The organism is Mesorhizobium alhagi CCNWXJ12-2, assembly GCF_000236565.1.
GTDB lineage: Bacteria > Pseudomonadota > Alphaproteobacteria > Rhizobiales > Rhizobiaceae > Allomesorhizobium > Allomesorhizobium alhagi.
Genome location: NZ_AHAM01000032.1, coordinates 1 through 56,396 on the forward strand (window position 1 = coordinate 1; position 56,396 = coordinate 56,396).

General features: G+C 64.0%; 48 protein-coding genes, 1 tRNA gene, 2 pseudogenes and 1 riboswitch (1 of these 52 running past the window's edge). Of the genes and pseudogenes, 22 read left to right on the top strand and 29 right to left on the bottom strand.

Features of this window, described 5'->3' with window-relative positions:
• The 3 genes and pseudogenes from MAXJ12_RS04385 to msrA form a co-directional block, all read left to right on the top strand.
• Positions 1–193: pseudogene (locus MAXJ12_RS04385) on the top strand (UxaA family hydrolase); the annotation flags it as partial.
• A 55-nt stretch (positions 194–248) separates the two neighbouring features.
• Complete coding sequence (locus tag MAXJ12_RS04390; protein WP_008834567.1) at positions 249–1,235, top strand: aldo/keto reductase; 987 nt, start codon at positions 249–251, stop codon at positions 1,233–1,235.
• Positions 1,236–1,333: 98 nt separating this feature from the next.
• The gene (gene msrA / locus MAXJ12_RS04395) at positions 1,334–1,942 is read left to right on the top strand and encodes a peptide-methionine (S)-S-oxide reductase MsrA (protein ID WP_008834568.1); all 609 of its coding nucleotides are present in this window, start codon (positions 1,334–1,336) and stop codon (positions 1,940–1,942) included.
• Between the two features lie 63 nt (positions 1,943–2,005).
• Here the strand turns inward: msrA and MAXJ12_RS04400 are convergent, their stop codons facing one another.
• The 4 genes from MAXJ12_RS04400 to MAXJ12_RS04415 form a co-directional block, all read right to left on the bottom strand.
• Entirely contained in the window at positions 2,006–2,431 is a 426-nt protein-coding gene (locus MAXJ12_RS04400) for an OsmC family protein (protein WP_008834569.1), read from the bottom strand.
• A 204-nt stretch (positions 2,432–2,635) separates the two neighbouring features.
• The gene (locus MAXJ12_RS04405) at positions 2,636–3,427 is read right to left on the bottom strand and encodes a phytanoyl-CoA dioxygenase family protein (protein ID WP_008834570.1); all 792 of its coding nucleotides are present in this window, start codon (positions 3,425–3,427) and stop codon (positions 2,636–2,638) included.
• Between the two features lie 257 nt (positions 3,428–3,684).
• The gene (locus MAXJ12_RS04410) at positions 3,685–4,038 is read right to left on the bottom strand and encodes a nuclear transport factor 2 family protein (RefSeq protein WP_008834571.1); all 354 of its coding nucleotides are present in this window, start codon (positions 4,036–4,038) and stop codon (positions 3,685–3,687) included.
• A 121-nt stretch (positions 4,039–4,159) separates the two neighbouring features.
• On the bottom strand, positions 4,160–5,404 hold the full coding sequence (locus MAXJ12_RS04415; RefSeq protein WP_008834572.1) for a ubiquinone biosynthesis hydroxylase: 1,245 nt from the start codon (positions 5,402–5,404) through the stop codon (positions 4,160–4,162).
• 92 nt (positions 5,405–5,496) lie between these two features.
• On the opposite strand from MAXJ12_RS04415, the gene tesB reads away from it, so the two are divergent.
• From tesB to MAXJ12_RS04450, 7 genes are all read left to right on the top strand, one after another.
• Positions 5,497–6,372, top strand: coding sequence for an acyl-CoA thioesterase II (gene tesB / locus MAXJ12_RS04420; RefSeq protein ID WP_008834573.1), 876 nt, complete (start codon positions 5,497–5,499; stop codon positions 6,370–6,372).
• A 221-nt stretch (positions 6,373–6,593) separates the two neighbouring features.
• The gene (locus MAXJ12_RS04425) at positions 6,594–6,932 is read left to right on the top strand and encodes a P-II family nitrogen regulator (protein WP_008834574.1); all 339 of its coding nucleotides are present in this window, start codon (positions 6,594–6,596) and stop codon (positions 6,930–6,932) included.
• A 25-nt stretch (positions 6,933–6,957) separates the two neighbouring features.
• Positions 6,958–8,334, top strand: coding sequence for an ammonium transporter (locus MAXJ12_RS04430; protein ID WP_008834575.1), 1,377 nt, complete (start codon positions 6,958–6,960; stop codon positions 8,332–8,334).
• Positions 8,335–8,545: 211 nt separating this feature from the next.
• Positions 8,546–8,830: a YMGG-like glycine zipper-containing protein gene (locus MAXJ12_RS04435; RefSeq protein WP_008834576.1), complete on the top strand. Its 285-nt coding sequence runs from the start codon at positions 8,546–8,548 to the stop codon at positions 8,828–8,830.
• A gap of 270 nt (positions 8,831–9,100) precedes the next feature.
• Entirely contained in the window at positions 9,101–11,722 is a 2,622-nt protein-coding gene (locus tag MAXJ12_RS04440; protein ID WP_008834577.1) for a DNA translocase FtsK, read from the top strand.
• Between the two features lie 85 nt (positions 11,723–11,807).
• Positions 11,808–12,497, top strand: coding sequence for an outer membrane lipoprotein carrier protein LolA (locus MAXJ12_RS04445; RefSeq protein WP_040584868.1), 690 nt, complete (start codon positions 11,808–11,810; stop codon positions 12,495–12,497).
• A gap of 136 nt (positions 12,498–12,633) precedes the next feature.
• Complete coding sequence (locus tag MAXJ12_RS04450; RefSeq protein ID WP_008834579.1) at positions 12,634–13,440, top strand: exodeoxyribonuclease III; 807 nt, start codon at positions 12,634–12,636, stop codon at positions 13,438–13,440.
• A 6-nt stretch (positions 13,441–13,446) separates the two neighbouring features.
• On the opposite strand, the gene MAXJ12_RS04455 is transcribed toward MAXJ12_RS04450, so the two are convergent.
• Positions 13,447–13,902: a cyclic nucleotide-binding domain-containing protein gene (locus MAXJ12_RS04455; protein ID WP_008834580.1), complete on the bottom strand. Its 456-nt coding sequence runs from the start codon at positions 13,900–13,902 to the stop codon at positions 13,447–13,449.
• A gap of 64 nt (positions 13,903–13,966) precedes the next feature.
• Positions 13,967–14,650, bottom strand: coding sequence for a response regulator transcription factor (locus MAXJ12_RS04460; RefSeq protein WP_008834581.1), 684 nt, complete (start codon positions 14,648–14,650; stop codon positions 13,967–13,969).
• A 174-nt stretch (positions 14,651–14,824) separates the two neighbouring features.
• Here MAXJ12_RS04460 and MAXJ12_RS04465 point away from each other — a divergent pair, with 174 nt between their 5' ends.
• On the top strand, positions 14,825–15,328 hold the full coding sequence (locus MAXJ12_RS04465; RefSeq protein ID WP_008834582.1) for a L,D-transpeptidase family protein: 504 nt from the start codon (positions 14,825–14,827) through the stop codon (positions 15,326–15,328).
• A gap of 18 nt (positions 15,329–15,346) precedes the next feature.
• Here MAXJ12_RS04465 and MAXJ12_RS04470 read toward each other — a convergent pair whose 3' ends face one another.
• From MAXJ12_RS04470 to thiB, 4 genes are all read right to left on the bottom strand, one after another.
• Positions 15,347–16,888 carry a M48 family metalloprotease gene (locus tag MAXJ12_RS04470; protein WP_008834583.1) on the bottom strand — a complete coding sequence of 514 codons (1,542 nt, stop codon included), beginning with the start codon at positions 16,886–16,888 and terminating at the stop codon, positions 15,347–15,349.
• Positions 16,889–17,007: 119 nt separating this feature from the next.
• Complete coding sequence (thiQ, locus tag MAXJ12_RS04475; RefSeq protein WP_008834584.1) at positions 17,008–17,730, bottom strand: thiamine ABC transporter ATP-binding protein; 723 nt, start codon at positions 17,728–17,730, stop codon at positions 17,008–17,010.
• Positions 17,727–19,340, bottom strand: a complete 1,614-nt coding sequence (thiP, locus tag MAXJ12_RS04480; protein ID WP_040584861.1) for a thiamine/thiamine pyrophosphate ABC transporter permease — start codon at positions 19,338–19,340, stop codon at positions 17,727–17,729. Before thiP ends, thiQ begins: the two co-directional genes overlap by 4 nt.
• Before the next feature lie 186 nt (positions 19,341–19,526).
• A complete protein-coding gene (gene thiB, locus MAXJ12_RS04485) occupies positions 19,527–20,546 on the bottom strand; it encodes a thiamine ABC transporter substrate binding subunit (RefSeq protein WP_008834586.1) in 1,020 nt (339 codons plus the stop codon).
• Between the two features lie 29 nt (positions 20,547–20,575).
• A riboswitch (TPP riboswitch) is annotated at positions 20,576–20,690 on the bottom strand.
• A gap of 105 nt (positions 20,691–20,795) precedes the next feature.
• Between thiB and MAXJ12_RS04490 the strand changes: the two genes are divergently transcribed.
• The 3 genes from MAXJ12_RS04490 to MAXJ12_RS39960 are packed head-to-tail and all read left to right on the top strand — an operon-like array spanning position 20,796 to position 23,700.
• Complete coding sequence (locus tag MAXJ12_RS04490) at positions 20,796–21,440, top strand: thiamine diphosphokinase (RefSeq protein ID WP_008834587.1); 645 nt, start codon at positions 20,796–20,798, stop codon at positions 21,438–21,440.
• Positions 21,441–21,445: 5 nt separating this feature from the next.
• Positions 21,446–23,257 carry an ABC-F family ATP-binding cassette domain-containing protein gene (locus tag MAXJ12_RS04495; protein ID WP_008834588.1) on the top strand — a complete coding sequence of 604 codons (1,812 nt, stop codon included), beginning with the start codon at positions 21,446–21,448 and terminating at the stop codon, positions 23,255–23,257.
• Between the two features lie 23 nt (positions 23,258–23,280).
• Complete coding sequence (locus tag MAXJ12_RS39960) at positions 23,281–23,700, top strand: type II toxin-antitoxin system CcdA family antitoxin (RefSeq protein WP_085983873.1); 420 nt, start codon at positions 23,281–23,283, stop codon at positions 23,698–23,700.
• On the opposite strand, the gene MAXJ12_RS04500 is transcribed toward MAXJ12_RS39960, so the two are convergent.
• Entirely contained in the window at positions 23,615–25,243 is a 1,629-nt protein-coding gene (locus MAXJ12_RS04500; protein ID WP_008834589.1) for a hypothetical protein, read from the bottom strand. The two genes, MAXJ12_RS39960 and MAXJ12_RS04500, sit on opposite strands and share 86 nt — an antisense overlap.
• 74 nt (positions 25,244–25,317) lie before the next feature.
• Positions 25,318–26,616: an adenylosuccinate synthase gene (locus MAXJ12_RS04505; RefSeq protein WP_008834590.1), complete on the bottom strand. Its 1,299-nt coding sequence runs from the start codon at positions 26,614–26,616 to the stop codon at positions 25,318–25,320.
• Between the two features lie 196 nt (positions 26,617–26,812).
• On the opposite strand from MAXJ12_RS04505, the gene MAXJ12_RS04510 reads away from it, so the two are divergent.
• Entirely contained in the window at positions 26,813–27,706 is an 894-nt protein-coding gene (locus MAXJ12_RS04510) for a DMT family transporter (RefSeq protein WP_008834591.1), read from the top strand.
• A gap of 55 nt (positions 27,707–27,761) precedes the next feature.
• Here MAXJ12_RS04510 and serA read toward each other — a convergent pair whose 3' ends face one another.
• The 7 genes from serA to MAXJ12_RS04545 all read right to left on the bottom strand — a co-directional run bounded on the left by serA (position 27,762) and on the right by MAXJ12_RS04545 (position 35,260).
• Positions 27,762–29,363 (bottom strand): phosphoglycerate dehydrogenase, encoded by a 1,602-nt coding sequence (gene serA, locus MAXJ12_RS04515; protein WP_008834592.1) that lies wholly within the window; start codon positions 29,361–29,363, stop codon positions 27,762–27,764.
• A 92-nt stretch (positions 29,364–29,455) separates the two neighbouring features.
• Positions 29,456–29,908, bottom strand: coding sequence for an L-alanine exporter AlaE (gene alaE, locus MAXJ12_RS04520; protein ID WP_040584875.1), 453 nt, complete (start codon positions 29,906–29,908; stop codon positions 29,456–29,458).
• Between the two features lie 30 nt (positions 29,909–29,938).
• Positions 29,939–31,114, bottom strand: a complete 1,176-nt coding sequence (locus MAXJ12_RS04525) for a phosphoserine transaminase (RefSeq protein WP_008834594.1) — start codon at positions 31,112–31,114, stop codon at positions 29,939–29,941.
• Positions 31,115–31,285: 171 nt separating this feature from the next.
• Positions 31,286–32,053, bottom strand: a complete 768-nt coding sequence (locus MAXJ12_RS04530; RefSeq protein WP_008834595.1) for an outer membrane protein — start codon at positions 32,051–32,053, stop codon at positions 31,286–31,288.
• Between the two features lie 176 nt (positions 32,054–32,229).
• Positions 32,230–33,015: an outer membrane protein gene (locus MAXJ12_RS04535; RefSeq protein WP_008834596.1), complete on the bottom strand. Its 786-nt coding sequence runs from the start codon at positions 33,013–33,015 to the stop codon at positions 32,230–32,232.
• Positions 33,016–33,192: 177 nt separating this feature from the next.
• A complete protein-coding gene (glmM, locus tag MAXJ12_RS04540) occupies positions 33,193–34,545 on the bottom strand; it encodes a phosphoglucosamine mutase (RefSeq protein WP_008834597.1) in 1,353 nt (450 codons plus the stop codon).
• 151 nt (positions 34,546–34,696) lie between these two features.
• Complete coding sequence (locus MAXJ12_RS04545; protein WP_008834598.1) at positions 34,697–35,260, bottom strand: peroxidase-related enzyme; 564 nt, start codon at positions 35,258–35,260, stop codon at positions 34,697–34,699.
• A gap of 116 nt (positions 35,261–35,376) precedes the next feature.
• Between MAXJ12_RS04545 and MAXJ12_RS04550 the strand changes: the two genes are divergently transcribed.
• Together MAXJ12_RS04550 and MAXJ12_RS04555 are read left to right on the top strand one after the other, a co-directional pair.
• Complete coding sequence (locus MAXJ12_RS04550; protein ID WP_008834599.1) at positions 35,377–40,161, top strand: NAD-glutamate dehydrogenase; 4,785 nt, start codon at positions 35,377–35,379, stop codon at positions 40,159–40,161.
• 25 nt (positions 40,162–40,186) lie between these two features.
• A pseudogene (locus MAXJ12_RS04555) lies at positions 40,187–41,587 on the top strand (MFS transporter); the annotation flags it as partial.
• Between the two features lie 377 nt (positions 41,588–41,964).
• Here the strand turns inward: MAXJ12_RS04555 and purH are convergent.
• Positions 41,965–43,581 (bottom strand): bifunctional phosphoribosylaminoimidazolecarboxamide formyltransferase/IMP cyclohydrolase, encoded by a 1,617-nt coding sequence (purH, locus tag MAXJ12_RS04565; RefSeq protein WP_008834602.1) that lies wholly within the window; start codon positions 43,579–43,581, stop codon positions 41,965–41,967.
• Positions 43,582–43,715: 134 nt separating this feature from the next.
• Here purH and MAXJ12_RS04570 point away from each other — a divergent pair, with 134 nt between their 5' ends.
• Positions 43,716–45,368 carry an FAD-binding dehydrogenase gene (locus tag MAXJ12_RS04570; RefSeq protein ID WP_008834603.1) on the top strand — a complete coding sequence of 551 codons (1,653 nt, stop codon included), beginning with the start codon at positions 43,716–43,718 and terminating at the stop codon, positions 45,366–45,368.
• A 51-nt stretch (positions 45,369–45,419) separates the two neighbouring features.
• Here the strand turns inward: MAXJ12_RS04570 and MAXJ12_RS04575 are convergent, their stop codons facing one another.
• Together MAXJ12_RS04575 and MAXJ12_RS04580 are read right to left on the bottom strand one after the other, a co-directional pair.
• Positions 45,420–45,725, bottom strand: a complete 306-nt coding sequence (locus MAXJ12_RS04575) for a DUF167 family protein (protein ID WP_008834604.1) — start codon at positions 45,723–45,725, stop codon at positions 45,420–45,422.
• A gap of 9 nt (positions 45,726–45,734) precedes the next feature.
• Positions 45,735–46,025: a YggT family protein gene (locus tag MAXJ12_RS04580; RefSeq protein ID WP_008834605.1), complete on the bottom strand. Its 291-nt coding sequence runs from the start codon at positions 46,023–46,025 to the stop codon at positions 45,735–45,737.
• 140 nt (positions 46,026–46,165) lie between these two features.
• On the opposite strand from MAXJ12_RS04580, the gene MAXJ12_RS04585 reads away from it, so the two are divergent.
• A tRNA-Ala gene (locus MAXJ12_RS04585) sits at positions 46,166–46,241 on the top strand.
• Between the two features lie 75 nt (positions 46,242–46,316).
• Here MAXJ12_RS04585 and MAXJ12_RS04590 read toward each other — a convergent pair.
• The gene (locus MAXJ12_RS04590; protein ID WP_008834606.1) at positions 46,317–46,532 is read right to left on the bottom strand and encodes a hypothetical protein; all 216 of its coding nucleotides are present in this window, start codon (positions 46,530–46,532) and stop codon (positions 46,317–46,319) included.
• A gap of 399 nt (positions 46,533–46,931) precedes the next feature.
• Here MAXJ12_RS04590 and MAXJ12_RS04595 point away from each other — a divergent pair, with 399 nt between their 5' ends.
• Positions 46,932–48,173, top strand: a complete 1,242-nt coding sequence (locus MAXJ12_RS04595; RefSeq protein ID WP_008834607.1) for an MFS transporter — start codon at positions 46,932–46,934, stop codon at positions 48,171–48,173.
• Between the two features lie 14 nt (positions 48,174–48,187).
• On the opposite strand, the gene MAXJ12_RS04600 is transcribed toward MAXJ12_RS04595, so the two are convergent.
• The 6 genes from MAXJ12_RS04600 to hemC form a co-directional block, all read right to left on the bottom strand.
• Positions 48,188–48,907: a glutamine amidotransferase gene (locus tag MAXJ12_RS04600; RefSeq protein ID WP_008834608.1), complete on the bottom strand. Its 720-nt coding sequence runs from the start codon at positions 48,905–48,907 to the stop codon at positions 48,188–48,190.
• A gap of 5 nt (positions 48,908–48,912) precedes the next feature.
• A complete protein-coding gene (locus MAXJ12_RS04605) occupies positions 48,913–49,398 on the bottom strand; it encodes a tellurite resistance TerB family protein (protein WP_008834609.1) in 486 nt (161 codons plus the stop codon).
• Positions 49,399–49,422: 24 nt separating this feature from the next.
• Positions 49,423–51,072 carry a heme biosynthesis protein HemY gene (locus MAXJ12_RS04610; RefSeq protein ID WP_008834610.1) on the bottom strand — a complete coding sequence of 550 codons (1,650 nt, stop codon included), beginning with the start codon at positions 51,070–51,072 and terminating at the stop codon, positions 49,423–49,425.
• A gap of 13 nt (positions 51,073–51,085) precedes the next feature.
• Positions 51,086–52,552, bottom strand: a complete 1,467-nt coding sequence (locus MAXJ12_RS04615; protein WP_008834611.1) for a phage tail protein — start codon at positions 52,550–52,552, stop codon at positions 51,086–51,088.
• Positions 52,553–52,663: 111 nt separating this feature from the next.
• Positions 52,664–53,380, bottom strand: a complete 717-nt coding sequence (locus MAXJ12_RS04620; protein ID WP_008834612.1) for a uroporphyrinogen-III synthase — start codon at positions 53,378–53,380, stop codon at positions 52,664–52,666.
• A complete protein-coding gene (hemC, locus tag MAXJ12_RS04625; RefSeq protein ID WP_008834613.1) occupies positions 53,381–54,310 on the bottom strand; it encodes a hydroxymethylbilane synthase in 930 nt (309 codons plus the stop codon).
• Between the two features lie 84 nt (positions 54,311–54,394).
• Here hemC and tsaD point away from each other — a divergent pair, with 84 nt between their 5' ends.
• On the top strand, positions 54,395–55,501 hold the full coding sequence (gene tsaD, locus MAXJ12_RS04630; protein WP_008834614.1) for a tRNA (adenosine(37)-N6)-threonylcarbamoyltransferase complex transferase subunit TsaD: 1,107 nt from the start codon (positions 54,395–54,397) through the stop codon (positions 55,499–55,501).
• Positions 55,498–56,396: the 5' portion of an NAD(P)H-dependent glycerol-3-phosphate dehydrogenase gene (locus MAXJ12_RS04635; protein ID WP_008834615.1), read on the top strand. 85 nt of this gene lie beyond the right edge of the window; 899 of the gene's 984 nt are visible here — the first part of the coding sequence; the start codon lies at positions 55,498–55,500; the stop codon falls past the right edge of the window. The genes tsaD and MAXJ12_RS04635 overlap by 4 nt, the downstream gene beginning before the upstream one ends.

Below are 56,396 nucleotides of genomic sequence, written 5' to 3' on the forward strand. Positions count from 1 at the left end.
GATGTATGAGCGCATGGTCGAGGACATGGACATCAATTGCGGCGACATCCTCGCAGGGGTGACCGTGGAGGAGAAGGGCCGCGAGATTTTCGACGAGATTCTCGCCGTCGCTTCCGGCAAGCGAAGCAAGTCCGAAGAACTCGGCTATGGCGACAATGAGTTCGTGCCCTGGCAGGTCGGCGCGGTGATGTAGCGCCGGGCGCCGGCTGACCAGCGATCGGACCATCCATCCAGAACAAGGGGCACGAATGAACAAGAGGCGCATCGGGCAGACCGGGCTTGAAACCACCGAGGTCGGCTTTGGCGGGGCGTCGCTCGGCGGACTCTACCGCTCCTGCCCGCGCGAGACGGCGATGGAGACGCTGCAAAGCGCCTGGGATGCCGGCATCCGCTATTTCGACACCGCCCCATTCTATGGCTTCGGCCTGTCGGAGCGGCGGTTCGGCGACTTTCTTCGCGACAAACCCCGCGACGACTACGTGCTCTCGACCAAGGTTGGCCGGCTGCTTCGGCCGGTGCCCGAGCACGAGGTCCCGGACCACAGCTATGTCGATCCGCTGCCCTTCGCCGTCGATTACGACTACAGCTATGACGGCATCATGCGCTCGGTCGACTTCAGCTATGCCAGGCTCGGCCTGAACAGGATCGACATCCTGTTCGTCCACGACATCGGCGTCTACACGCATGGCGTGGAGAAGACGAAACTCCATTTCCGCCAGCTGATGGAATCGGGACTGAAGGCGCTCGACAAGCTGAAGTCGTCGGGCGTCATCGCCGCCTATGGGCTTGGCGTCAACGAAGTGCAGATCTGCCTCGACGTGATGCGGCAGGCTCCGCTCGACTGCATCCTTCTCGCCGGACGGTACTCGCTGCTCGACCGTTCGGCGGAACCCGAACTGCTGGCGCTTTGCGAGGAGCAGAAGACGTCGCTGGTGATAGGCGGGGCGTTCAATTCCGGCATATTGGCGACCGGGCCGGTCGCGGGCGCGAATTTCGACTACGGCCCGGCCTCACCCGACATTCTGGCGCGCGTCGCCGGCATGCAGCGGGTCGCGGAAGCCAGGGGCGTTCCGCTGGCGGCTGCCGCGCTGGCGTTTCCATTGCGCAATCCGGTCGTCGCGACCATGCTCCTCGGCACCGCCTCGCCGGCAACCCTCAAGCGCAATCTCGATCTTTTGGCGATAGCGGTTCCGGAGGCAGCCTTTGCGGAGTTCGAGCTTTACACGATCCGCTGAAAACCGGTCGACGCACGATCACGCAGGATTGTTGCGGCTTGACTTTGAGACAGTGCGGGGATGCGCTACGTCTTCCAGCGAAGAGGAGACCTCCACAGATGTTTTCCAGATCGCTCAGCGCCGCCTTGTTTGCCCTTGCCGCCGGCCTGTTCATGCCGGGGCCTGCCGTCTCGGCTGAAACGCAGGTCGCCATCTTCGCCGGCGGCTGCTTCTGGTGCGTCGAAAGCGATTTCGACTACGTGCCGGGCGTGATCTCGACGACTTCGGGTTATTCGGGCGGAACGCTGCAAAATCCCACCTACCAGAACCATGAGGGCCACCGCGAAGTGGTGAAGATCGAGTTCGATCCGGCCAGGACGAGTTTCGACAAGCTCGTGAACGTGTTTTTCCGTTCGGTCGACCCGACCGACGATGGCGGGCAGTTCTGCGACCGCGGCCACGCCTACACCACCGCAATCTACGTGACCGACAAGGCCCAGAAGGCCGCGGCCGAGAAAGCCAAGGCGGAGGCCGAAGCCGCGCTCGGCCGGCCCATCGTCACGCCGATCGAGCCGGCCCGCACATTCTGGCAGGCCGAGGGCTATCACCTCGATTATTACAAGAAGAACCCGCTCCGCTACAAATACTACCGCAGCGCCTGCGGCCGCGATGCGCGCCTTGAGGAACTTTGGGGCGAGGCCGCGCTCCAGGGCATCGCGAGCCACTGAGCGCCAGGATGGAAAAATAAACGGGCGCCCGTATCGAGCGCCCGTTTTCATTGCATCGATCGCTCAGCCCAGGCGGGCGTCGAGCGAAACGTTGATAGCGCCGAGCGCCTTGGACACCGGGCATTCAGCCTTGGCCTTTTCCGCCAACTCCTTGAATTTCGCCTCGTCGATGCCGGCCACGGTGCCGACCAGCGTCAGTGCGCTGCCGGTGATGCCTGTACCCGGAACCAGCGTGACCACCGCCTTGGCGTCGAGCTTTTCGGCGGGCGTGCCGTTCTCGGCGAGGAAGTGCGAAAGCTGCATGGCGTAGCAGCCGGCATGGGCGGCGGCGATCAGTTCTTCCGGATTGGTGCCCGACTTGCCGCTCTCGTCCTCGAACCGGCCCTTGAACGAATAGGGCAGCTTTGCGATCGCGCCGCTCTGGCTGTCCAGCGTGCCGGAACCATCTTTCAGTGCGCCTTTCCAGACGGCTGTTGCGTGTCGGTCCATCGAAATCTCCTTGGGCTGAATTAGGGCCGGCGCCGCGGCCACGGAAGCAAATATAGCGATTGGCTTCACGCAAGCTATAAGCGTGCTGCAATTTTTCCAGGGTCAGGACCCATTAATCCAGCGACTTGGCATGACCACTCAGGGGACTTTAGCGGGCAGCATTGGAGTGCCCGGGACCGCTCGGCGATCCCGGGCACTGTCTGATTAGGATGTCAGCCCACAAGCCCGACGGATGGCGATCTGAACCGGCGATGGCGGCAGGGCCGGATCAAACTCACCTCTCGGCAGCAGCGGCGGTTGTGCCATGAAGCGCGGACATTCCCCACGGTGAGGTTGCGCGGCATGGACGAGGAACGGATGGCACAGATAGACCGTGCCTGCCGCACCAGTTGCCAGTTCAACCTCGCAATCTTCCGTAGAGACGAAGCCGTTGGCAGAGAGTTGCCTGAGTGTCGCTCCCGCGTCGCCATAGGGCAGCAACTCCCGCGCAATGGTGGCATGCGAACCTTTCCGTATCTTCGTGGGCGCATCATCGGAACCAACATCCGAGAACAGGAAGAGCATTAGCAATGCCCGTCCGCTGCTCTTCACGTTGGCACGCCACTCCATGAAATCCAGATTGTCGTCGCCAAAACTCATGTCCACATGCCAGCCATCATCACCAGGGGATTCTGGTGAGGGAAAGCGGATCGGAAAGGTTCCGAGGCCTTTAGGCGCAAGCCAGCGATCCTCGCCAACGAGTTGATCGTAAGCCTTGTGCAGCTGCGGCGTGTTGGCGGCTTCAATGAAGGGAGGCGAAGACTTGGACGCCACTCGTATAACTGGCCGAGTCCAGCTTTCGGGCTCGTCCGGCGACAGGCCAATATCCGCCCACAGCTCGTCCCTGCCTTGCTTCGCAAGGCTGGTGCTGAAGGCATTTTCGATTTTGACGAAGCCGTCGTCGATGAAGTTCTTGACCTGATGGGAGGTCAGGCCGATGTGCTCGGTTTTGGGCATTACACATTCTCCATTTCGGCCACCGCGTCAGCGGAGCCGTTGATCTGATCGGCGCTGATGCGCCGGAACGACTTGGGCCGTTCAGATCAGCGGGAAGAATGTGGAGATGAACGTCATGCCGGGAACGTATACCGGCCGGAAGGCGGAATCAAGAAAACCCGGACATCAAGCATCCCGACCAGGAGCCCCCGGACAGCCCACCACTCCACCTTTCCGGAGCGGCGGGCTCGACTCTTAGCAATGTCGTCTATCTGCTCCTAATAGAAAAAGCGCTCTTCGGTGATCTTGCCGCCCTTGACCGTATATAGACCGACCTCGTCCATCGTGACGCGTTCTCCGGTCGCTTTGGGCGTAATGTCGTACTTGAAACGGAGGGCGAATTGATCGCCGTTGACGAAGGGCCCCTCGACCGAGCCTCCATGAACCTCATGGTTCTCGCGCCACCAATCGCCCTTCTGCTTCACAGCGTCCTTGCCGTGGCAGACAGCCATTGGCCCCTCCATGGCTTCATAGCTGACAATGTCGTCGGCATTGTATTTCGCAGCGGCGGCTTCGTCGTTGCCCTGCTTGAGAAGCTCCGTGAAATCCTTGGCAAGCTCTGCGGTGGTCATCGGCGTTTCTCCTCTGTTGAGACAAGTTCCAGCTACCGAACCTCTCGCGAGTATGCCACCGCACCCGCGACAAGTAGCTGACAACGCCGTGTCAGGATCATTTCGCTCCGGCCGCTCGCGGTCAGATCGGCTCGCCCCGGAGCAGCCTCGGCATGGCGCCCGACAGGCCGGAAGCCTGGCGGATGAAGAAGCCCTTGATCATCGGCATGCGGTCGACCAGCCCAAGCCCGATGTCGCGGACGGTCCGCAGCGGCGCAAAGTCGTTGGAGAACAGGCGGTTCAAGACGTCGGTGGTGATGCCCATCTGCACCGTATCGAAACGCCGCCAGCGCTCGTAGCGCTGCAAGACGTCGAGTGCGCCGATGTCCTGTCCCAGCCGGTCTGCCTCGACGACGGTCTCGGCGAGCGCGGCCGCATCCTTGAAGCCGAGATTGAGCCCCTGCCCGGCGATCGGATGGATGCCGTGCGCGGCATCCCCGCAGAGCGCGAAGCGCGGTTTCACGAAGGCTCGCGCCAGGGTCAGGCCGAGCGGCCAGGCGCGGGGCTTGTCCTCGACACGGATTTCGCCGAGCTTGAGGCCGAAACGCTGCTCCAGCTCGATCTCGAAGACCAGTTCGTCGCCGTTGACGAGCTTTTCGGCGTCTTCCGTCCGCTCGGTCCACACAATCGACGAGCGATTGCCCATCAAGGGCAGGATCGCGAACGGGCCCGCCGGCAGGAAATGCTCCTCGGCGCGGCCATTGTGCGGCCGCTCATGCGCCACGGTGCAAACGATGCCGGACTGTCCATATTCCCACTTCACCGTCTTGATGCCGGCCATGTCGCGCAGCCGTGAATTGACGCCGTCGGCTGCGACCAGCAGCCGTGCTTCGAGCGAAATGCCGTCGGCAAGGTGCACCAGCACATTGGCGATGCCGGTTTCGAAGGCGCGGACGGCCACGCCCTCGATGATGTCGATGCCGAGTTCGGCGGCGCGCCGGCGAAGCGCGCCGTTGAGGGTCTTGTTGGCGACCATGTGCGCGAAAGGTTCGCCAGTCACCGCCTCGCCGCCGAAGGTGAGGAACACAGGGCGCACCGGGTCGCTGGTGCGCGAATCGGTCACGATCATGTCGTTGATGGGCTGGGCCTGCAGCTCAATCTCTTCCCAGCAGCCGAGCCGGGAGAGCATGCGGCAGGCGGCTGCGGCTATCGCCGAGGCTCGGCCGTCCTTTTCCCAGATGCCTTCGGGCGCGGCGTCGACCACCGCAATTGCCAGATTCGGTCTCGCCTGCTTCATCGAGACTGCCGCGGCTAACCCGACATAGCCCGCTCCGGCGACCAGTACGTCGAGGGGAGGCCGCTCTGCTGCCGGTCGCTTGTATGGCATCGTCACATTCCTCCGTCTTCGGCCGGCTTGACTTGCTCCGCCGTTCCTGTTCGAAACCCGGGCAGTTCCACGCGGTTCCAAAAGGCCTGAAAATGTCGGCGGCCATGCAAGAGCTTCTGTCCATTCTCGACCTCGAGAAGCTCGAACACAACCTCTATCGTGGTCGCAGTCCAAAGCTCGACTGGCAAAGGGTGTTCGGCGGCCAGACGATCGCGCAGGCGCTTGTCGCGGCCCAGCGGACGGTCAATCCCGACCGCCATGTTCATTCGCTGCACGGCTATTTCATGCGTCCCGGCGATACCAAGGTGCCGATCATCTACGAGGTCGACCGTATCCGCGACGGCGGCAGCTTCACCACGCGCAGGGTGGTGGCGATCCAGCACGGCCACGCGATCTTCTCGCTCGAAGCGTCGTTCCAGGGCGAAGAACACGGCCTGGAGCATCAGGTGCCGATGCCGCTCGACGTGCCGGCCCCCGACACCCTGATGACGCAGCAGGAACTCATCGGCAAATACGGCGACGCCGTGCCGGAGGGCATCAAGCGCTACTGGGAGCGAGAGCGGCCTATCGACATGAAACCGGTCATGCTCAAGCACTATACCAGCCGCGAGAAGCTCGCCCCGGAGCAGAATATCTGGATACGCACCGCCGGGCCGGTGCCGGCGGACCGGGCCACGCAGGCCGCGGTTCTAGCTTATCTTTCCGACATGACTCTGCTCGACACCTCGACCTTCGCACATGGGCGGGCGGTGTTCGATCCGGACATCCAGGCCGCGAGCCTGGACCATGCGATGTGGTTCCACCGGCCGCACCGGCTCGACGACTGGATTCTCTACACCCAGGACAGCCCCTCGTCGCAAGGTTCGCGCGGTTTTACCCGCGGCGCGCTTTATGGGAGGGACGGCACGCTGATCGCCTCCGTCGCCCAGGAGGGACTGATAAGATTGAGGCACCAGCCCGCCGAATAGGCAATTTTGAAAAATTGCCTATTTTTCGAGCAGTCGATTTGCCGCGTCTGCTTGCAGTGCAGCCCTGCAATCCCTCTTATCCTTTGATTTCCAAACGGTTAACGAGGTCCCACGGCAACTGGCACGGAGCTTGAATTGCGCTCATTACTCATCGGCTGCCTTCGGTGGCTCGGCGATGTCGCGCAATTGCGGGGATCCGCATCAGCAAAGGGTGAAACCTTATGAAAATCGTGATGGCAATCATCAAGCCGTTCAAGCTCGACGAGGTGCGCGAAGCGCTCACCGCCGTCGGGATCCAGGGCCTGACCGTCACCGAAGTCAAAGGCTACGGGCGTCAGAAGGGCCATACAGAAATCTATCGCGGGGCCGAATACGCGGTCAGCTTCCTGCCGAAGATCAAGATCGAAGTCGCGGTCGCAACCGATCTTGTCGACAAGGCCGTGGAAGCGATCACCGCCACGGCCAAGACCGGGCAGATCGGCGACGGAAAAATCTTCGTCTTCTCGATCGATCAGGCCGTGCGCATCCGCACCGGCGAAACAGACACCGACGCGCTTTGAGCCGCCAGCAGTCATGGAGACACCAATGAAAATTTCAGAAAGTTTTGCGCCGCTGGCGCGCACCGCCGTGCTCGGTGCACTGGCGCTGACGGCATTCGGCACGCTTGCCGCCTTCGCCCAGGAAACCGCGCCCGCCGCGGCCGATGCGGCCGCAGCCGCCGCACCCGTCCCCGACAAGGGAGACACGACCTGGATGATGCTTTCGACCATCCTCGTCCTGTTCATGGCACTTCCGGGCCTCGCTCTGTTCTACGGCGGCCTGGTCCGCGCCAAGAACATGCTTTCCGTGCTCATGCAGTGCACGATGATCGTGGCGACCGTCATGATCATCTGGGTTCTCTACGGCTATTCCTTCGCTTTCGGCGGCGGCACCAGCCCCTACTGGGGCGGCCTTGGCAAGCTGTTCCTGGCTGGCGTGACGCCTGACAGCACCGCCGCCACCTTCTCGGAAGGCGTCGTCATCCCCGAATTGGTGTTCATCTGCTTCCAGATGACCTTCGCGTGCATTACGCCGGCGCTTATCATCGGCGCCTTCGCCGAGCGCATCAAATTTTCGGCGGTTCTGCTCTTCGTCGTGCTCTGGGTGACGTTCGTCTACTTCCCAATCGCCCATATGGTGTGGGACGCCAGCGGTCTACTGTTCGGCTGGGGCGCTCTCGATTTTGCCGGCGGCACCGTCGTGCACATCAATGCCGGCATCGCGGCCCTGGTCGGCTCGATCATGATCGGCAAGCGCAGCGGCTACGGACGCGACAACATGGCGCCGCATTCCATGACTCTCACCATGGTCGGCGCATCGATCCTGTGGGTCGGCTGGTTCGGCTTCAACGCCGGCTCCAACCTCGAAGCAACTGGCGGCGCGGCGCTTGCAATGATCAACACCTTCACCGCAACTGCCGGCGCGATAATAGCCTGGGTGGGCATCGAATCGCTCGCCCGCGGCAAGGCCTCCATGCTCGGCGCAGCTTCCGGCATGATCGCCGGTCTGGTTGCGGTGACGCCCGCCGCCGGCCTGATCGGCCCGGTTGGAGCGATCGTGCTCGGCGCCATTGCCAGCGCGTTCTGCTACTACTTCGTCACGGTCGTGAAGATCAAAGCCGGCTATGACGACTCGCTCGACGTGTTCGGCATCCACGGCATCGGCGGCATCGTTGGCGCGATCGGAACCGGCATCTTCGCGTCGGCTTCACTCGGCGGTATCGGCTATGCCGAAGGCGTGACGATGGGCGGACAGGTCTGGACCCAGATCCTGGCTGTGCTGGTCACCATCGTCTGGTGCGGCGTGATCTCGGCGATCCTCTACAAGGTCGTCGACGCGATCGTCGGCCTGCGGCCGACCGTCGAAGCCGAATCGCAGGGCCTCGACCTCACCTCACATGGCGAGGTCGCCTACCACAGCTGATCTCTGCCGGGCGCAGTCCCGGTAGCAGCGGAAATCCCGTCGGGCGGCGAAAGTCTCCCGCACCTGAACCCGGCTCCGCGGCCGGGTTCTTTTTTCTCTCGTGCACTCGAAGGCGCCATGACCGGCAGGAGCGGGCCGTCGACACGAGGTTGACGCTGGACGCCGATTGTGAACTATCCGGCGAGGGTGGGCACATTCGAGGAGCAGTATCATGAGATCTCGCAAGCTTGCCGTTGTCGCCTCCACCCTTCTGGCAATGTCGCTCGCCGGTTGCGCAACGAGCGAACAGCAGCAGCGCGCCGGTACCGGCGCATTGGTTGGCGCCGGCGTCGGCGCTCTCGCCGGCCAGGCCATCGGCGGCAACACCAAATCGACGGTCGTGGGCGCGGGCGCGGGCGCACTTCTTGGCGCTGCCGTCGGTACTGCGACCACTCCACGTCCGCAATATTGCCGGTACCAGCGTTCGGATGGCTCGATCTACACCGCACCGTGCTAGGCACCTGACCTGCCGGGCGGATCGGGCGCAGCATGTTCGCGCCTCCGGCCGCCCAGCCGCCTTTCAGCAAGAAGAACCATCAAGCCGCCATCGGCGGCTTGATGAAAACGCGCCGTTTCGTGGGCGGAATGGCAAGCACGCGCTGCCGAGGCATAAGCCCCCGGGAAGATGCATGGTTAATGCGCCCTTAACCTTCCCCCCGATAGGCTGGAAGCCGAATCTGCCCGAGATTTGTCGTCGGGCGCCATTTATTGCGGACGGGGAACGGGAATGCGTTCAGCCACACAATTCGCGCTGACCGATACGGGGCACGGCTTTCAGGCATTTGCACGCCGGCAGGTTGGCCGCGCAGTCGGCCTGGCGCTTTTCGCCTTCGTCGCATTCGGCCTCGCCAGCCTCGGGACGTGGAACGTCGCCGATCCGAGTTTCAGCCATGCCACCGCAAATCCGGTGACCAATGCGATGGGCTATCCCGGCGCGGTCTTTTCCGACCTTGCCATGCAATTCTACGGCCTGTCTTCGGTCGCCGCCCTCGTTCCGGCGGTGATCTGGGGGTTCTTTTTCGCCACGGCGCGCGGCGTCGACAAGATGCCGCGGCGGGCGCTGGCATGGTTCGGCGCTTCACTGCTGTTCGCTGCGATCGCCGGCTGCGTGATAGCGCCGCCGACCTGGCCGCTGCCCTCCGGATTGGGCGGCGTGTTCGGGGACATGGTGCTGAAGCTGCCGTCGCTTGCGACCGGCGGCTATCCGACGGGCTGGGTCGCCAGCCTGCTCGTCATGGTCTTTGCCGGCCCCGCAATCTGGCTTTCGGCTTACGGCTCGGGGCTGCTGTCGCGCCGCAACGGCTTTGCGCCGATGGATCAGGCGCCGCTCCGCGACGAGCGCGAGCCGGACAATCTGGTGCTCGGCAACGACGACGACGATGACGACGAAGGCGTCCTCGCCCTCGGCGCCATCACCCATTGGTGGCTCTCGATCCGGGCGTTCTTTCGCCGCCGGGCAGCAAATCGCCGCAGCCGCGATGACGGCTTCGATGAGATTCGCCCGCAGAGCGGCTGGCGGCGCGCCGCCGAGCGCGTCGAGTTTGCCGAGATGGCCGAAGCCAGGGTCAGCGCCAGGGGCCGTGCGCGGGTCGAGCCTGAATTCTTCGCGGCCATGGTGTCCGATGGACGCGCCCCCTCCATCGACCCGGATGACGATGAGGTTGCGGATTTCTCGCCTGAGGTTGAAGGGCGCACCGGCAGCCCGCAGGCGCCGAATTTCCGCTCGCCTTCGCCGGTTCGGGTGGAAGGCCCCGCTCCACGTCCGGCGCCGGGCGCGCGGGTGCAGCGCGAGGCGCAGGCTTCGCTGATCGGTTCCTCCAAGTTCGAGATGCCGACGCTGCATTTCCTGAGCGAACCGAAGAACGTGGTGCGCGACGCTTCGCTGTCGAAAGACGCGCTGGAGCAGAATGCAAGGCTGCTCGAAGGCGTGCTGGAGGATTTCGGCGTCAAGGGCGAGATCATCCATGTTCGGCCGGGTCCAGTGGTGACGCTCTACGAATTGGAGCCGGCGCCGGGCATCAAATCGTCGCGCGTTATCGGCCTTGCCGACGACATTGCCCGTTCGATGAGCGCGATCGCCGCCCGCGTCGCCGTCGTGCCGGGCCGCAATGCCATCGGCATCGAACTGCCCAACGCCAAGCGCGAGACGGTCTATCTGCGCGAAATCCTGGCGAGCCGCGATTTCGAGACGACCAAGGCCAAGCTTGCGCTGGCGCTCGGCAAGACGATCAATGGCGAGGCGGTGATCGTCGACATCGCCAAGATGCCGCACGTGCTCGTCGCCGGCACCACGGGCTCGGGCAAGTCGGTGGCGATCAACACCATGATCCTGTCCTTGCTCTACCGTATGACACCGCAGGAGTGCCGGCTGATCATGATCGATCCGAAAATGCTGGAGCTGTCGGTCTATGACGGCATCCCGCATCTGCTCACCCCGGTGGTGACCGACCCGAAGAAGGCGGTCGTGGCGCTGAAGTGGACGGTGCGGGAGATGGAAGACCGCTACCGGAAGATGTCGAAGGTTGGCGTGCGCAACATCGAAGGATTCAACCAGCGCGTCGCTTTGGCCGAGAAGAAGGGCGAACGCATCTCGCGCACGGTCCAGACCGGCTTCGACAAGCAGACCGGCGAGGCCGTCTACGAAACGGAAAGTCTCGATCTCGAGCCGATGCCCTTCATCGTCGTCATCATCGACGAGATGGCCGACCTGATGATGGTCGCCGGCAAGGACATCGAAGGCGCAGTGCAACGGCTCGCGCAGATGGCGCGCGCGGCCGGCATCCATGTCATCATGGCGACGCAGCGGCCCTCCGTCGACGTCATCACCGGCACGATCAAGGCCAATTTCCCGACCCGCATCTCGTTCCAGGTCACCTCCAAGATCGACAGCCGCACCATCCTGGGCGAGCAGGGCGCCGAACAGCTGCTCGGCATGGGCGACATGCTCTACATGGCCGGCGGCGGGCGTATCCAGCGTGTGCACGGGCCTTTCGTTTCGGACGACGAGGTCGAGAAGGTGGTCGCCCACCTCAAGCTGCAAGGCGTGCCCGAATATCTCGACGCGATCACTGAGGACGAGGACGAGGACGACGAGGACGGAGGTTCGCGGCCGGGCGGCGGCTCCGGCGGAGGCAATTTCGAGGATTCCGATGATCCTTACGATCAGGCGGTCTCGGTGGTGCTGCGGGACGGCAAAGCCTCTACAAGCTACATCCAGCGCCGGCTCGGCATCGGCTATAACCGCGCCGCCTCGATCATCGAAAAGATGGAGAGGGAAGGCATCGTCGGCCCAGCCAACCACGCCGGAAAGCGTGAAATCCTGGTGCCGACCGAGGAGGACAAGTTCTAGCCGCTCTTGCCGCCGCCAAACTTAAGCCCAACTAACTCAATATCGACAGGCGCAAGTTTTGATGAACGCGAAAGTGACCACAGTCATGACAAACGACATCCTGAATCCGACCCGCGGCTCCGCGACGCGACGTGCATTTCTTGGTCTGGCCCTCTTCGCCGCGGGTGGTTTCGCCATCCAGTCGGCCGCCGGCCTCGGCCTTGTCTCCCCGGCCCATGCTGCGGCCTCCGAAGCGGCGCAGAAGATCGCCGACCACTTTGCCAGTGTCCGCACCATGACCGGCGAATTCGTGCAGTTCGGGCCGCGCGGCGAACAGACCGGTGGCAAGTTCTACATTGAACGCCCGGGCAAGATCCGCTTCAACTATGAAGGCTCATCGGGTTTCAAGGTAATCTCCGACGGGCAATCGGTCGTGCTCGACAACAAGAAAATGAATACGATGGACCTCTATCCGCTGTCGAAGACGCCGCTCAAGCTGCTGCTCGATGAGCGCATCGACCTGTCCGGCAATAAGGTCAGGAGCGTCAAGGAAGAGGACGATCTGACGACGATCCAGCTCGCCGACAAATCGGTCTTCGGCAATTCGCGCATCACCATGATGTTCGATCCGAAATCCTACGATCTGCGCCAGTGGACCATAACCGACGCGCAGGGCAAGGACACGACGGTGATGATCTTCAACGTACAGCAGGGCGTGAAGATCGATCAGGACCTGTTCAAGATCGACTACAAGCGCAATATCGATCTGAACAAGAAGAGGCATTCGAGCCGCTAGCAGACTTGGCGCTAGGATCGCTCCCGGGCTTTAACTGTGGAAAGGCCCGGGAGCGCCCGCTTGATTGGGCGGCCTGCTTGTAATCCAAGCGCCGCGCTGCCAGTTTCCGGACCTTGTCTTTCGTCCGGATCTCCTCATGACATTCACCATCGCCACCTGGAACATCAATTCCGTACGGCTGCGCATGCCGATCATCGAGCGGCTTCTGCTCGAGCGCGCGCCCGACATTTTGTGTCTTCAGGAAACGAAATGTCCCGACGATCTGTTTCCTTTCGCGGCGTTTCGAAAGCTCGGCTATGAGCACATCTCGATCAGCGGTCAGAAAGGCTATCATGGCGTGGCGACAATCGCCCGCCGGCCGATCGAAACTATCGAGAAGCGCGATTTCTGCGTGAAGGGCGACTGCCGGCATCTTTCGGTGCGCATAGCTGCCGGTGGCAAGTCGCTTCTGGTGCACAATTTCTACGTTCCGGCCGGAGGCGACGAACCCGATCCGGAGATCAACTGGAAGTTCCGCCATAAGCTTGATTTCGTTTCCGAAATGAATGCAATCCGAGCCGAACATGACGAACTTTCCGGATCGCTTCTGGTTGGCGACCTGAACATCGCGCCGCTCGAACACGATGTCTGGTCGCACAAGCAGCTTCTCAATGTCGTCAGCCATACGCCTGTGGAGACCGAAAGCTTCGAAGCGATGCGCAAAGCCGGCGACTGGGTGGACCTGATGCGGCTCAATGTGCCGCTCGACCAGAAGCTCTATACCTGGTGGAGCTACCGCGCCCAGGACTGGGAGCTCTCGAACCGCGGACGCCGCCTCGACCATGTCTGGTCGTCGCCAAACCTGGCAGCAAGCCTCTCCGGCATCGAGATCCTGCGCGAAGCGCGCGGTTGGGACCGGCCGTCCGACCATGTGCCGGTTATTGCGCGGTTCGATCTCGATTGAGAGACTTTAGCTCTCGAAACGTGCGGCAACTTCTTCGATGCGGCGCACGAGCGCCTGCAGATCGTCAACGATGCGCTGGCGCAGCGTGATTGCGAGATCGGGGTACTCTTCCAGGATGCGGTGGAACATCTTGCGGTTCAGCCGCAGGATTTCGGCGTCGGTTGCAGCCGCGGCGCTTGTAAGCCTTCTTGTATCGGCGATCAGGGCCAGTTCGCCCAGCATTGCGCCGGCCTCGGCCGTGCCGACGGGAATGCGCTGGTCGCCCTGTTCGCGAAACAGGCTTATCGTCCCCTTGATCACGACATAGGCGGAGTCGGCCTCGTCGTCCTCGCGATAGAGCTTTCTGTCGGCCGCAAGGTGCATGGTTTCGGCGCCGAAGGCGAGCAGACGCAGCTGTTCCTGGCTGAAGCCCTCAAAAAGCCTCACGCCGGACAGGATGCGAATTTCGTCATCCAGCGCCATTGTGTCCCCGATTCACGGCGCCGATCCCTCCCTCCTTCGACGGCCCCCACCGCCGAAGAACCGGTTACGGAACCAGCTTGTATCCGCCGCTTTCTGTCACAAGAATTTCTGCATTGGAAGGATCGCGCTCGATCTTCTGGCGAAGCCGGTAAACGTGCGTCTCCAAAGTGTGCGTGGTGACGCCGGAATTGTAGCCCCAGACCTCCTCGAGAAGGATGTCGCGGGTCACCACTTTCTGGTCGGCGCGATAGAGATATTTAATGATCGAGGCTTCCTTTTCGGTAAGCCGGACCTTTGCCCCACGCTGGTCGATCAGCAGCTTCTGGCTGGGCTTGAACGTATAGGGACCGACCGAAAAGGTAGCGTCCTCGCTCTGCTCGTGCTGGCGCAGCTGGGCGCGGATGCGGGCGAGCAGGACGGCGAAGCGAAACGGCTTGGTTACGTAATCGTTGGCGCCCGCCTCAAGACCCAGAATGGTGTCGGAATCGGTGTCGTGGGCAGTCAGCATGATGATAGGGGCCTTGTAACCACCCTTGCGCAGAAGCTTGACGGCTTCGCGACCGTCCATGTCCGGTAGCCCCACATCCATTACCAGGAGATCGATGAGCCCGGCGCGGGCTACCGCAACGCCCTTGGCCGCGGTGGCTTCCTGCAAGACGTCGAATTCCTCGTAGAGAGACAGTTGCTCAACAAGTGTGGTGCGCAGGTCGTCATCGTCGTCAACAATCAGGATGGTTCGGGATGTCATGGATCAATCCGTTGTTTCTAAAAGAAAATTCTATTGACCGTTCATCGTTTATGCGGAACGTAGCCGTCGGAACAGCCAATCACGGTGATTTGCTTCACAATGCGATCATACTCTAAAAAACGTGAACGCAATGGGGCCGGGGCAAAATTACGGGGCGGCCTTTCGGCGCTGACCGTGCGGGCGAAGCCGGGCGACCGCTGCAAAGGGCTCCTGAATGTCGGCGGGACGGTGTTTCCGTGCGCTCTTGGCCGCGGCGGCATATCCTCGCGCAAGCGCGAAGGCGATGGCGCGACACCGCTGGCGCGCATGCGCATCCTCTCAGGCTACTTTCGCCGCGACCGGTTTGCGCCCGGCAATTCGCGGTTGGCCATGACCCCGATCGATGCGTCCCTCGGCTGGTGCGAGGTTCCGGACGATCGCAACTACAACCGTCCGGTGAAGCTGCCTTATGCCGCCAGCCACGAACACATGCTGCGCGAAGACAGGCTCTACGATGTCTGCATCGTGCTCGACTGGAACATCGCACCGCGCCGGCGCGGACGCGGCAGCGCCATCTTCTTCCATCTCGCAAGGCCGGGATTCACACCGACGCAAGGCTGCGTCGCGGTTACGGCCAAGGTGATGGCCCGGCTGTTGCCCGCTCTTTCGAACCGGACGGTGCTGACCGTTACGCGATAGTGCGCCCTGGCTAAGGCCCTAACGATCCGAAACGATCTTGACCTTGTCGCCGGCAGACACCGTCGCCCCCGGCGATAGCGCGTTGAGCAGCCGGAACAGTTCCAGCTTCTTGTCGACCCCGGCCATCTGGGCGGAAAGCGAGCCGACCGTGTCGCCGGGCCTGACGGTGACGACGCGGATGCGCAGCGGCTTGAGAGCTGCCTTTTCGCTGGCGCTCAGCGCCTTGAAGCTGCCGCTCACCGCCCGCGCGACCGGGTCGAGCGAGGTGTTGGCCAAGGGCGCGGCCGTCAGCAGCCGATAGACCTGGCCGCCAGCGCGGATGACCGTGATATCGAACTGCCAGCCTTCGGCGCGGGCGCTGGCTACCGCCGCCTGGTTGCCGTTGATGGTCACGGCGCGCACGCTGGCCTCGTCCAGGCCGGCGACCCAGCCGCTGCGGACGTAGTCGGCGAGCGATACGTTGGCGTCGATCGAGACTCCGTCGAAGCGGATCGCCATGTCGCCCGGGCCGGTGGCGGTGACCGCCGCGGCCGAGTTGTCAATGACGAAACCGGCCGGCACCGAGAACGAGACGCCGAGCCGTGGATGCATGAATGTGTTGCCGCGCACATAGCCTTCTTCCGGCGTGTCGCCGAACAGCAGCCCGTCGATACCGGCCAGAAACGAATCCCGGTCGGTCACGCCGGTGCCCTGCGTGCCGAACTGGCGGGCATGGCGCTGGGCGAGATCGATGCGCTGCGGCGCGTTGGGGTGGCTGGCGAGGAAGTCGAGGTTCGGGTCGGTCGCGCCGCTGACGCTGCGCATCTCGCTGTAGGCGGCCATCGATTGCAGGAAGCGACCCGCCGCGAACGGGTCGAAGCCAGCCTGCCCGCTGGCCTTGATGCCGATTGCGTCGGCCTCAAGTTCCTGGTTGCGCGAGAATTGCGCCAGGCGAAGCTTGCCGCGGATCAGCGCCACGTTGGCGTTCGGGTTTTCGCCGAGAACATCGGTGACCACCTTGGTCGCCAGTACCTCCTCGGCTTCCTTCTGCTGGCGCTGCAGGCCGTGATTTGCGGTGACATGGCCCATTTCATGGGCGATGACGGCGGCGAGTTCGGCCGAATCATTGGCCAGCGCCAGCAGCCCGCGCGTCACATAGAGATAGCCGCCCGGCAACGCGAAGGCGTTGACGTTCGGAGAGTTGAGGATGGTTATGCGGTAGGCCTGGGTCGGGTTGCCGGAAACGGTGGTCAGATTGCCGACCACCTTGGCCACCATGCGCTCGAGCTTGGGATCGGAATATTCGCCGCCATAGGTGGCGAGAATGCGCGGGTGCTGCGATCGCGCGAGTTCGGCCAGCCTGTCGTTGCGCGAGACATTGTCGACCGTGACAGGATTGTTGGAAGGCTGGAAGGCGGATTCCTTGATGTCGGGCGTCATCGACTGGCAGCCCGTGACGAGCGCGGCCAACGCCACCGCTATGCCGAAGCGCGCAGTGATGCGCACCGGCTTAGGCGAGATCGCTTCCGTGGTCGGGCAAGTCGGCAGAACGCGTTCCTTTCTCGCGGCAATCCGGAGCATGATGACTGATCAACGTTACATGGACCTGAACAAGAACCGCATATGCAAATCACGCAGGAAAGTTCAAGCGCGGTTTGCCTGCAAATTATGTCGTCTTCCAGGCATTTCGGGCGGGAGAGCTACGTTTGTTCCGTACCGATATAATGCCTGAACGCCGCAGGTCCATCCGGCCCGAAGAAAAACTCCGTCTCGCCTGTCGCGGCGACGGTTCCATTGTCGAGGAAAATCATGCGCTGCGCAACGCGGCGCGCGTCCTCTGGCCGGTGGGTGACGAGAACCACGGTCATCTCGCGCTCTTCATGCACGCCCCGGACAAGATCGAGCATGTCGTCGCGCAACGCCGGGCCGAGCGCCGCGAAAGGCTCGTCGAGGAGCAGGACAGGGCGGTCGCGCACCAGCACGCGAGCCAGAGCCACGCGCTGGCGCTCGCCGCCGGAAAGCTCGCGCGGCAGGCGTTTCTCCTTGCCGGCAAGGCCGGTGCGGGCGAGTGCGCCGGCGATCGCTTCGCGATCTTCGGCTGTCAACCTGAGCGCCGGCGAGCGACCGAGCCCAACATTTTGCTCTACGCTCAGATGCGCAAACAGATTGTTCTCCTGGAACACCATCGATACCGGCCGTGTGGCGGGCTCGAGGCTGGTGACGTCCATCCCGCCGATCAGGATGCGGCCCGCCTGCGGCGTCTCGAAGCCGGCTACCAGATTGAGCAGCGTCGATTTCCCGGAACCGCTGGGGCCCATCACCGCAGTGATGGCGGACGCTTCGATCGCGGCGTCGAAATTCATCACGGCCTCGCCATAGCTGAAGGCGACATGGTCAAGCTGGATTGCAGCGCCAGTGGTCATCGTGGGAGAAAATCCTTTCCGAGCCGGTCGGTCAGCATCATAAGCGCCAGGCAGAGCAGGCCGAGCAGCAGGGCAAGCCCGGCTGCGTCGTCGGTTCGGTAGCTGCCCATGCGCGCCAGAAGCAGATAGGGCAGCGTCTGCACCGCATCACTGCCGAACAGCGCGATAACGCCGAGGTCGCCGAGCGACAGCGCCATGGCGAAGGCCAGCGCCGTCATCAGCGGCCGTCGTAGCACCGGCCATTCGACCAACCGGAGCCGGTTCCAGCCGCTTATGCCGAGTTGCGCGCACAGGCGCTCGTGGCGCTCGCTGGCCGCATCGTGGGCCGGGCGGATGGCACGAATGGCGAAGGGCATCGCCATCATGGCATTGACGGTCACGACCATGGCGGGCGCCACGGCGAAGACATTGCCGAAATGGCGCAGGAGCACGAACCATCCGGCGCCGATGACGATCGGCGGCACGACAAGGACGAAGCCGGAGCCGGTGTCGACCACGTTTTCCAGAAACGTCTTGCGACCGGCTCCACGTCCCAGCGCCAGCGCCCGCCGCGCCATGACCAGCGATAGCGCCAATGTTGCCGAAAGCGCCGCAGACAACGTCGCCAGGACAATGCTGGTTATCGTCGCCTGCCGCACCGCGGGTTCACCCGCCAATCGGGCAAGATCTGCGTCCAGTCCGGCGATAACCGTCGCCAGCATCGGGCCGGCGACGAACAGCAGCGCGAGTGCGAGGAGCACGGAATTGAACGCTGTCTCCTGCATGCTGACGGTAACGTAGCGGCGCGGTGCGATAGGCAGATTGGCATCGCCGGTGATATTAGCGCCGAGCCGCATCAGCGCGGCAACCACCGCCATGGTCAGCGCGATCTGCAGGATCGTTAGCGCAACGGCGCGCGCAGGATCGATGTCGAAGCGCAGCGACTGGTAGATCGCCACTTCCAGCGTGGTGGCGCGCGGTCCGCCGCCCAGCGTCAGAACGATGGTGAAGGATGTTATGCAGAGCATGAAGACCAGCCCTGCGATGCCCGGAAGGCTGGCGCGCAGCGCTGGCCATTCGATCAGCCGGAAGGCGGATCTCGCCCCCATTCCGAGTTGGCTGGCGAGCCGCCACTGGTCGGCGGGCACTGTATCGAGCGCCTCGAGAAACAGACGGGTCGCCAGCGGCAGGTTGAAGAAGACGTGCGCGACGAGGATGCCGGACAGGCCGTAAATGCCCGGCCAGCTTTGGCCAGAGATGCTACCGAAGAGGTCAGCGAAATAGCCGGCGCGGCCAAAGAGCGCCAGCACGCCGAGCGCGGCGACGATGGCCGGCAGCGCCAGCGGCACTGCGAAGAGGCGCAGGATCAGGGCACGGCCCGGGAATCTTGGATGGCGTGACAGAGCGCGGGCGACGAAGATCGCAGGAACGACCGAAAGCGCGGTCGACAGCAGCGCCTGCCAGAGCGTGAAGCGCACGACGCGGAACAGGTAGGGGTCGAACGCGGCGAGCGCGCCGGAAGTGTCCTGCACGCCCTCGACGATCAGGCCGGCGAACGCGCCGCCGATCAGGATTGTGATCGCTGCCAGCGCAAGGATGCCGGCGGCGACGCGAGGGTTGGTGGCTGTCATGCCGGCGCTGCCCCTCACCCTTACCCTCTCCCCGTGAAGGACGGGGAGAGGGAGTCGTCAGCGTTGGAGTATCGTCCTTCTCCCCGTTGGATACGAGGAGAAGGTGTCGCCCATTCGACTTCGCTCAGGAGGCGGATGAGGGGCAGTCGGCTCATTGCCGATTATATCTCCGGCGGCGGACGAGTATCACTCGCTCATCACCGCCAGCCACTCGTCGACCCAGGCCTTGCGGTTCTCGGCGACCTCTTCGGGGCTGAAAGCAAGCGTCTTTGCCGGCTCAACCAGTGCCTCGAAGGCCGGGTTGAGCGGCTTTTCGGTCCGGCCCGCCGGGAACATCCAGTTGGTCTCCGGAATGACGTCCTGGAAGCCTGGACCGGTCATAAACGCCATAAACTTTTGCGACAGCGGGTTCTTCGCGCCGGTGGTGGTGATGCCGGCGACCTCGACCTGGAGGTAGTGGCCTTCCTCGAAAGCCGCCGCCTGGTATTTCTGCGTGTTCTCGGCAATGACGTGGTAGGCGGGCGAGGTGGTGTAGGACAGCACCATCGGCGCCTCGCCCTTGGTGAACAGGCCGTAGGACTCGCTCCAGCCCGGCGTCACCGTCAGCACGCGCTTCCGCAGCTTTGCCCATGCGGCCGGCGCCTCGTCGCCATAGACCGACTTGACCCACAGCAGCAGGCCGAGGCCCGGCGTCGAGGTGCGCGGATCCTGGATGACGATTTTCTCTTCCGGATTGCCTTCGACCAGTTCCTTCAGGCTCTTCGGCGGGTTCGTCAGCTTCTCCGTGTCGTAGACGAAGGCGAAGTATCCGTAGTCGAACGGCACGAACACGTCGTCGATCCAGCCGCCGGGAACTTTTATATCGACGACATCGGAGCCGGACGGCGCGAACAGGCCCGTCGCCTTGGCTTCGGCGGTCAAATTGGTGTCGAGGCCGAGCACGATGTCGGCCTTGGTCGAAGCGCCTTCCAGCCTGACGCGGTTGAGCAGCGCCACGCCGTCGGCGACCGAGACGAATTCGAGATCGCAGGTGCATTCCGCCTCGAACGTCTTTTCGACCTGCGGCCCCGGACCCCACTCGGCGGTAAAGCTCTCATAGGTGTAGATGGTGAGCTTTTCCTGCGCGAAAGCCGGAACGGCCACGGCAGCAGAGATAGCGAGTGCTGAAACAAGGGATAACAAAATGCGCATCGGCGCCTCCTTCATTCGTGTTTGAAAGGGAATTGAAGCGCCGGGCGTCCGAGGCATCTAATCCCTCCGCCGGTGCAAACCGGATCAGGTTCTGCGGGTTGGCGATCTGCCTCTCAGCCGGTATGCGAAACGTCGCATCCGGCACCCCGTTAGAGCATTTCCAGACATAGGGCCGCCGGACGGGCAGAGCAAGCGCTTGTTTGCGGAGCGGCGCGCAATCGCCGCCTTCCGTTTCGGGGGCGGCGCGTGATAAGGGCCACCGCCATGAGCAGATTTGCAATCCTCCTCGGCGGCGGCCTCATCCGCACGCCACGCCTCGACACGCAGGTCGCAGGCGCGCGGGTTATCGCGGCCGATTCCGGCATCCGGCATGCTTCCGCGCTCGACGTTGCGCCGGAACTCTGGGTCGGCGACTTCGATTCGGTTCCACCCGTGCTGCCGGCGCACTACGCCGACATTCCGCGCAAGACCTTTCCGTCCGCCAAGGATCAGACCGACGGCGAGCTGGCTATAGCCGAGGCTCTCGGTTTCGGCGCGACCTCACTGGTGCTGTGCGGTGCGTTTGGCGGGCAACGCGCCGACCATGAATTCCTGCACCTCGCGCTGGCGGTCCGGCTTGCTGAATCTGGCATGGAGGTGTTGCTGACCAGCGGCGCGCAGGAAGGATTTCCGCTGCTGCCGGGTGCGGCCGAGTTCGACTACGAAGACGGCACGCTGTTTTCCATTCTGGGCTTCTCCGAACTCGTCGGCCTGTCGGTCGAGGGCGCAAAGTGGCCGCTCGACCGTGTCGAGGTGGCGTTCGGCTCTTCACTGACGATCTCCAACGAGACGCGCGGGCGCTTGCGCATTTCGCTGGAACACGGCCGCGCCGTCCTCCTCGCCCACCCCTGCCCGCTTCCGGAACACTGAACGACATGGCGCCACCGCTTCTCAATCTCGACGGCATCAGGCTGACCTTCGGCGGCACGCCCTTGCTTGACGGCGCGTCGCTTTCGGCCTCGGCGGGCGAGCGCATCGCGCTGGTCGGCCGCAACGGTTCGGGCAAGTCGACGCTGCTCAAGATTGCCGCCGGCATGGTCGAGCCGCAGGACGGCGAGGTGTTCCGCCAGCCGTCGGCGACGATCCGCTACCTGCCGCAGATGCCCGACATGGAAGGTTTCGCCAGCGTCCGCGCCTATGTCGAGGCCGGTCTCGGGCCGGCCGACGATCCCTACCGCGCCACCTATCTGATGGAGCATCTCGGACTGACCGGCGAGGAAAATCCGGACGATCTTTCCGGAGGCGAGGCAAGGCGCGCCGCTCTTGCCCGGGTCATGGCGCCTGAACCCGACATCCTGCTGCTCGACGAGCCGACCAACCATCTCGACCTGCAGGTGATCGAATGGCTGGAAGAGGAACTGGTCCGCTCGTCGTCGGCGCTGATCGTGATCTCGCACGACCGCCGCTTCCTCGAGCGCGTCTCACGGACCACCGTGTGGCTCGACCGTGGCCAGACCCGCCGGCTGGAAAAGGGCTTTGCGCATTTCGAGGAGTGGCGCGACACCATCCTGGAGGAAGAGCAGCGCGAGCAGCACAAACTCGGCCGCCAGATCGTGCGCGAGGAGCACTGGCTGCGCTATGGCGTGACCGCGCGGCGCAAACGCAACATGCGCCGGCTCGGCGAACTCCAGTCTATGCGGCAACGCTTTCGCGGCCATCGCGGCGCGGAGGGCGTCGCCACGATGGCGGCAAGCGATGCCGCCGAATCCGGCAAGCTGGTCATCGAAGCGAAGAATATCGAGAAGAGTTTCGGCGATCTGACTGTCGTGAAGGGATTTTCGACGCGCATTCAGCGCGGCGACCGCATCGGCCTGGTCGGGCCGAACGGGGCAGGGAAGACGACGCTGCTCAAGATGCTGACCGGCGAGTTGAAGCCCGATTCCGGCACGGTGCGCCTCGGCACGAATCTCGAAATCGCCACCCTCGACCAGAAGCGCGAGGCGGTGGACCCGCAGGAAACGCTGGCGCACTTCCTGACCGACGGGCGCGGCGAAAACCTGGTCATCAATGGCGAGGAGCGGCACGTTGTCTCCTACATGAAGGACTTCCTGTTCAAGGCCGAGCAGGCGCGCACGCCGGTGCGCGAGCTTTCGGGCGGCGAGCGGGCGCGGCTGATCCTGGCGCGGGTGCTGGCTCGTCCGGCGAACCTCCTGGTGCTGGACGAACCGACCAACGACCTCGACATGGAGACGCTGGAGCTTCTCCAGGAACTCGTCGCGGGCTTCGCTGGGACGGTCATCCTGGTCAGCCACGATCGCGATTTTCTCGACCGCACCGTGACCAGCATCATCGCGCCGGATGGCGACGGGCGCTGGATCGAATATGCGGGCGGCTATTCGGACATGCTGGCGCAGCGCGGCGGCACAAAGCTTGACGACCGGCGCGCTGTGTCAAAGGCTCCGGCGGAAGCATCTCGCGCCGACGCCGCACCGGCGAAGAGACCGGCAAAAAAGCTGTCGTTCAAGCAGAAATTCGCGCTGGAGAATTTGCCGACAAGAATGGCGGCGGTGTCGGCATCGATCTCGGCTCTGGAAAACAACATCGCCGATCCCGCCTTCTACGAGCGCGACCCGAAGGGCTTCCAGAAGACCATCGCCGCGCTCGACAAGGAGCGCGCCACGCTCGCTGCAATGGAGGAGGAATGGCTGGAGCTCGAAATGCTGAGGGAGGAGTTGGAGGGCAGTTGACGGCCGTTTAGTATGCGCGCGTTATGCGCGTACCATGGAGACAGCCAGTGCCACGCCATGCATCTTCCATACAGCGAAAGCCAACGAACCTTTCCCTTGATACGCGGCTGGTCGCTGAGGCGAAAAAACTCGGCATCAACATCTCGCGAGTAGCCGAAGGAAGCATTGCCAAGGCAGTGACCGAGGAGAAGACGCGGCTATGGAAGATCGAGAATCCCGCGGCGATTGAAGCCTGGAACGAATACGTCGAGCGCAACGGTTTGCCCCTGACGAAATCGTCAATTTTGACGGCCCGAAGCTCCGGCGAGCGACATGCTGTTCCAGGGGTTCTGACGCGCCGCCGTGCGGCGCGTTGCGTTAACCAGCGCTGCTGCTGGCCGCCTGCCAGGCCTTCATCGCCTCGTCGAACACCTTTGCGCCGGGAATGCCCTTCTCCATGGTGAAGAGCGCGCGGCGGCCGGATTTGTAGATGACCGGCACATCGATCCAGCTCTGGCGGCGCAGCAGCGTCAGGTTGGCGTCGATCTCAGGCTTGGAGTCGTTTAGCGCGACTAGGAAGAAGCCGTCGGCGATCTTGGCCGGAATGCCGATCAGCGGGCTGCCCGCCTCCTGCTCGGAGCCTTTCATCGAAACACGCAGCACATTGTCGATGCCGCCGCCCTCGAAGCCCTCGGGCGTCAGGAAGATCACCTCGATGATGTGGCTGGCCGGCAGCGTCTGGTCGGCGTTTCGGCGGATGGTCATGCGCAGTTGCACGTCCTTGCCGGGGATGGTGGCCTCGGCGCGGATCGCCGGCTCCGGCGGCAAATCCCCTCCGGGCGATTCCTGTACCAGCGACCAGACGATCGAGCCCGGTTCGGCCGAGCCCTCGGCGACATTGGTGCGCTCCTCATAGAAGATCGCCCTCCGGCCGACGGCGACCGACGGCTGAGAGACTGGAGCATCGGGTTCGGCCGGCGTTTCGCCTTCGGCGGCCGCCGGCTGCCCTGCTGGAGGCTGCCCGGCCGGAGGCGCCGCCGCATCCGTAGCGTCGTTCTGTTCAGTTGGCGCGGCCGGCTCGGGCGTTGCAGGCGCGCTCGGCGGCTGGGTCGCCGCGGCGACGGAAGTGCCTTCGCCGATGGCCGCTTCGCCGCCGGCCGGACCGGGATCGACCTCGCCGCCATCGCTGGTCAACCGCTGCGTAAACTTGTCTTCGGCGGGAGCGGCGGCAGGCGGCGTTGCGGCGGGCGACGTTTCGGCCGGAGGCGCTGCGGCCACTTCCGTTTCCGCCTCGGCTTCAGGTTCGACGAGCGGTCTGGTCTCTACCGGCGCTCCGGCCATCGGGCCGGACCGCTCCAATCCCAGAATATCGCTGAAGGCGTCCTTGTTCAGCCATACGCCGTAGCCGCCGCCTGCAAGGACGGCGAGCGCTATGCCCGCCGCAACGAGACCGCCATAGCTGCGCCGGCGCTCATAGGGATGGTCCGGCGCAATGAGTTCCGGTTCGCGATCGCCCTCTTCTTCGTGGATAGCGTCGTCGCTTTCCGTCTCCGGGCCGAGTTGCGGGCTGCCCGCCAATGGCGGAGCATTTTCCGTATGCGGAGGCTCGGGTTCGGAAACTGGTTCCGGTGGGGGAACAGGTGCAGGCATGGGCACGGGCGCGGGTACCGGCTGCGGAGAAGGAGGGGCAGCCTTTGGCGCAGGAGGCGGTTCCTGCCGGATCGGCCGCGGCTCCGGATTCTTCAACGATGCGAACACGTTCTCAAGTTCGGCCAGCGGATCATTTGACGCGGGTTCGGTGGCATATTCCCGCTCAATGCTGGCAATCGCATCCTCGAGCGCGCGCTTCTGGCGGTCGATCACGCCTTCGGGCGGCGGCGGGTTCATTGCGGCGAGCTTCGCGGCAATGGTCGAGCGCGCCTTGTCATACACCTTCTCGCGCGTCTGCGGAGTGGCGTCGTTCAACCCGTCCAGCGTCTTTCTCAGAACCGCTACGAAATCTGCCATGCTTGTCGACCTGTGAATTCCTTCTTCCGGATCGCGCGTTCAAGGCGGCCGCGAGCCCCGGAAAGGGCCAAAATCTAGTCTTGAAACGGGTCCGTCACAAGTATCGTGTCGTCCCGTTCCGGACTTGTGGAGAGCAGCGCCACCGGCGCGCCTATCAGTTCCTCGATGTGGCGGACATACTTCACCGCCTGGGCCGGCAAGTCGTTCCAACTGCGCGCCCCCTTGGTCGTGCCTTTCCAGCCTTCCAGCGTCTCGTAGACCGGTTCGACGCGCGCCTGAGCGCCCTGGCTCGCCGGCAGGTAGTCGATAAGCACGCCGTCGAGGCGGTAGCCGGTGCAGACCTTGATCTCGTCGAGGCCGTCCAGCACGTCGAGCTTGGTCAGCGCGATGCCGTTGATGCCGTTGACCGCCACCGCCTGCCGCACCAGCACCGCGTCGAACCAGCCGCAGCGCCGCTTGCGGCCGGTGACGGTGCCGAATTCATGGCCCTTGGTCCCGAGGAACTCGCCGACCTCGTTGTCCTGCTCGGTCGGAAACGGACCCTCGCCGACCCGCGTAGTATAGGCCTTGGTGATGCCGAGCACATAGCCGATCGAGTCAGGCCCGATGCCCGCGCCGGGCGAGGCCTGGCCCGCGACGGTATTGGACGAGGTGACGAACGGGTAGGTGCCGTGGTCGATGTCGAGCAGGGTGCCCTGGGCTCCCTCGAACAGGATGCGCGCGCCGGCGCGGCGCTTGTCGTCAAGGATCTTCCAGACCCGGTCCATGTAGGGCAGGATCTCGTCGGCGACCGAAATCAGTTCCTGCATGATCGCCTCATGCGAAACCTCCGGATGGCCCAGCCCGCGCCGGAGCGCATTGTGATGCGTCAACAGCCGGTCGACCTTGAGGGGAAGAGTGTCCAAATCCGCCAGATCCATCACCCGCACGGCGCGGCGGCCGACCTTGTCTTCATAGGCCGGCCCGATGCCTCTGCGGGTTGTCCCTATTTTCGTGCCCGAATTCGAGGCCGCGTCTTCGCGAAACCCGTCTAGTTCCCGGTGCAAGGACAGGATAAGCGCGGTGTTTTCGGCAATTTTCAGGCATTCGGGCGAAACGGTGACGCCTTGCGCCTTCAGCTTCGCCGATTCGGCCACGAATGCGTGCGGGTCGAAGACCACGCCATTGCCGATGATGGAGAGCTTGCCCTGGCGCACGATGCCCGACGGGAGCAGCGACAGCTTGTAGACCTTGCCGTCGACGACCAGCGTGTGCCCGGCATTGTGACCGCCCTGAAAGCGCACCACCACATCGGCGCGCTCCGACAACCAGTCTACGATCTTGCCCTTGCCTTCGTCACCCCACTGCGAGCCGACGACCACCACATTGGCCATGATTATTCCCTTCAGACGCCGCCAAGGCGGCTGCTAGTGCAACGAAATACAGGCCTCTATAGCGACACGGAACGCGGAGTGCGACCATTCTTTGCCGCGCCAAGTGCTCGCAGGCACAAGATTTCCGCGTCTGGCGTCCTTTACTTGACAGGTTCACCAACGTAGGTCGGCGGGCTTGCCCACCGGACACGGCTCTATGCACAACAACAAGGCCTATATGCTGCTTGGCCTCACCACCCTGTTCTGGGGCGGCAATGCCGTTGCCGGCAAGCTGGCCGTGGGCCATGTCTCGCCGATGCTGCTCACGACGCTGCGCTGGGGGCTCGCAATGGCGATCCTGCTCGCAATAGGCTGGCCGCGGCTCAGGGCCGACTGGAGCAAGGTGCGCCGGCGGCTGCTTTATCTGACGACGCTCGGCGCGCTCGGCTTCACCGTCTTCAACATGGCGCTCTATACGGCGCTTATCTACACTAGCGCCATCAACGCCTCGATCGAGCAGGCCGGAATTCCGATGCTGATCTTCGCCGGCAATTTCCTTCTGTTCCGCATGCGAGTGGCATGGGCGCAGATCGTAGGCTTCATCCTTTCGCTGGCCGGCGTGGCCGTGGCCGCGAGCCATGGCGATCCTGTCGCGCTGCTGCATCTCGACGTCAATTTCGGCGACCTGCTGATGCTGATCTCCGCTCTCGTCTATGCCGCCTACACGGTGGCGCTGCGCTTCAGGCCGATGATCCACTGGCAGAGTCTGATGATCATGCTCACCGGCACCGCCTTCGTCACCTGCATTCCCTTCGCGCTGGCGGAGTTCTGGACCGCAAACGCCATCGTGCCGGACGCGCAAGGGTGGGCGATCGTCACCTATACGGTGCTGTTCCCGTCGATCCTGGCGCAGATATTCTATATTCGCGGCGTGGAGCTGATCGGCGCCAACCGCGCCGGCCTGTTCATCAATCTGGTGCCGATCTTCGGCACGCTGCTGTCGATCCTGCTCCTCGGCGAGGATTTTTACGCCTATCACGCCTTGGCCCTGATCATGGTGCTCGGCGGCATCTGGCTCGCGGAGCATAGCGGGCGGAAGATGGACGTGTGACGGCTCCTAAGAAGCGCGCCTGTGGCGCGCCTCCATTGTCTTCGGAACGCCGAGATCAAAGGCCTTCCACGTCGAACTGCAGCCGCTTGGCCGAATCGATCGACTTGTTTGCCCGCAATTCGGCCAGCGCCTTTTCCGGGAACGGCGCATCGAGATAGAGCAGCGCGATGGCGTCGCCGCCGGGGCGGTTGCGGCCGAGCTGGAAGTTGGCGATGTTGACGTTGTTGTTGCCACAGATGGTTCCGAGCAGGCCGATGATGCCGGGGGCGTCGGGATTGGTGGTATAGAGCATGTGCTGGCCGACTTCGGCATCGAGATTGATGCCCTTGATCTGGATGAAGCGCGGCTTGTGGTCGGAGAAGCAGGTTCCGGCAATCGAGCGCGTCTGCTTTTCAGTCCTCACCGTGAGCTTGATATAGCCATCGAAAACGCCCGATTTGTCGCGCTTGACCTCGGCGACGATGATGCCGCGTTCCTTCACCATGATCGGCGCCGACACCATGTTGACGTCCGAGACCTGCGGCCGGATCAGCCCGGCGAGCGCAGCGCTGATCAGCGCGCGCGTGTTCATCGTGGCGGTGGCGCCGTCGAACAGGATTTCCACCTCCTTGATCGGGTCTTCAGTCACCTGGCCGACAAACGCGCCCAGCACCTCGGCGAGCTTGACAAAGGGCTTTAGCCGCGGTGCTTCCTCGGCGGTGATCGAGGGCATGTTGATGGCGTTGGAGACAGCGCCCTTGACCAGATAGTCCGACATCTGTTCGGCGATCTGCAACGCCACGTTTTCCTGCGCTTCCGTCGTGGAAGCGCCGAGATGCGGTGTGGTGACCACATTTTCCATGCCGAACAGCGGGTGTTCCGTCGCCGGCTCGGTCTCGAACACGTCGATGCCGGCACCCGCCACCTTGCCGCTCTTCAGAGCCGCAATCAGATCCGCCTCGACGACAAGGCCGCCGCGGGCGCAGTTTATGATGCGGACTCCGTTCTTCATCCTGGCGATCGAATCCGCATTGATGATGTTCCGTGTCTTGTCGGTCAGCGGCGTGTGCAGCGTGATGAAGTCGGCGCGAGCGAACAGCGCGTCGAGATCGACCTTTTCAACACCGAGTTCGGAGGCGCGGTCTTCGGAAAGAAACGGGTCGAAGGCGATGACGTGCATCTTCAGCCCGACGGCGCGCGTGGCGACGATCGAGCCGATATTGCCGCAGCCGATAATGCCGAGCGTCTTGCCGGTGATCTCGACGCCCATGAAGCGGTTCTTTTCCCACTTGCCGGCATGGGTGGAGGCGTTGGCCTCCGGGATCTGGCGCGCCAGCGCGAACATCATGGCGATGGCGTGCTCGGCCGTGGTGATCGAATTGCCGAAGGGGGTGTTCATCACGATGATGCCCTTGCGGCTGGCGGCCGGTATGTCGACATTGTCGACGCCGATGCCGGCGCGTCCGATAACTTTCAGCCTCGGCGCAGCATTGATCAGCTTCTCCGTCACCTTGGTGGCGGAGCGGATGGCGAGGCCGTCATACTGGCCGATGATCTCGAGCAGTTTCTCCTTGTCCTTGCCGATGTCGGGCAGATAGTCGACCTCGACGCCGCGATCCTTGAATATCTGGACGGCGGTGGGGGAGAGTTTGTCGGAAACGAGAACGCGCGGTGCCATGATGGTATCCTGATGTTGGGGCGATTGCCCTGATCTGTTGAATGGAAAGTTGATCGGCAGACCGTGAGCGGCCTTCGGCCAGGTTGTCGACGTCACCCCCCTAGCGACATCGGTTTCTGTCCAGGCGTTTCGAGACCGAAGAGCCCACGGATGAAGTCGAGCCACAGGCCGTAGGGGCGGCCAAGAAGCAGCATGAGGGCCGCAAAGCCGAGCACGCCTTTGATTACTGCCAACACGTCCGCGCCAGCCGCCGCGATGATGGCGGCGTAGATCGGAACCTGGAACACCAGCAGGGCGAACCCGTCGGCGAGAAGCGCCCCCCGTCGCGTCGACGGACCGGTTCTGGCGAGAACCCAGTCCCGCCAAAGTCCGTAGGGCCGGGCCGTTAGGACCATCAAAGGCGCTCCGATCAAGCGCGAAACTAAGACCTCATCCCAGGACATGCCGGCGATAAAACGCTCGTTCAGCCCGCTTGCGACGGTGAAGAACAGAACAAGCGCCAGTGTGTCGGCAATGAAGTTGCGTGCCCTGAGAGAGTGTTTCATGACCCCACCGCTCGGCAGCGAGACCGCCAATCAGGCTGCGGCCTTCAACGCCGCCTTTTGCTGCGCGAATGCCCAATCCAGCCAAGGCGTCAGCGCCTCGACATCGGAAGTCTCGACGGTCGCCCCGCACCAGATGCGCAGGCCGGGCGGCGCGTCGCGGTAGCTGGCAATATCGTAGGCGACCTTCTCGGCTTCGAGCAATCCGGTCAGGCCTTTCACGAAGGCCTGCTGGCCGGCATCGTCGAGGACGGCGACAGCCGGATCGGTGAAACGCAGGCAAACCGAGGTGTTGGAGCGCGTGTCCGGGGCGGAAGCCAGAAAATCGACGGCCGGATTGCCGGCAACCCAGTCCGCGACGACGGCCGCATTGGCGTCCGCGCGAGCGATCAGGACATCGAGCCCGCCGATCGATTTGGCCCATTGGAGCGCGTCGAGATAGTCCTCCACCGCCAGCATGGAAGGCGTGTTGATCGTCTCGCCCTTGAAGATGCCCTCGATCAGCTTGCCGCCCGAGGTCAGGCGGAAGATCTTCGGCAGCGGCCATGCGGGCTTGTAGGTTTCCAGGCGTTCGACGGCGCGCGGGCTGAGGATCAGCATGCCATGGGCGCCTTCTCCGCCCAGCACCTTCTGCCAGGAGAAAGTGACGACATCGAGCTTGGCAAAATCGAGACGCTGCGCGAAGGCGGCCGAGGTGGCGTCGCAGATGGTCAGGCCTTTGCGGCCGGCGGGGATGAAGTCGCCGTTCGGCACACGTGCGCCCGAAGTCGTACCGTTCCAGGTGAAGACCACGTCGCGGTCGAAATCGACGGCAGCGAGGTCGGGCAGGTCGCCGTAGGGCGCTTCAAAAAGGCGCACGTCTGGCAGTTTGAGCTGCTTGACCACATCGGTGACCCAGCCGGCGCCGAAGCTTTCCCAGGCCAGCATGTCGACGCCGCGTTCGCCAAGCAGCGACCAAAGCGCCATCTCGACGGCGCCGGTGTCGGAAGCGGGCACGATGCCGATCCGATAGTCGGCCGGAACCTGCAGCACCTCGCGGGTCAGCGCGATGGCGTTCTCAAGCTTCGTCTTGCCGATGTTTGCGCGATGGGAGCGGCCGAGCGCGGCATTGCCGAGCGCCTGGAGCGACCAGCCGGGGCGTTTGGCGCAGGGACCTGAGGAAAAATTGGGGTTTGCCGGACGCAAGTCCGGCTTCGAGAGAGTCGTCATCGTGGTTCTATCCTTCCAGATAGTGGCCCCTCGTTGGGGAGGGGTGGCCCACGGACGGCGATATTGCCTGAGGCTCCTGGCGTCAAGAGAAATGTTTTTGTCGTTTTTAAATCAGCTCGCAAAGAGCGGCGGGCGGGCCAAAACCCGCCGCGCTACCGGGGGTTGTCGATCCTACCAGAGGTCGTAGCGAAGGCCGACTTTTACTTGATGGAAGTCGATGCCTTCCTTGATGGAATAGCTGGCCGGTCCGGTGATCTCGGCATACTCGGCCTCTGGGGCCGAGAAATATTCATATCCGAGATCGACAGATACGTTTTTTGTCACTGCGTAGTTCACGCCTGCGCCGAGGGAATAGGCGAAGTCGAAGTGCCGTTCTGTGTCTGAAAAATCAGTATCCACGAAAACGGGATCGACGAAATCCTGGGATGCCGAGAAGCTTCGTTTGTTGTAAACGACGCCGATACCCGCACCGACATATGGAGTGACGCCGACGAAAGTGCCGAGATCGGCATAGGCGTTGACCATGCCGCTCCACAGTTCGTTCTTGGTGGCCAACGAAACATCAGAGACCACCACGCCGCCGCCGCCAACGGTCAAATAATCAAGATTGGAACGACCCCCTGGGAGGAATCCCACATTCATTTCTGTCCGGAAGTAATCGGTCCAGTTGTATCCCATGCCGATGCTTGCAGAAACTGGATTGAATTTCTCGCTGAAGGAGAAGATCGGATCGTTGCCAAAGACATCGTTTCGGAATGGCTCGTTAAAAACGTAGCCGACATCGCCGCGCAGGTACCATCCGGAGCCCACTTCGACCGGGACGAACTCGACTGCCTCTTCCACGAAGATCGGCGGATCGTAGTCGGCCGCATGCGCCGTCGCGAGGGGCATGAGCGCCCCGGCGGCCAGCAAGAGAAGAATACGCGATTTCTGGGTCATAGCCACACTCCCGATATGGCGAGGCCCAAGCCAGCCCGCCCCCGTCAGAAGCATTGTTAACCATAGAGGTTAAGTGCCGGTTAAGGTTAACGGCTATTTTGAGGCTGCGCGCCGCGACCGCCTGAAATCAACAAAAAAGCTCCCGAAGGAGCCTCTTTGTTGTCATCGTGCGGTGCCTAGTTGAGCGCGTATCGCACGCCGAGTTTGAAGTCGTGCGAGTAAATGTCGTTGAACTGGAAGCCGTCATTGTCGAGATCGAAAGCCGGATCGTCATTGTGGAACGTTCCGGTCTTTGCATCGCCGAGCGAGACGAAGCTGTAGCCGAGATCAATGGTCATCCTTTCCGTCGCCTCGATGCCCAGGCCCGCATGCAGGGCCCAGGCAAAGTTCCATTCCGACTCCTTGTCGGCATAGCCGCCGCCGCCGGTGATTACGTTGACGTCGCGGAAATGCGAGATCGTGTTGCGCGATGCGCCGATGCCCGCGCCGAGATATGGAGTGACGCTGTAGAAAGTGCCGAGATCGGCATAGGCGTTGGCCATGATCAGCCATTCCGATTTTTTGGCGCGAAAGTCGTTGGTGGTCAGGCCGGTGACAGCGGAATCCACCCAGTCGAGGGCTTCGAAGTCGGACTTGCCGCGATACTCGACCGTGAGGTCGCCGCGCAGATAGTCGTTGAACTCGTAGCCGACGCCAACGCCGAACAGCGGTGCGGAGGCGAAGCCGCCTTCGTCATACCAGCCGAAGTCGTTGATGGTCGGGTTATCGTAAAGGCTGGATTCCAAGCCATCGAAGTTCTGGTTGCTCATGCCGATATGGCCGCGAATGTACCAGCCGCCATAGACCGGTGCGGGAACCTCGATGATCGGCGGCTCGTAGAGGTCGGCCGCCATTGCAGGCGCGCAAGCGCCCGCGACAACCGCCGCGGCAAGAACCTTCTTTGCGAAATTGTGCATGTCCATACCCCTGCGCATCATCGCGACGCAAAGTTGCGCGCGACCCAAAATTGAATTCGGTTTGGATAATGAAACTCAAAGGTTAAGGCGTGCTTAACCCTGTTGCTTAACCACGATCATGAAATTGACAAAAGAAAAGGCCCGCCGGGCTGACGGGCCTTTCAGCAATACAGCGAGCTGATTTCAGGCAGCGGTCTTGATGTCGCCGATGACGCCGACGATGTCGTTCACCACCGTCTCAACCAGCTTCTGGTCGTCGCCTTCGGCCATGACCCGAATCAGAGGCTCGGTGCCGGAAGGCCGGATCACCAGGCGGCCGGACTTGCCAAGCCGGTTGCGGGCATCCTCGATCGCGGCCTTTACGGGGGCCGCCTCCAGGGGTTTGCCGCCGGCGAAGCGTACGTTCTTCAAGAGCTGCGGCACCGGCTCGAATTTTTTGCAGATCTCGCTGACCGGCTTGTTCTGGCGCTTTATGCAGGCCAGCACCTGCAGCGCCGAGACCAGCCCGTCGCCGGTGGTGGAGAAATCCGACAGAACGATATGGCCGGATTGTTCCCCGCCGACATTCAGCCCATGCGCGCGCATGTGCTCGACCACGTATCGGTCGCCGACCTGGGTGCGGTGCAGTTGCAGGCCGGTGTCGCCGAGGAAGCGTTCGAGGCCGAGATTGGACATGACGGTGGCGACGACGCCGCCGCCGGCCAGACGGCCGCTCTGGTGCCAGGATTCGGCGATCAGCGCCATGATCTGGTCGCCGTCGACGACGGCGCCGTTCTCGTCGACAATGACCATGCGGTCGGCGTCGCCGTCGAGCGCGATGCCGATGTCGGCGCGTACTTCATGAACCTTCTTGGAAAGGCCGACCGGGTGGGTCGAACCGCATTCCTCGTTGATGTTGAAGCCGTTCGGCTCGTTGTTGATGGTGATGACTTCCGCGCCGAGTTCCCAAAGCGCCGCCGGGGCAACCTTGTAGGCGGCGCCATTGGCGCAATCGATCACGATGCGCAGGCCCGCCAGCGACATGGAGCGCGGCAGCGTGCGCTTGGCGAATTCGATGTAGCGGTCGTGCACACCGTCGACGCGCTTGGCGCGGCCGAGCCCGTCCGCATCGGCTAGCGAAATGTCGACATCCTGGTCGAGCAGCGCCTCGATGCGCATCTCGATCTCGTCCGACAGCTTGTAGCCGTCGGGGCCGAACAGCTTGATGCCGTTGTCGTAATAGGGATTGTGCGAGGCCGAGATCATCACGCCGATATCGGCGCGCAGCGACCGCGACAGCATGGCGACGGCCGGCGTCGGAATTGGCCCGAGCAGGAACACGTCCATGCCGGCGGCACAGAAGCCCGCAACCAGCGCATTCTCGATCATATAGCCCGACAGCCGCGTGTCCTTGCCGAGCACGACACGGTGGCGATGGTTGCCGCGCTGGAACGAAAGGCCGGCAGCCATGCCGACCTTCATCGCAACCTCGGCGGTCATCGGAAATTTGTTGGCCCGTCCCCGGATCCCGTCCGTTCCGAAATATCGTCTCGTCATTCTACGCAACTTCCCCGCGCGTGATTCACGCAGTCATCCATTTGACACAATAACGCATCGTTCCGACATCACTTTCTGTGAGTATCTGTTACGAATGCTTAGAAATGGTTTCGCTTTTCCCGGTGTCTAGCCTGGCAGCCAAACCTGATGCTCACCGCGCCATCTTGTGGTATTCGACGTTGGGCCGCATGTCGATGGCCGCTGCGAGGCGGTTCGACATGTTGAAGAATGCGGCGGTGGAGGCGATATCCCAGATGTCGCGGTCGGAAAAGCCGGCCTCGCGCAAGGCGGCGCGGTCGCTCTCCTCGATTTTTGCCGGGTATTCCGTGAGCTTGACGGCAAAATCCAGCATCGCCTTTTGACGCGGCGAAAGCGCTGCCGCGCGATAATTCATCACCATCATCTCGCCCAGCGCCGGATCGCCGGACAGTTGGCGGACCGCCGCGCCGTGAGCAGTCAGGCAGTAGTAGCAATGATTGATCGAGGAGACGACGACCGCGATCATCTCGCGCTCGAGCTTGGACAGGCCGGAATCGCCGAGCATCAGATCGTTGTAGGTATCGGTGAAGGCGCGCAGCTTCTTCTCGTCGAAGGCGTAGGAGAGGAGCACGTTGGGAACCAGTCCGAGCTTCTCCTGGCATTTGGCGAAATAAGCTTTTGTCGCTTCGCTCAATTCGGCGGCGGGCAGGTCCAATGCATGGATGCGCTCGTTCATGGCCGTCATCTCCCTTTCATCAGAAGTTTGCATTTTGCGCCAACGCCCGTGTCGCCAAACGCGGTTCATCTGCTACGATAGACGCAAAAGCATGGGCCGGGGGAGGTTTAAGCATCATGGCATCCAGCGCCAAGGCCAAAGCGGCGGCAACGAGAATCCCCGCACCGAAAGCGATCGAAGGGCCGGTGCGGTTGGCGGAATACCTGCATGCGCGCACGCCCGCCGAAGATGTCGCCGCCTATGAGCCCGCCGTTCTCGTCAAGGCTGCCGAGCTTGCCTATCGCGCGGTTCAGAAGCACCGCAAGGGCGAAAGCGTCATCGCTATCGACAGCGACGCGGGCATTGTGCGCGACGGGCGGCCGATCACGGTCATAACCGTCGTCAACGACAATATGCCCTTCCTGTTCGATTCGGTGCTGGGCGAGATCACCGAGACCGCAGGCGAACCGGCGCTGGTCACCCATCCAGTGATCGTGGTCCGGCATGGCAAGCATGGCGTGGAGGAGATCGTCGGCGATGGCGGCTTGCCAAAGGATCACGGCGCCGACCGGCTGAGCGTTATCCATGTGCATATCGGCCGGCTTTCCGAACAGGAAGCAAGCGGGCTGCGCGACAGGCTGGCCAAGATGCTCGGCCAGGTTCGCGCGGCGGTCAGCGACTGGAAGCCGATGCTGGCGCGCCTCGACCAGGCGATCTCGGAATTCCGCTACTCTCCGGTCCCGCTCGACAAGGATGCGGTGACGGAGGCGATCGCCTTCCTCGAATGGCTGCGCGACGACAATTTCACCTTTCTCGGCATGCGCGAGTTCCGCTACAAGGGCGGCGAGAAGAGCGGCACGCTGGAGCGCGCCGCCAGCCCCGGCCTCGGCATACTGCACGATCCGGACGTGCTGGTGCTGCGGCGCGAGATCGAAGGCGCGACGACGACGCCGGAAATCCGGGCATTCCTGCACGGGCCCGATCCGCTGATCGTGACCAAGGCCAACGCCAAGTCGGTCGTTCACCGCCGCATCTACCTCGACTATATCGGGGTCAAGACCTACGACAAGAAGGGCTCGCTTTCGGGAGAGCTGCGCATTGTCGGCCTGTTCACCTCGACCGCCTATACGCGCTCGGTGATGAAGATCCCCTATCTGCGATCCAAGGCGCAGGCGGTGATCGCCAAATCCGGCTTTGATCCGCGCGACCATTCGGGCAAGGCGCTGATCAACGTGCTCGAATCCTATCCGCGCGACGAGCTGTTCCAGATCACGGTGCCGACGCTGCGCAAGCATGCCGAGGCGATCCTGGGGCTGGTGGAGCGGCCGCGCGTGCGCGCTCTGGTGCGGGTCGACCAGTTCGACCGCTTCGTCTCGATCCTGGTGTTCGTGCCGCGCGACCGCTACGACAGCCGGGCGCGCGTACGCATAGGCGATTATCTGAAGGACGCGTTCGAGGGGCGCCTGTCTGCCTACTACCCGGCCTTCCCGGAAGGCGGCCTTGCGCGGGTGCATTTCATCATCGGCCGCTCCGGAGGCAGGACCCCGAAGGTCGATCCCAGGACTATCGAGGCGGTGGTCCGCGATATCGTGCGGACCTGGGAGGATGCGCTGCGCGAGGCTGCGGCCGCCTCGGCCGCGGAGCCGGGGCTGGCTGGCATTGCCGCGAAATTCCCTGAAAGCTATCGCGGCAGCTTCTCGGCGGCCGAGGCGCTGGTCGATGCCGGCCGCATCGCCAGGCTCGACGCCGGCAATCCGATCGCCATCGACTACTACCGCCATGCCGACCAGCGGCCGGAGCAGGCAGCGCTGAAGATCTACCATTTCGGCGCGCCGGTGGCGCTGTCGCGCCGTGTGCCGGTGCTGGAGAATATCGGCTTCCGGGTGATCAGCGAGCGCACCTTCGAGGTTGGAGATCGCGAAACCGGGCTGGTGTTTGTGCACGATATGGAACTGGAGAATGTGTTCGGACTGCCGATCGACCTTGCTGACGGCGGCAAACTGTTCGAGGACGTGTTCCTGTCGGTGTGGCGCGGCGACGCCGACAATGACGGCTACAATGCCCTCGCCCAGACCGCCGGTCTGTGGTCGAATGAGATCATCATCCTGCGTGCCTATGGTCGCTATCTGCAGCAGGCGGGGATTCCGCAGAGCCAGGACTTCATCGCGGCCGTGCTCAACCGCTATCCCGAGATCGCGCGCGGGCTCTACCAGATGTTCGTGGCGTTGTTCGATCCGGCAGCGCAAAAGGACGGCCCGGTCACGGCGAAGCATCTCAAGGCCAAGATCAAGGACGCGCTGGAGGATGTGCCGAACATCGATGACGATACAATCATCCGGCGCTATTTGAACCTGATCGAATCTTCGCTGCGCACCAACCATTTCGTATCCGGAACGAAGGAGAGAGGCCAATCGCTGGCGATCAAGCTCGATTCCCGCGCGGTGGACGGGCTGCCTGAGCCGCGGCCGTGGCGCGAGATCTTCGTCTACGGGTCGGAAGTCGAGGGCGTGCATCTGCGCTTCGGGCCGGTGGCGCGCGGTGGCCTGCGCTGGTCGGACCGGGCGCAAGACTACCGCACCGAGGTGCTCGGCCTGGTCAAAGCGCAGCAGGTCAAGAATGCTGTGATCGTGCCGGTCGGTGCCAAGGGCGGCTTCTTCCCGAAGCGCTCGCCCGTCGGCGGAACCCGCGAGGCGGGGTTCGAGGCCGGCAAGAAGGCCTACATCAATTTCGTCTCCAGCCTGCTTTCGATCACCGACAATCTGGACGGCGACAAGGTGGTCCCGCCGGCCGACGTGGTCCGTCGCGATGAGGACGATCCGTATTTCGTCGTGGCCGCCGACAAGGGCACCGCAACCTTCTCGGACACCGCCAACGGGATCAGCCAGGCGCACGGCTTCTGGCTCGACGACGCCTTTGCTTCGGGCGGCTCGGCGGGTTACGACCACAAGAAGATGGGCATCACCGCCAAGGGCGCGTGGGAAGCCGTGAAGCGGCATTTCCGGGAGATGAACCGGGACATCCAGACGCAGCCTTTCACCACGGTGGGCATCGGCGACATGTCGGGCGACGTGTTCGGCAACGGCATGCTGCTTTCCGATCAGACGCGGCTGATCGCGGCATTCGACCATCGCGACATCTTCATCGACCCGGATCCAGATCCGGCCATATCGATGACGGAGCGCAGGCGCGTGTTCGACCTGCCGCGCTCGAGCTGGCAGGATTACGACAAGTCGAAGCTCTCGGCTGGCGGCATCATCGTTTCGCGGACGCAAAAGTCGGTGACGCTCTCGCCTCAGGCGGCGGCGGCGATTGGCCTTTCCAGGCACGTCGTCTCGCCTGCCGAGATCATGAATGCGATCCTGAAAGCGGATGTCGACCTGCTCTGGTTCGGCGGCATCGGCACCTATGTGAAGGCGACAGGCGAAAGCAACCAGGAAGTCGGCGACCGCGCCAACGACGCCATTCGCGTGACGGCGGCGGAAGTGCGCGCCAAGGTGATCGGCGAAGGCGCCAATCTCGGCGTGACGCAGCGCGGGCGAATCGAATTCGGCCTCGCTGGCGGCGCCTGCAATTCGGACGCGATCGACAATTCCGGCGGCGTCAACTCATCCGACGTCGAGGTAAACATCAAGATCGCCCTGGCGTCCGCCATGCGCAAGGGAACGCTGACGCGGCCGGCGCGCAACAAGCTGCTCGCCGAAATGACGGAGGAAGTCGGCCGGCTGGTCCTTGCCAACAATTACCAGCAGACGCTGGCGCTTTCGCTGCAGCGCAGGCGCGGGCTCGCCGACCTGGCGCACCAGGCCCGTTTCATGACCGCGCTGGAAACGCGCGGACTGCTCGACCGGGCGGTCGAGACGCTGCCTTCGGCCCTCGCTCTGGCGGAGCGCGAGACGCACGGCGAGCCGCTGACCCGGGCCGAGCTCGGCGTGCTGCTCGCCTATGCCAAGATCGTGCTGTTCTCCGACATTGTGGCGAGCTCGGTACCGGACGATCCGCATTTCGAGCGCGACCTGATGGCGTATTTCCCGGATCGTATGGAGAATAAGTATTCCGGCGAGATTCGTGGCCACAGACTGCGCCGCGAGATCATCACGCGGGTCGTCGCCAACGATTTGATCAACCGCGGCGGACCGTCCTTTGTGAGCCGGCTGCAGGACATGACTGGACGCCCGGCCGACGATGTGGTGCGAGCCTTCGCTGTGGTGCGCGACGGGTTTTCGCTGTCGGCGCTCTACGCCGAAATCGACGCGCTGGACAACAAGATCGACGGGCAGGTGCAGCTCGACCTCTACCAATCGGTTGGCTGGCTGATCTACAATACAAGCGCCTGGCTGCTGAAGAACGACACGGGAACCGCGCCGCTCGGCCAGCGCATCGGTGAATTGCAGGAAGCGCGCAAGGCGCTGGAGCCCAAATTCGATGTGCTGATGCCGACCTTCACGGCGGCAAAGCTCGCCGAGCGCCGCCAGGGCTTCATCTCGGCCGGTGCGCCGGAAAAGCTCGCCGACCGGCTGGCGCGGACCGATGTGGCGGCGCTGATCCCCGACATCGCGCTGGTTTCCAGGACGGCGAAGGCCGACATAGTGGCCGCCGCGCGGGCGTTCTTCGCAGTCAGCGAAGCGTTCCGCATACCCCGCGTCGAGGAGGCGGCGCGCTCGATATTGCCGCCGGATTATTATGACGGGTTGGCGCTGACGCGCGCGACGGACGTGATCGGCGCGGCGCGGCGCGGCATCGCGGTGGCAGCGCTGACGGCGTTCGGCAAGGCCGACGACCCGGTGGCGAGCTGGCTCGAGGCTGGCGGCGAGCGGATCGCGCGCACTCGCGAAAGGCTGCAGGCGTTGACCGAGGGCGGCGAGATCACGGTGTCGCGCCTGTCGGTGGCGTCTGGGCTGATGAGCGACCTCACCGGGATGTAACCGGGCGGTCCGGGGGGAAAAAGCTGAAATGGTCGAGGTAAAGCGGGACGCCGCGACGCGGCGCGGCATATGGGGCTGGATGCTGTTCGACTGGGCGCAGCAGCCTTTCCATACGCTGATCATCACCTTCGTGTTCGCGCCCTATTTCGCTTCGGCGGTCGCCTCCAACGCGGCGCGAGGCCAGGAACTCTGGGGCTATGCCGCCGGCATTGGGGGGATGCTGATCGCCTTCTCGTCGCCGGTGCTTGGCGCCATTGCCGATGCGTCCGGGCCGCGCAAGCCCTGGGTGTTCGGCTTCTCGGTCATCGGCGTCATCGGCTGCTGGCTCCTGTGGTACGCGGTGCCGGGCATGGAAAGCACCGCCTTCATCATGGTCGCCATCGTGCTGGCGCTGGTGGGAATGGAATTTGCGGCGGTGTTCAACAACGGCATGATGGCCGATCTGGTGCCGCGCGCCGACCTCGGCCGCCTGTCGGGGTCGGCCTGGGCGCTCGGCTATCTCGGCGGGCTGGTCTCGTTGGTGATCGTTCTCGGCTTCCTCGCCGGACAGCCCGCCACCGGCAAGACACTGATTGGGCTGGAGCCGCTGTTCGGGCTGGACGCCGCAACCCGCGAGGGCGACCGCGCTTCGGGTCCGCTCACCGCGATCTGGTATGTCATCTTCGTCATGCCGATGTTCCTGTGGACGCCGGACGTGAAGCGCAAGCCGGCAGCCGACGGCGCTGTCGCGCGCGGGCTTTCCGAACTCGGCAAGACCCTGCGCCGCCTACCTTCGGAGCGCAGCTATTTCAGCTTCCTGATGTCGTCCATGTTCTACCGTGACGCCCTCAACGCGCTCTATTCCTTCGGCGGTATCTATGCGGCCGGCGTGCTTGGCTGGTCGATCGTGCAGATCGGCATATTCGGCATTCTCGCCAACCTGACCGGCGCGATCGGCGCATGGCTCGGCGGCCGCGCCGACCAGGCGTTCGGGCCGAAAGTGGTGGTCAGCGGTTCGATCGTCATTCTGACGATCTGCTGCATCCTGGTGATCTCGACGACCCGCACAGACGTGCTGTTCATGACCATCGCGGCCGAGGGCAGCCAGACCAACGTGCCCGACATCATGTTCTATGTCGCCGGCGCTTTTATCGGAGCTGCTGGCGGCTCGATCCAGGCGGCGTCGCGCACGCTGCTCGTCGACCAGGTCGACAGGGACAAGGTCACCGAGGCGTTCGGCCTCTATGCCTTGTCCGGCCGCGCGACGAGCTTCATCGGACCCTTGGCGATCGCATTCGCGACCGCCTTCTTCGCATCGGAAGCGCTCGGCCTCTCGAACCAGGATGCGCAGCGCCTCGGCGTCACGCCGATCATCGCGCTGTTCATGGTCGGGCTGGTGCTGCTGCCGTGGGTGAAGAGCAGGCAGTATGAGGCGGTTCGGGCGTGACAAATGTGCCTTGGCGCACAACGTCATCGCTCAGGCCTGATACTCTTCGTAAAAAACCCAAATACCAATCCGGTTAGGTGCACTGTGCAGGAACAGTTGGATAGGCGGCGCTTCCGGTGTTTTGCCGCTAAGGCGAAGTAAGATCAAGCGCGTGCCATCTGTGCCAGTCGAGATACTTGTCGCACCTTCCCAGTAGTCCAAGTCGTCCGAAATTTTGCAAATCGAATCGTGGAATTGCTCGCGCATGCTCGACAGATTGAGAAACGGCTCGTTGGAAAGAGATCTGAACCTAGGCCAGTCCTTAGCGGAGATGGCAGAAAGGATTTCAGCTATCCTCTGCCGTTCAAACGGAGTTAGCGACTGACCCGACATCGCGCTCAATGCCGGAAATGCCTCACGCCGGTGAACACCATGGCGATGCCGTGTTCATCGGCAGCGGCGATGACCTCGTCGTCGCGCATCGAGCCGCCCGGCTGGATGACAGCCGTGGCGCCGGCTTCGATGGCCGACAAAAGCCCGTCGGCGAAGGGGAAGAAGGCGTCGGAAGCGACGACTGAGCCTTTGGTCAGCGGCTCGGCCAAGCCCGCCGCCTCGGCGGCGTCGAGCGCCTTGCGCGCCGCGATGCGCGAGGAATCCACCCGGCTCATCTGGCCGGCGCCGATGCCCACCGTCGCGCCATCCTTCGCATAGACGATGGCGTTCGACTTGACGTGCTTGGCGACGCGGAACGCGAATTGCAGGTTGGCAATTTCCTGCGGCGTCGGCGTGCGCTTGGTCACGACCTTCAGGTCGCGGGCAGTGACCACCGCATTGTCCCTGCCCTGTACGAGCAGGCCGCCGGCGACGGATTTGACCGACAAGCCGGGCGAATGCGGGTCTGGCAGGCCGCCGGCCACCAGCAGCCGCAAGTTCTTCTTCGCCGCGATGATCGCCTGCGCGTCATGGCTGACGTCGGGCGCGATAATGACCTCGGTGAAGGTCTTCACAATCTCTTCGGCGGCCTCGGCGTCGAGCGTCCGGTTCATAGCGACGATGCCGCCGAAAGCCGAGACGGGATCACAGGCCAGCGCCTTCAGATAGGCTTCCTTCAATGACTTTCCTTCCGCAACGCCGCAGGGATTGGCGTGCTTGATGATGGCGACAGCGGCCGAGCGCGAAGGATCGAATTCGCCCACCAGTTCGAAGGCAGCGTCGGTGTCGTTGATATTGTTGTAGGAAAGCTGCTTGCCCTGGAGCTGGCGCGCGGTGGCGACGCCCGGCCGGCGGTCGCCGGTGAGATAGAAACCGGCCTGCTGGTGCGGGTTCTCGCCATATCGCATGACGCTTTCCAGCTTGCCGCCGAATGCGCGCCAGACCGGGTTTTCGATCTCCAACGTCTCGGCGAACCAGGCGGAGATCGCCGCGTCGTAAGCCGCTGTGCGGGCAAAGGCCTTGGCCGCGAGCTTCTGCCGGAATTCCAGCGACAGGCTGCCGATGTTCATCTCCAGCGCGTTGAGCAGCGGCGCGTAGTCCTCCGGATCGGTGACGATCGCGACATAGGCGTGGTTCTTGGCCGAGGCGCGCACCATTGCCGGGCCGCCAATGTCGATATTCTCCACGATCGAGGCATGGTCAGCGCCGGAACGGCGGACGTCCTCGAACGGGTAGAGATTGACGACGACGAGGTCGATCGGCTCGATGCCGTGCTCGCGCATGGCGTCCTGATGCTCAGGGTCGTCGCGAATGCCGAGCAGCGCTCCATGCACGGCTGGATGCAGCGTTTTCACGCGCCCGTCCATGATTTCCGGGAAGCCGGTGAGGTCGGAAACGTCGCGCACCGCAATACCGGCGGCGGCGATCGCTTTGGCGGCCCCGCCGGTGGAAATCAGTTCGACGCCTGAATGCGCCAGTGCGGCGGCGAAGTCGACCAGCCCGGTCTTGTCCGAAACCGACAGCAGCGCGCGCCGGACCGGAACGAGATCGGGAGCGGGAATCTTTTTGGAGGCGACGGCCATGGCGGAGTCCTTTCGGGTCGAAAGCGCTGTGGCGGGGCCGTAGCACCACAAGCCTGCGGGGACAAGAAGACCTATATTTTCCTTGATGTCCGCCTGCCCTCGGCCAACACTGCAACCAGACGGGGAGGGACACCATGGCCGAACATGCCGACGCGATCATCGTGGGCGGAGGTCTCGCGGGACTTGTCGCGGCCGCCGAGCTTGCCGATGCCGGCAAGCGGGTCGTTATCCTCGAACAGGAAGGAGAAAACTCGCTCGGCGGCCAAGCCTTCTGGTCGCTCGGCGGATTGTTCTTCGTCGACAGCCCGGAACAGCGGCGGCTGCGCATAAGGGACAGTCGCGATCTGGCGATGCAGGATTGGCTCGGCTCGGCGCAATTCGACCGCGACGAGGATTTCTGGCCGCGCAAAGTGGCCGAAGCCTATATCGATTTCGCTGCCGGCGAGATGCGGCCATGGCTTCATCAACAGGGCATGCGCTGGTTTCCTGTGGTCGGCTGGGCCGAGCGCGGCGGCGGCCACGCGCATGGCCACGGCAATTCGGTGCCGCGCTTCCACATCACCTGGGGCACGGGGCCGGGAGTGCTCGAGCCGTTCGTCCGGCGCGTGCGCGAGCATGTTTCCAAGGGAGCGATCGAGCTGAAATTCCGCCACCGGGCAAGCCGGCTGGTCAAGACCAACGGCAGGGTCACCGGCGTATCCGGCGAGGTGCTCGAGCCATCGACCGTAGAGCGCGGCCAGCAATCCGGGCGCGAGGCGATCGGCGATTTCGAATTTCATGCCAGCACGGTCATCGTGACGTCCGGCGGCATAGGCGGCGATTTCGACCTGGTCAGAAAGAACTGGCCGGCGGACCGGATGGGTCCGCCACCAAAAAGCATGGTCGCCGGCGTGCCGCACCATGTCGACGGCCGCATGGTGGCGATCACGCAGGCAGCAGGCGGCGCGGTGATCAATGCCGACCGCATGTGGCACTACACGGAGGGCGTGAGGTATTGGGCGCCGATCTGGCCCAATCACGGCATCCGCATCCTGCCTGGGCCGTCGTCGCTGTGGTTCGACGCCACCGGCAACCGGCTGCCCGCGCCGTGCATGCCCGGCTTCGACACGCTGTCGACGCTGAAACGCATCCTTTCGACCGGCTACGACTATTCCTGGTTCGTGCTGACGCAGAAGATCATCAAGAAGGAATTTGCCCTATCCGGATCGGAGCAGAACCCGGACTTCACCTCCAAGTCATGGCGCGCGGTGCTGAAGAGCCGGCGCGGCGCGGGTGCGCCGCCGCCGGTCGAGGCGTTCAAGGACAAGGGCGAGGATTTCATAGTCAAAGGCAATCTTCGCGAGCTTGTCGCAGCTATGAATGCGCTGACCGGCGAAAACCTTGTCGACCACGACCGGCTTCTGCAGCAGATCGAGGCGCGCGACCGCGAGGTGCAAAATTCGTTCTCCAAGGACGCGCAGGTCACCGCCATCCATGGCGCCCGCAACTATCTCGGCGACAGGCTGATCCGCACGGCAAAGCCGCACAGGATACTCGATCCCGAAAACGGCCCGCTGATCGCGGTTCGCCTGCATATCCTCACCCGCAAGACGCTCGGCGGGCTGCACACCAATCTGGATTCACAGGTGCTGGATGCGGGGGGGGAGCCGATCCCCGGCCTCTACGCCTCAGGCGAAGTCGCGGGCTTCGGCGGTGGCGGCTATCACGGGTACAACGCGCTCGAAGGCACGTTCCTCGGCGGCTGCATCTTTTCCGGACGCGCTGCGGGCAGGCATGCAGCCGCTTAGCCGGTGACGGATTAGAGCCGCCCGCTCAGCCTCTGTCTTGTCCGGTCTGCTTCAGAGCTTCTCCAGCCGCGCTGCGAGTTCCCGCGCCTCGCCGGCGATCCGCACGGTCTTCAGGCGTGACGTCGCGCCCGAAACGACCGATACGCTGCTCGCCGGAACGTCCATGAACGAAGCCACCAGCTTCTCCAGCGCCGCATTGGCCGCGCCCTTCTCAGGGACGGCGCGGACGCGCGCATTGAGATGCGGGTGCCCGTCGATCTTTTCCTCGACGCCTTCGATGGCGTCTTTCGAAGCACGCGGCGTCAGCCGGACGTGGATATCGATCCCGCCGTCGCGCACACGCCAGAAGCCGGCCACAGGGCAAACTCAAATGACGAGCGGCGCCACCGTGGTCAGCAGGAACTGGCGGATGAAGAAAATGATCAAGAGCACGACGATCGGCGAAATGTCGATGCCGCCGAGATCGGGCAGAAAACGGCGGACCGGCGCCAGCACCGGTTCCGTGATGCGGAACAGGAAATTGCCGATCGTGCCGACGAACTGGTTGCCGGAATTGACGACGTTGAAAGCGTAGAGCCACGAGAAGATCGCCGAAGCGATGAGGAGCCACCAGTAAATGTCCAGCGCCAGAACCACAGTCTGAATGAGGGCGATCATGCCGTTCTCCCATTGAATTGGCGACATGTAGCCACTGGCCGGCGACGCGGCAAGTGCTGGTTGCCGGAGCGCCGAATGGCGGCCGCTCTTTGCTTGACAGTATGGGGACGCCGCACATAAATACGCCCCATCCGCTGGACGGGGCTGTAGCTCAGCTGGGAGAGCGCGTCGTTCGCAATGACGAGGTCAGGAGTTCGATCCTCCTCAGCTCCACCAGCGGATCGAATTTTCCCCGTAGTTCAAGCGTTTGCGCAACGCGGATCGGTTGTTCGCGGCCGGACGTCTTGCGGTTCAGTGGAGTTCCGCGCGACGATCCCGCTTGGGGCCGTCGCGATCGATCGGCTGGAGCCGCAGGGCCTCGAAAAGCGCCAATTGGCTTTCCAGGACGAGCAACTCGCCGCAGGTATGCACGATCAGGGTGCGGTCGCCATGATCCTGGATCGAAACCAGGTAGTCGGTGTTGATCGTGACGATATTTCCGTCAGCGCGCGTCAGCCGAATCCACATGTTTAACCCCCTTTAACCCGATTGCCATTTGTGCAACGGCGCCAACAACGCGTATGTGAAATTATTCACACGGGCGATCCTGGAGCGGTGATTCAGCGGACCGCGATGCGCGGAGGCGCTGCGCAAAATCCCAGTTCAGCTTCCATTGGGCACGGTCTGATCCTTCGTCCTGCAGGACAGCGAGGACCGTTTCCGTTGCCTTCCTGTCGTCTTTGGCGCCCACGAGAAATCCTCCCGCCTGCCGGACCGGACAACTCGGCAAGTATAGACCGGAAGCACCGATCCGCAAAAATCTTGGTCCAGACCCGATAAGCGCACGCATGACCGGCGAAACTGCGCTAATGCACTGCGCTTCGGCCATCCGGGGCGATCCCCTACGGCCATGAATGAAGCGCCGAGATGACTTCACAAGCCGACACCGCCGCCGACCAGCGCTACGCCGCCTTTCGCCACGGTGCTTTCCTGCGCTTCTGGGTCGCGCGCTTCCTCGCGACCTTCTCCACCCAGATCGTCTCGGTGGCGGTCGGCTGGCAGATTTACGACCTGACGCGCAATCCGTTCGACCTCGGCCTGGTCGGCATCATCCAGTTCGCTCCCGCGCTGCTTCTCGTGCTGGTCACGGGGGTCGTCGCCGACCGGTTCGGGCGGCGGCTGATCATGGCGCTGTCCGCCTTTCTCGAGGCGCTCTGCGCGCTGGCGCTCCTCGTTCTTTCGGTCCGCGGCCTTGCAGGCCCGATCCCCATCTTCGCGGTGCTGGCGGCATTCGGGATCGCCCGCGCCTTCTTCGGGCCGGCGTCGGCCTCGCTGGTGGCCAATCTGGTGCCGGCGGAGGATTTTGCCAACGCCGTCGCCTGGAACTCGTCGGCCTGGCAGATGGCGACGATCGTCGGTCCGGTCGCGGGCGGCCTGCTCTATGGCATTTCGTCCGAGGCGGCCTATGGCACTGCCATGACGTTCATGCTGGTCTCGAGCCTGCTCGTCATCTCGATCCCGAAGCCTGCCCAGCGCACCGAGACCGACAAGCCGACCCTGGACACGCTTTTTGCCGGCTTCCGCTATATCTGGGGCGAAAAGATCGTGCTCGGCGCGATTTCGCTCGACCTGTTCGCCGTGCTCCTGTCGGGAGCGGTGGCGCTGCTTCCGGTCTATGCCCGCGACATCCTCGAACTCGGCCCGTGGGGGCTGGGCCTGCTGCGGGCGGCGCCGGGCATCGGTGCGATCTTCGTCGCCATCTGGCTGGCGGGACACCCGCTCAGAGACCATGCCGGGCTGATCATGTTCTTCTTCGTCGCCATGTTCGGCGTGTTCACCGCCATATTCGGCGTATCGACGGTGCCGTGGCTGTCGATCTTCGCGCTGGCGATGATTGGCGCGACCGACATGATCAGCGTCTACGTGCGCGAGACACTGATCCAGCTCTGGACGCCCGACGAGGTGCGCGGCCGTGTCAACGCCGTCAACGGGGTATTCGTCGGTGCATCCAACGAACTCGGCGAGTTCCGCGCCGGCACCATGGCGGCGCTGATCGGCACGGTGCCGGCGGTGGTGTTCGGCGGTGTCGGCGCTGTCGCGGTCGCCGGTCTGTGGGCCTTCTTGTTCCCGGAACTGCGCAAAGTGCGCCATCTCGAAGGACGGCATTGAAGCCGCAGGACGGCTCAGCGTTCGGGTTTGCCGAAGATCATCTCCAGGAACTCGGCGAGCCAGCGCTTCAGATGCATATCCCAGATCAGCCTGCCGCCGAGATGGTCGCGGCCCGGCTGGGCGCCGGGCAGTACGAAGCGATGCGCCCCGCGCACGACCCAGCGATGCATCATCACTCGCGTCAGTTCGGCGTGGAACTGGATGGCCCAGGCATTGTCGCCATAGCGGAAGGCCTGGTTCGGATAGGTCTCCGCGGTCGCCAGCAGCGTCGCGCCTGACGGCAGCGAAAAGCCTTCGCGATGGAACTGGTAGACCATTTCGGGCCAGTGTATCAGCTGCCTGCCTTCCTCGGTGGCTGTGAGCGGATACCAGCCGATCTCGACCAGCCCTTCGCCATGGCCCTCGACCTTGCCGCCGAGATGGTTGACCAGCATCTGCGCGCCAAGGCAGATGCCGAGAAACGGGCGGTTCTCCCGCAACGGCACGGCGAGCCATTCGGTCTCGCGCTTGACGAAGTCGGCGTGGTCGTTGGCGCTCATCGGTCCGCCGAACACGACAGCGCCTGCGTGATGGTCGAGCGTCTCGGGCAATTCGTCGCCGAGCGGCGGCCGCCTGATGTCGAGATCGAAGCCGTTTTCGAGAAGCAGATGGCCGACACGGCCGGCGCTCGATGTTTCCTGGTGCAGCACGATCAGAATTTTCGGCCTGACGGCACGCGTCGCCACTCGCGGCATGAATGCTACTCGTCCGTCGATTCGCCGATCGCGCCGGGCGCGTTGCGGGCAGCCTCCTGGCGTGCCAGCACCCTTTCGCGCCGGTCGACGCCGATAAGTTCTGCGACGCGCCACAATGTATTGTCTTCGAGTTCATGCAGCACGCCGTCGGCATAGACGACCTCCCACATCGCCCGGATGAACTCGATGCGGGCTTCCTCGTCGAGATGCCGCTTCAGGACGCTTGTGAAGGCATAGAGGTCGATCGCCTCGTTGTCGGCTTTCTCGCCGGCCGCGATCAGGGTCTCCAGCTCGTCGCCGCTCAGGCCATAGCTCTGCGAGAGCACGTCGTTGAGCCGCTCCCATTCGACATCGTGGCGCACGCCGTCCGCGTTCATCACATGAAACATCAGCGCCGCGGCCGCCACGCGCGGGTCGTCTTCGCGCTCGAGCCGCGGCCCCGCCGCTCCGGGCGGCAGCCCCTTCAGGAAGGAAACCAGACGTTCAAACATGGGTCTGCCTCAGCGTGTCGGAATTCAGAACAGCCGGAACCGGCGCGGTTCGGTTTCGGCAGCTTCATCGGGATCGACGCCGGGATCGTCCGGCAGAGGGGGTACAGGTGGCGTCTCGTCCGGAGCGTCGGCGACCGCTGCAAGCACCGGGCGCTTCTGTTCGGGGGAAACGTCGGCCGCCGGCGCGGGCGGTGGAGCCGCGATCGGCGCCGGCGCTTTCGCTTCTTCGGCTGCAGCCGGTTCGACCGGTACGGCCGGCTCCACTACAGGCGCCACCTCCTCGACATCAGCGGGCTTTTGCGCCGGGCTTTCGACCGGCGCGACAAGCGCGGGTCTCTCGACCTGCAGCGACGGGTGCTCCTCTTCCTGCTCGATCAATTGGCCGAGCCGCTCCATCGGCGCGCGCCATTCGAAGGCGTCGAGCCTGCCGGTCACAGGCGAGGCCGGGGCCCAGCGCTCCGAAACGTAACCGTCTGCGACCCAGGCCGGGTCGCGCGGCGCACGCATGGCCTTCGACAGGAGCTGCCGGACCTTGCCCTGGTCGCCGGTCTCCGACTCCTCGACATCGGCCAAAAGCAGGTAGGCGCCTTCGCGCGGCTGCATGCGGATGGCAGCCTCGGCCTCGTCCCGCGCAATCCGGTATTCGCCGGCATCGAGGGCCGCGCGCGCCACGATCAGCGAGGATTCGGGGTGGTTCTGCTTCAGCGACTGCAGCTTGCGCGCCCGCGTCAGCCGGTCATGCGTCGCGTCGCCAGGACGGGCATGGACATAGAGGTCGGCAATTTCAGGGTGCGGCTCGGCCTTCCAGGCGGCCTCCAGGATCTTGGCGCCCTTGCGGATGTCGTTCTGCCTGAACAGCGTCTTGGCGGCTATCACCGCCGCCGGCGCGAAATCCGGACGCAGCCGGTTGGCTTCCACGGCGGCGCTGCGCGCGGCCGGCAGATCGGTGTCGAGAAGCGCCATTGCCTTGGCGGTCAGCAGCACCGAACGGCGGCGGTTGGCGGCGTCGCGCTCTATCTGGCGGCTGGACTTCTGTGCGTCGACCAGGCTGAGGGCGCCATCCCAATCGCCGCGCTCGACCTTCTCCTCCATCGTCGATTCGGCGGCCCATCCAAGCTGAGGCGCCAGGTCGGCGGCGCGCCCGGCATAATGCCGTGCAGCGGATTTCTCGCCGAGCCGTTCGGCCTCGAGATAGAGCCCGCGCAGGCCGAGCAGCCGCATTTCGGGGTCGTCCAGCATCGCCTCGAATTTCTGCCGCGCACCATCATGGTCGCCTTCGAGCAGCGAGGACTGGGCGTCGAGCAACTGGATCAGCGGCTCCTGGTCGGAACGGATCAGCTTCGCCGCCTGCTTGTTCATCTTGCGCGCCAGCCCGGCGTCGCCGGCTCCGGCCGCGATCATGCCGGTCGACAGCGCCTGGTAGCCCCGGTCGCGCCGGCGCGCGCGGAAATAGCGCGCCACTGTGTAGGGGCTGTTCCAGATTGCCTTGGTGAGCCACCAGACGATCATGACCGCCGCGACTACCGCAGTGACGGCGACCGCCGCCACCATCAGGCTCACCTGGTACTGGTAGCCGCCGAAGGTCACCACCATGTCGCCGGGCCGGTCGGCAAGCCAGGCAAAACCGAGGCCGAGCGCGAAGACGATGAGGAGGAAGAAAAGGATGCGTATCATCTAAAGGTCCTACTCACGCCTTCATCGCGCCGGCGACTGCCTGATCCAGCAGTCGCTCGACAGCGAGGCGGTTGCGGACCTTCTCCATGAACGCGCCCGCTGCCGCCCGGACGTTTTCGGGCAGCTTCTCGTATTCGGCGATCGCTGCGGCGTAGTCCCCGGCATTCAGCGCCACCTCCATGCGGGCGACGGTTTCCGGCACGCCTTCGCCCTCGACCGCTCCGATCGGCCGGACAGTGACCAGCGATTCGGCGCTATTGAGCAGCCGCTCGAAGAAGCCGGCATTGGCATCGACGGTGCGTTCGGCGGCGATCATCGCCTTGGCGGCCTCATCGGTCTCGGCGAGAATGTCTTCCCGCGAGGCAACACCCTTTTCGGCATGGACGCGCAGCTCCGGAATCTCCGGCGCATCGGGCGCGATTGCTGCAAAAGTCTCAAGCTCGGCCAGGAAAGGCGCACCGCGATCCACCGCAGCCTTCAGCGCCGAAGTTGCGATCGCCATGGCGATTTTCGGCTGCGCCGCCTGGGTGTCGATCTTCCCCGAAAGATCGGTAAAGTTCTGTTCCAGCGCCGCTAGCCGCCCTTCGTTGGACGTCGTTTTGTCTCCGGCTTCCTTGACCAGCGCTTCGAGGCCCGCAATCCGGTCGCCGATGGCTGCGATCTCGGCGGCGGGGGCCTGCGCTCCGGTCTGGCCGAGGCCGGCGATCGCCGTTTCGATCTCCTTGACCCGGCCGTCCAGCGCCTGCAGCCCGGCATTGTCGCCGCTGCCGCCGGAACCGACGGCCTGCTGCAAGGACGCCACATCCGCCTTGACCTGGTCCAGCGAAGCCGAAAGAGCATCGACCTGTCCGGCAATGTCGGTATCCGGAGCGGCTGCACTCTGCTTCAGCGCCGCTATCTCCTGTTGCAGGGACGCGATTTCCGACTGGACGCCATCGAGTGCGGGACCGCCGCTTGTCGCTCCGGGGTTGCCGAGCACACCCGCATATTGCAGGCCACCCGCGGCGATCAGCGCCAGCACCGCGCCAATCAATCCAGCCGCCCCCACGGGTGCCCAACCGTTTCGTTTCGGCTCCGATACAACAGAAGGTTGTTCGGGATCGGCAGCCTCGCCGGCATCCAGTGCTTCCGCTCTTTCGCGCCGCTGCGCTTCCTCGGCCTCGAAGCCGTAGCCATAGGGCCGGTGCGGCGCTTCCGATTCGGGATCGGTGGTTATGGGTTCGGCGGCGGCTTCCGCCTGGGCGGCCGCTTCAGCCCGAGCCTTCGGTTCGCCGGCCGTTTCCGTCGATTCAGCGGCGGGATCGCTCACGCCCTCCTTCTCGGCCTCGACGAATTCCGCAGCCGGCTGCGGCTCGGCCGTCTGGCTGGTGTCAATGTCATCGCCGGCCTCTTCGACGCGCGAAACCGCGTCCGGTTCCAGCTCTATCGTCACCGGCTCGCGCTGCGGCTTGGAATGCCGCATCTTTGGCGTCTTGACCATGGCGGCCCTCGCAATTCTTGTAAATTCGATCCCGGGAATGCGGGGACGGTGTATCGGACAACTAACTATCACACCAGCATCGGCTGAAAAGGGGCCGCGTGATGGCGTGGTTCAGCGGGCCGTTTCGAGAAGCTGAAGCAGCGCCTCCTCGTTCGGCTCCGCCGCTATGTGAATTTCTATCGTATCGTATCCGCCAAACGCCGAGGCGACACGTGACGAAAGGCAGAAAAGGCCGGCCGCCTTGAACAGAAAAGCAAGCTCGGGACGGCTTACAATGCTTGCAAAGGCCTCTGCGGCCCTGGCGGAATACAACAGCACCGCGTCGACAGGTCGTTCGTCCAGCAGGCGGCGAATAGAGCTGCTTTCATGGCTTATCCCGGCCGTGTCATAGGTCTCGACCGGGTGGACACCGATGCCGGCGGAGCGCAGCCTTTCCTCGAACGCTGGCAGGCGGACGCGTCCGCACAGATAAAGGATCGCGGCCCCGCGTTTTTCTGCTGAAATGATGGCATCCGCCAGCGCTTCGGCGTCGCCGGGTCCGGTCACAATATCAGTAAATCCGGCCTGACCGACTATCGCCTCGGTCTTTTGCCCCACTGCATAGCAGCGGCTGCCGGCAAGCCGGTCGAGAAGCGCGCGCGATGTGTGGCGGATGGCGTTGGCGCTCGTCACCGCGACGACGTCGAACGATTCCGGAACCGAAACGACCGGCAGGGCTCGGGTTTCCGACAGCGGTAGCACTAGCGGCGAGAATCCGGCAATGCGTAGCCGCTCCGCCGTTTGCGACGCGCCGGGTTCCGGCCGTGTCACCAGAACGCGGCGGCTCATTCAGGCCCAGCCTTCGAAAAACCGCGTCCCGGCCTTTGCCCTGACCTCCTGCCCGGTGGCGCGGCCGATTGCGGCTGCGTCCTCGGCGCGGCCGGAGCCGGAAACCTCATGCGCTTCGCGCCCGTCCGGCGTCAGGATCAGGCCGGTGAAGGAGAGATTTTCGCCTTCCACCACCGCGTGGCCGGCTATCGGCGTGCGGCACGAGCCGTCGAGGACCGCCAGAAAGGCACGCTCGCAAGCCAGCGCCTGCGCGGTCGGCCGGTGATCGATCGCTGCGACCAGCGAAGCCGCGCGTTCGTCGGCGACGCGGCTTTCGATGCAGATAGCGCCCTGTCCCGGCGCCGGGGGAAATGTGGCGAGCGGCATCAGATGGGTCGCGACATGCTCCAAACCCAGCCGCCGCAGGCCGGCATTGGCCAGGATGGTTCCGTCGGCGACGCCCTCGTCGAGCTTGCGCAGGCGCGTCTGCACATTGCCGCGGAACATCACCACGTTCAGGTCGGGCCGCATGCGCAGGATCAGAGCCTGCCGGCGCAGCGACGACGAGCCCACGGTCGCACCGTGCGGCAGTTCGACTATCGACGGCGCGGTTTTGCCGATGAAGGCGTCGCGGGGATCCTCGCGCGGCAGGAAGGCCGAAAGCTCAAGCCCGTCCGGCAACGCCGTCGCCATGTCCTTCGAAGAGTGGACTGCGATGTCGATGCGGCCGGAAAGCAGCGCCTCCTCGATTTCCTTGGTGAAAAGCCCCTTGCCGCCGACTTCCGACAGCGGCCGGTCCTGGATGCGGTCGCCGCTGGTCGAAATCACTTCGATGGCGAAGGCGTCCTCCGGCAGGCCGTGCGCCGCCCTCAGCCGGTCGCGCGTTTCCAGCGCCTGCGCGAGCGCAAGGGGGCTGCCGCGTGTCCCGATTTTGAAGGCTGTTGTTTGCATGGCGCGCGGTCCGTGATACCCACCCCGCGAACAGGGTTATCTGCCCAAAGGTTCTCCTATCGGGGAAAGGGCGCTCCGGCAATAATGGTACAGCGCGACAAATCATTCCGGGTACTGGGCATCGAGACGAGCTGCGACGAAACCGCGGCCAGCGTCGTTGCGCTGGAGGTCGGCGGCGCGCCGGAGATTCTGTCCAACATCGTGCTCAGCCAGATTGAGGAGCACGCGGCCTTCGGCGGCGTGGTGCCCGAGATCGCGGCGCGCGCCCATGTCGAGGCGCTGGACGGCATCATCGAGGCAGCGCTGGCCGATTCCGGAACCGATCTTTCCCAGATCGACGCCATCGCGGCTACAGCCGGTCCGGGCCTGGTCGGCGGGCTGATCGTCGGCCTGATGACGGCCAAGGCGATGGCCATGTCGGCCGGCAAGCCGCTGATCGCGGTCAACCACCTCGAAGGCCACGCGCTGACTGCCAGGCTGACCGACGGCCTCGCCTTTCCATACCTGCTGCTGCTGGTCTCCGGCGGCCACACCCAGATCGCGCTGGTCCGCGGCGTCGGCGATTACCAGCGCTGGGCGACGACAATCGACGACGCGCTGGGCGAAGCCTTCGACAAGACTGCGAAGATGCTCGGCCTGCCTTATCCCGGCGGCCCGAACGTCGAAATCGCCGCGTCGCGCGGAGATCCGTCCCGTTTCGCCTTTCCGCGCCCCATGAAGGGCGTGCAGAGGCCTGATTTCTCCTTCTCCGGGCTGAAGACGGCGGTGCGCCAGGCTGCCACGGAAATCTCGCCGCTGTCGGACAAGGATGTCGCCGACATCTGCGCTTCCTTCCAACTGGCGGTTTCCGACGCGCTCGGCGACCGCGTTTCGCGTGCGCTGTCCCGCTTCCGCAGCGAATTTCCCGATATCGCCGCCCCGGCGCTGGTCGTGGCGGGCGGCGTTGCGGCAAACCGCCAGATCAAGGCGACGCTGGAAGCACTCTGCGGCGAATATGGCTTCCGCTTCGTCTCGCCGCCGCACATACTGTGCACCGACAACGCGGCCATGATCGCCTGGGCCGGCATAGAGCGCCTGCGGGCAGGCATGACCGATCCGCAAACCATGGATTTCGTGCCGCGCTCGCGCTGGCCGCTCGACAGCATTTCGGCGCCTGTCGTCGGTTCCGGCAGGCGGGGAGCCAAGGCATGAGCTTCTATTCGGTCACCGTGCTCGGTGGCGGGGCCTGGGGCACCGCCCTTGCGCTTTCTATGCTGCGCGCCGGGCACAAGGCCCGGCTATGGGCCCGCAATGCCGAAGACGCTGCCGCGATCTCGGCAGGCGAAAATCCGCGCTATCTGCCCGGCATCGAATTCGGCGAGGGCATTGAAGCGACGACGGACATGGAGGCGGTCTTGGATCGCGCCGACTGCGTCCTGGCCGTCACGCCGGCGCAGGCCTTGCGCGAGGTGTTGAGCCTCGCCCAAGGCCATATGCCCGCAAACATTCCCCTCGTTCTCTGTGCCAAGGGTATCGAGGGTGGAACCGGCACGCTGCTTTCGGCCATCGCCGGCGAAATCCTGCCGAACAACCCGGTGGCGGCACTTTCCGGGCCGAGTTTCGCATCGGACGTCGCAAAGGGCTTGCCAACGGCCGTGGTGGTGGCGGCCCGCGAGGAAGCGCTGGCGGCCACGCTCGCGCTGCGCTTCTCGGCCGCCAATCTGCGCTGCTATTCGACCGACGACCTGATCGGCGTCGAAATCGGCGGCGCGCTGAAGAACGTCTTCGCGATCGCCGCCGGCGCGATCACCGGCGCCGGCCTCGGCGCCAGCGCGCAGGCGGCAATGGTGACCCGGGGCTTCGTCGAGCTGCGCCGCGTCGGCGCAGCCTTCGGCGCTCGCCCGGAGACGCTGATGGGGCTCTCCGGCCTCGGCGACCTGCTCTTGACCTGCTCTTCCGCGCAGTCGCGCAATTTTGCCTACGGGCTGGCGCTGGGCCGCGGTGAGAATCTTGCCGGCCGTCCGCTCGCCGAGGGTGTCGCCACTGCGGCGATCGCCGCCCGCATTGCCCGCGAGCGCGGCATCGACGCGCCGATCATCGGGGCGGT

Coding starts and splice junctions, on each gene's coding strand:
- MAXJ12_RS04390 (WP_008834567.1), top strand. CDS start 249: ATGAACAAGAGGCGCATCGGGCAGACCGGGCTTGAAACCACCGAGGTC.
- msrA (WP_008834568.1), top strand. CDS start 1,334: ATGTTTTCCAGATCGCTCAGCGCCGCCTTGTTTGCCCTTGCCGCCGGC.
- MAXJ12_RS04400 (WP_008834569.1), bottom strand. CDS start 2,431: ATGGACCGACACGCAACAGCCGTCTGGAAAGGCGCACTGAAAGATGGT.
- MAXJ12_RS04405 (WP_008834570.1), bottom strand. CDS start 3,427: ATGCCCAAAACCGAGCACATCGGCCTGACCTCCCATCAGGTCAAGAAC.
- MAXJ12_RS04410 (WP_008834571.1), bottom strand. CDS start 4,038: ATGACCACCGCAGAGCTTGCCAAGGATTTCACGGAGCTTCTCAAGCAG.
- MAXJ12_RS04415 (WP_008834572.1), bottom strand. CDS start 5,404: ATGCCATACAAGCGACCGGCAGCAGAGCGGCCTCCCCTCGACGTACTG.
- tesB (WP_008834573.1), top strand. CDS start 5,497: ATGTCGGCGGCCATGCAAGAGCTTCTGTCCATTCTCGACCTCGAGAAG.
- MAXJ12_RS04425 (WP_008834574.1), top strand. CDS start 6,594: ATGAAAATCGTGATGGCAATCATCAAGCCGTTCAAGCTCGACGAGGTG.
- MAXJ12_RS04430 (WP_008834575.1), top strand. CDS start 6,958: ATGAAAATTTCAGAAAGTTTTGCGCCGCTGGCGCGCACCGCCGTGCTC.
- MAXJ12_RS04435 (WP_008834576.1), top strand. CDS start 8,546: ATGAGATCTCGCAAGCTTGCCGTTGTCGCCTCCACCCTTCTGGCAATG.
- MAXJ12_RS04440 (WP_008834577.1), top strand. CDS start 9,101: ATGCGTTCAGCCACACAATTCGCGCTGACCGATACGGGGCACGGCTTT.
- MAXJ12_RS04445 (WP_040584868.1), top strand. CDS start 11,808: ATGACAAACGACATCCTGAATCCGACCCGCGGCTCCGCGACGCGACGT.
- MAXJ12_RS04450 (WP_008834579.1), top strand. CDS start 12,634: ATGACATTCACCATCGCCACCTGGAACATCAATTCCGTACGGCTGCGC.
- MAXJ12_RS04455 (WP_008834580.1), bottom strand. CDS start 13,902: ATGGCGCTGGATGACGAAATTCGCATCCTGTCCGGCGTGAGGCTTTTT.
- MAXJ12_RS04460 (WP_008834581.1), bottom strand. CDS start 14,650: ATGACATCCCGAACCATCCTGATTGTTGACGACGATGACGACCTGCGC.
- MAXJ12_RS04470 (WP_008834583.1), bottom strand. CDS start 16,888: ATGCTCCGGATTGCCGCGAGAAAGGAACGCGTTCTGCCGACTTGCCCG.
- thiQ (WP_008834584.1), bottom strand. CDS start 17,730: ATGACCACTGGCGCTGCAATCCAGCTTGACCATGTCGCCTTCAGCTAT.
- thiP (WP_040584861.1), bottom strand. CDS start 19,340: ATGACAGCCACCAACCCTCGCGTCGCCGCCGGCATCCTTGCGCTGGCA.
- thiB (WP_008834586.1), bottom strand. CDS start 20,546: ATGAAGGAGGCGCCGATGCGCATTTTGTTATCCCTTGTTTCAGCACTC.
- MAXJ12_RS04490 (WP_008834587.1), top strand. CDS start 20,796: ATGAGCAGATTTGCAATCCTCCTCGGCGGCGGCCTCATCCGCACGCCA.
- MAXJ12_RS04495 (WP_008834588.1), top strand. CDS start 21,446: ATGGCGCCACCGCTTCTCAATCTCGACGGCATCAGGCTGACCTTCGGC.
- MAXJ12_RS39960 (WP_085983873.1), top strand. CDS start 23,281: ATGCGCGTACCATGGAGACAGCCAGTGCCACGCCATGCATCTTCCATA.
- MAXJ12_RS04500 (WP_008834589.1), bottom strand. CDS start 25,243: ATGGCAGATTTCGTAGCGGTTCTGAGAAAGACGCTGGACGGGTTGAAC.
- MAXJ12_RS04505 (WP_008834590.1), bottom strand. CDS start 26,616: ATGGCCAATGTGGTGGTCGTCGGCTCGCAGTGGGGTGACGAAGGCAAG.
- MAXJ12_RS04510 (WP_008834591.1), top strand. CDS start 26,813: ATGCACAACAACAAGGCCTATATGCTGCTTGGCCTCACCACCCTGTTC.
- serA (WP_008834592.1), bottom strand. CDS start 29,363: ATGGCACCGCGCGTTCTCGTTTCCGACAAACTCTCCCCCACCGCCGTC.
- alaE (WP_040584875.1), bottom strand. CDS start 29,908: ATGAAACACTCTCTCAGGGCACGCAACTTCATTGCCGACACACTGGCG.
- MAXJ12_RS04525 (WP_008834594.1), bottom strand. CDS start 31,114: ATGACGACTCTCTCGAAGCCGGACTTGCGTCCGGCAAACCCCAATTTT.
- MAXJ12_RS04530 (WP_008834595.1), bottom strand. CDS start 32,053: ATGACCCAGAAATCGCGTATTCTTCTCTTGCTGGCCGCCGGGGCGCTC.
- MAXJ12_RS04535 (WP_008834596.1), bottom strand. CDS start 33,015: ATGGACATGCACAATTTCGCAAAGAAGGTTCTTGCCGCGGCGGTTGTC.
- glmM (WP_008834597.1), bottom strand. CDS start 34,545: ATGACGAGACGATATTTCGGAACGGACGGGATCCGGGGACGGGCCAAC.
- MAXJ12_RS04545 (WP_008834598.1), bottom strand. CDS start 35,260: ATGAACGAGCGCATCCATGCATTGGACCTGCCCGCCGCCGAATTGAGC.
- MAXJ12_RS04550 (WP_008834599.1), top strand. CDS start 35,377: ATGGCATCCAGCGCCAAGGCCAAAGCGGCGGCAACGAGAATCCCCGCA.
- purH (WP_008834602.1), bottom strand. CDS start 43,581: ATGGCCGTCGCCTCCAAAAAGATTCCCGCTCCCGATCTCGTTCCGGTC.
- MAXJ12_RS04570 (WP_008834603.1), top strand. CDS start 43,716: ATGGCCGAACATGCCGACGCGATCATCGTGGGCGGAGGTCTCGCGGGA.
- MAXJ12_RS04580 (WP_008834605.1), bottom strand. CDS start 46,025: ATGATCGCCCTCATTCAGACTGTGGTTCTGGCGCTGGACATTTACTGG.
- MAXJ12_RS04590 (WP_008834606.1), bottom strand. CDS start 46,532: ATGTGGATTCGGCTGACGCGCGCTGACGGAAATATCGTCACGATCAAC.
- MAXJ12_RS04595 (WP_008834607.1), top strand. CDS start 46,932: ATGACTTCACAAGCCGACACCGCCGCCGACCAGCGCTACGCCGCCTTT.
- MAXJ12_RS04600 (WP_008834608.1), bottom strand. CDS start 48,907: ATGCCGCGAGTGGCGACGCGTGCCGTCAGGCCGAAAATTCTGATCGTG.
- MAXJ12_RS04605 (WP_008834609.1), bottom strand. CDS start 49,398: ATGTTTGAACGTCTGGTTTCCTTCCTGAAGGGGCTGCCGCCCGGAGCG.
- MAXJ12_RS04610 (WP_008834610.1), bottom strand. CDS start 51,072: ATGATACGCATCCTTTTCTTCCTCCTCATCGTCTTCGCGCTCGGCCTC.
- MAXJ12_RS04615 (WP_008834611.1), bottom strand. CDS start 52,552: ATGGTCAAGACGCCAAAGATGCGGCATTCCAAGCCGCAGCGCGAGCCG.
- MAXJ12_RS04620 (WP_008834612.1), bottom strand. CDS start 53,380: ATGAGCCGCCGCGTTCTGGTGACACGGCCGGAACCCGGCGCGTCGCAA.
- hemC (WP_008834613.1), bottom strand. CDS start 54,310: ATGCAAACAACAGCCTTCAAAATCGGGACACGCGGCAGCCCCCTTGCG.
- tsaD (WP_008834614.1), top strand. CDS start 54,395: ATGGTACAGCGCGACAAATCATTCCGGGTACTGGGCATCGAGACGAGC.